The organism is Nocardia sp. NPDC005825 (genome assembly GCF_040630175.1).
Classification (GTDB): Bacteria; Actinomycetota; Actinomycetes; order Mycobacteriales; family Mycobacteriaceae; genus Nocardia.
Map to the genome: position 1 here is coordinate 339,729 of NZ_JBEXXC010000001.1, position 57,671 is coordinate 397,399.

General features: G+C 68.1%; 47 protein-coding genes and 1 pseudogene (2 of these 48 cut by a window edge). 16 read left to right on the forward strand and 32 right to left on the reverse strand.

Annotated features, from left to right (window positions below):
- On the reverse strand, positions 1–294 hold the 5' portion of the coding sequence (locus ABZ382_RS01665; protein WP_357082287.1) for a pyridoxamine 5'-phosphate oxidase family protein. Its footprint begins 222 nt before the window's first position; 294 of the gene's 516 nt are visible here — the first part of the coding sequence; its start codon is at positions 292–294; its stop codon lies off the left edge, out of view.
- Between the two features lie 72 nt (positions 295–366).
- Between ABZ382_RS01665 and ABZ382_RS01670 the strand changes: the two genes are divergently transcribed.
- On the forward strand, positions 367–1,107 hold the full coding sequence (locus ABZ382_RS01670) for a serine protease (protein ID WP_357082290.1): 741 nt from the start codon (positions 367–369) through the stop codon (positions 1,105–1,107).
- 81 nt (positions 1,108–1,188) lie between these two features.
- The gene (locus tag ABZ382_RS01675; protein WP_357082293.1) at positions 1,189–3,360 is read left to right on the forward strand and encodes a hypothetical protein; all 2,172 of its coding nucleotides are present in this window, start codon (positions 1,189–1,191) and stop codon (positions 3,358–3,360) included.
- Between the two features lie 17 nt (positions 3,361–3,377).
- On the opposite strand, the gene ABZ382_RS01680 is transcribed toward ABZ382_RS01675, so the two are convergent.
- Positions 3,378–4,799, reverse strand: a complete 1,422-nt coding sequence (locus ABZ382_RS01680) for an FAD-dependent oxidoreductase (protein WP_357082296.1) — start codon at positions 4,797–4,799, stop codon at positions 3,378–3,380.
- Between the two features lie 161 nt (positions 4,800–4,960).
- Positions 4,961–5,557: a TetR family transcriptional regulator gene (locus tag ABZ382_RS01685; RefSeq protein ID WP_357082299.1), complete on the reverse strand. Its 597-nt coding sequence runs from the start codon at positions 5,555–5,557 to the stop codon at positions 4,961–4,963.
- Between the two features lie 74 nt (positions 5,558–5,631).
- Here ABZ382_RS01685 and ABZ382_RS01690 point away from each other — a divergent pair, with 74 nt between their 5' ends.
- The gene (locus tag ABZ382_RS01690) at positions 5,632–6,774 is read left to right on the forward strand and encodes an acyl-CoA dehydrogenase family protein (RefSeq protein ID WP_357082302.1); all 1,143 of its coding nucleotides are present in this window, start codon (positions 5,632–5,634) and stop codon (positions 6,772–6,774) included.
- Here ABZ382_RS01690 and ABZ382_RS01695 read toward each other — a convergent pair.
- The 11 genes from ABZ382_RS01695 to ABZ382_RS01745 form a co-directional block, all read right to left on the reverse strand.
- Positions 6,746–8,068, reverse strand: a complete 1,323-nt coding sequence (locus tag ABZ382_RS01695) for a tyrosine-type recombinase/integrase (protein WP_357082305.1) — start codon at positions 8,066–8,068, stop codon at positions 6,746–6,748. The genes ABZ382_RS01690 and ABZ382_RS01695 overlap by 29 nt on opposite strands.
- 1 nt (position 8,069) lies before the next feature.
- Complete coding sequence (locus ABZ382_RS01700) at positions 8,070–8,258, reverse strand: helix-turn-helix domain-containing protein (RefSeq protein WP_357082308.1); 189 nt, start codon at positions 8,256–8,258, stop codon at positions 8,070–8,072.
- Positions 8,258–10,033, reverse strand: coding sequence for a replication initiator (locus tag ABZ382_RS01705; protein WP_357082311.1), 1,776 nt, complete (start codon positions 10,031–10,033; stop codon positions 8,258–8,260). The genes ABZ382_RS01700 and ABZ382_RS01705 overlap by 1 nt, the downstream gene beginning before the upstream one ends.
- A 172-nt stretch (positions 10,034–10,205) precedes the next feature.
- Complete coding sequence (locus ABZ382_RS01710; protein ID WP_357082314.1) at positions 10,206–10,406, reverse strand: hypothetical protein; 201 nt, start codon at positions 10,404–10,406, stop codon at positions 10,206–10,208.
- Complete coding sequence (locus tag ABZ382_RS01715) at positions 10,403–10,588, reverse strand: hypothetical protein (protein ID WP_357082317.1); 186 nt, start codon at positions 10,586–10,588, stop codon at positions 10,403–10,405. The genes ABZ382_RS01710 and ABZ382_RS01715 overlap by 4 nt, the downstream gene beginning before the upstream one ends.
- Entirely contained in the window at positions 10,585–11,706 is a 1,122-nt protein-coding gene (locus ABZ382_RS01720) for an FtsK/SpoIIIE domain-containing protein (protein WP_357082320.1), read from the reverse strand. Before ABZ382_RS01720 ends, ABZ382_RS01715 begins: the two co-directional genes overlap by 4 nt.
- Positions 11,707–11,954: 248 nt before the next feature.
- Positions 11,955–12,536 carry a DUF2637 domain-containing protein gene (locus ABZ382_RS01725; protein ID WP_357082323.1) on the reverse strand — a complete coding sequence of 194 codons (582 nt, stop codon included), beginning with the start codon at positions 12,534–12,536 and terminating at the stop codon, positions 11,955–11,957.
- Positions 12,537–12,542: 6 nt separating this feature from the next.
- Positions 12,543–12,872, reverse strand: coding sequence for a hypothetical protein (locus ABZ382_RS01730; protein WP_357082326.1), 330 nt, complete (start codon positions 12,870–12,872; stop codon positions 12,543–12,545).
- Positions 12,869–13,129 carry a WhiB family transcriptional regulator gene (locus tag ABZ382_RS01735; RefSeq protein ID WP_357082329.1) on the reverse strand — a complete coding sequence of 87 codons (261 nt, stop codon included), beginning with the start codon at positions 13,127–13,129 and terminating at the stop codon, positions 12,869–12,871. The genes ABZ382_RS01730 and ABZ382_RS01735 overlap by 4 nt, the downstream gene beginning before the upstream one ends.
- 80 nt (positions 13,130–13,209) lie before the next feature.
- Positions 13,210–13,494, reverse strand: coding sequence for a hypothetical protein (locus ABZ382_RS01740; protein WP_357082332.1), 285 nt, complete (start codon positions 13,492–13,494; stop codon positions 13,210–13,212).
- Positions 13,494–13,961 (reverse strand): hypothetical protein, encoded by a 468-nt coding sequence (locus ABZ382_RS01745; RefSeq protein WP_357082335.1) that lies wholly within the window; start codon positions 13,959–13,961, stop codon positions 13,494–13,496. Before ABZ382_RS01745 ends, ABZ382_RS01740 begins: the two co-directional genes overlap by 1 nt.
- Before the next feature lie 306 nt (positions 13,962–14,267).
- Between ABZ382_RS01745 and ABZ382_RS01750 the strand changes: the two genes are divergently transcribed.
- Genes ABZ382_RS01750 through ABZ382_RS01765 form a run of 4 tightly spaced genes read left to right on the forward strand, consistent with a single transcriptional unit; the run spans position 14,268 to position 17,167 of the window.
- Positions 14,268–15,101, forward strand: a complete 834-nt coding sequence (locus tag ABZ382_RS01750) for a GntR family transcriptional regulator (protein ID WP_357082338.1) — start codon at positions 14,268–14,270, stop codon at positions 15,099–15,101.
- Between the two features lie 6 nt (positions 15,102–15,107).
- Positions 15,108–15,656, forward strand: a complete 549-nt coding sequence (locus ABZ382_RS01755) for a kinase (protein WP_357082342.1) — start codon at positions 15,108–15,110, stop codon at positions 15,654–15,656.
- Positions 15,641–16,363, forward strand: a complete 723-nt coding sequence (locus ABZ382_RS01760; RefSeq protein ID WP_357082345.1) for a hypothetical protein — start codon at positions 15,641–15,643, stop codon at positions 16,361–16,363. The genes ABZ382_RS01755 and ABZ382_RS01760 overlap by 16 nt, the downstream gene beginning before the upstream one ends.
- A gap of 9 nt (positions 16,364–16,372) precedes the next feature.
- A complete protein-coding gene (locus ABZ382_RS01765; protein WP_357082348.1) occupies positions 16,373–17,167 on the forward strand; it encodes an inositol monophosphatase family protein in 795 nt (264 codons plus the stop codon).
- 5 nt (positions 17,168–17,172) lie between these two features.
- Here ABZ382_RS01765 and ABZ382_RS01770 read toward each other — a convergent pair whose 3' ends face one another.
- Positions 17,173–17,349: a hypothetical protein gene (locus tag ABZ382_RS01770; RefSeq protein WP_357082351.1), complete on the reverse strand. Its 177-nt coding sequence runs from the start codon at positions 17,347–17,349 to the stop codon at positions 17,173–17,175.
- Positions 17,350–17,378: 29 nt separating this feature from the next.
- Positions 17,379–18,290 carry a pentapeptide repeat-containing protein gene (locus tag ABZ382_RS01775; RefSeq protein ID WP_357082354.1) on the reverse strand — a complete coding sequence of 304 codons (912 nt, stop codon included), beginning with the start codon at positions 18,288–18,290 and terminating at the stop codon, positions 17,379–17,381.
- A gap of 1,257 nt (positions 18,291–19,547) precedes the next feature.
- Here ABZ382_RS01775 and ABZ382_RS01780 point away from each other — a divergent pair.
- Positions 19,548–19,955, forward strand: coding sequence for a single-stranded DNA-binding protein (locus tag ABZ382_RS01780; protein WP_357082357.1), 408 nt, complete (start codon positions 19,548–19,550; stop codon positions 19,953–19,955).
- Positions 19,956–20,389: 434 nt separating this feature from the next.
- Here ABZ382_RS01780 and ABZ382_RS01785 read toward each other — a convergent pair whose 3' ends face one another.
- The 4 genes from ABZ382_RS01785 to msrB all read right to left on the reverse strand — a co-directional run bounded on the left by ABZ382_RS01785 (position 20,390) and on the right by msrB (position 23,105).
- Positions 20,390–20,977 carry a hypothetical protein gene (locus tag ABZ382_RS01785; RefSeq protein WP_357082361.1) on the reverse strand — a complete coding sequence of 196 codons (588 nt, stop codon included), beginning with the start codon at positions 20,975–20,977 and terminating at the stop codon, positions 20,390–20,392.
- Between the two features lie 531 nt (positions 20,978–21,508).
- On the reverse strand, positions 21,509–21,883 hold the full coding sequence (locus ABZ382_RS01790) for a hypothetical protein (protein ID WP_357082364.1): 375 nt from the start codon (positions 21,881–21,883) through the stop codon (positions 21,509–21,511).
- Positions 21,884–22,122: 239 nt separating this feature from the next.
- Positions 22,123–22,653 carry a peptide-methionine (S)-S-oxide reductase MsrA gene (msrA, locus tag ABZ382_RS01795; protein WP_357082367.1) on the reverse strand — a complete coding sequence of 177 codons (531 nt, stop codon included), beginning with the start codon at positions 22,651–22,653 and terminating at the stop codon, positions 22,123–22,125.
- Positions 22,650–23,105 (reverse strand): peptide-methionine (R)-S-oxide reductase MsrB, encoded by a 456-nt coding sequence (gene msrB / locus ABZ382_RS01800; protein ID WP_357082370.1) that lies wholly within the window; start codon positions 23,103–23,105, stop codon positions 22,650–22,652. The genes msrA and msrB overlap by 4 nt, the downstream gene beginning before the upstream one ends.
- A gap of 103 nt (positions 23,106–23,208) precedes the next feature.
- Here msrB and ABZ382_RS01805 point away from each other — a divergent pair, with 103 nt between their 5' ends.
- The gene (locus ABZ382_RS01805) at positions 23,209–23,901 is read left to right on the forward strand and encodes a hypothetical protein (protein WP_357082373.1); all 693 of its coding nucleotides are present in this window, start codon (positions 23,209–23,211) and stop codon (positions 23,899–23,901) included.
- 12 nt (positions 23,902–23,913) lie between these two features.
- Here ABZ382_RS01805 and ABZ382_RS01810 read toward each other — a convergent pair whose 3' ends face one another.
- From ABZ382_RS01810 to ABZ382_RS01845, 8 genes are all read right to left on the reverse strand, one after another.
- On the reverse strand, positions 23,914–24,150 hold the full coding sequence (locus tag ABZ382_RS01810) for a hypothetical protein (protein WP_357082376.1): 237 nt from the start codon (positions 24,148–24,150) through the stop codon (positions 23,914–23,916).
- A 10-nt stretch (positions 24,151–24,160) separates the two neighbouring features.
- On the reverse strand, positions 24,161–25,246 hold the full coding sequence (locus ABZ382_RS01815; RefSeq protein ID WP_357082379.1) for a ferrochelatase: 1,086 nt from the start codon (positions 25,244–25,246) through the stop codon (positions 24,161–24,163).
- 37 nt (positions 25,247–25,283) lie between these two features.
- Positions 25,284–26,123 (reverse strand): NADH-dependent enoyl-ACP reductase InhA, encoded by an 840-nt coding sequence (gene inhA, locus ABZ382_RS01820; protein WP_357082382.1) that lies wholly within the window; start codon positions 26,121–26,123, stop codon positions 25,284–25,286.
- Between the two features lie 57 nt (positions 26,124–26,180).
- Positions 26,181–26,897: a 3-oxoacyl-ACP reductase FabG1 gene (gene fabG1 / locus ABZ382_RS01825; RefSeq protein ID WP_357082386.1), complete on the reverse strand. Its 717-nt coding sequence runs from the start codon at positions 26,895–26,897 to the stop codon at positions 26,181–26,183.
- 49 nt (positions 26,898–26,946) lie between these two features.
- Positions 26,947–27,972, reverse strand: a complete 1,026-nt coding sequence (locus ABZ382_RS01830; RefSeq protein ID WP_357082389.1) for a VWA domain-containing protein — start codon at positions 27,970–27,972, stop codon at positions 26,947–26,949.
- On the reverse strand, positions 27,969–28,943 hold the full coding sequence (locus tag ABZ382_RS01835; RefSeq protein WP_357082392.1) for a DUF58 domain-containing protein: 975 nt from the start codon (positions 28,941–28,943) through the stop codon (positions 27,969–27,971). Before ABZ382_RS01835 ends, ABZ382_RS01830 begins: the two co-directional genes overlap by 4 nt.
- A 24-nt stretch (positions 28,944–28,967) precedes the next feature.
- A complete protein-coding gene (locus ABZ382_RS01840) occupies positions 28,968–30,179 on the reverse strand; it encodes a MoxR family ATPase (protein ID WP_357082395.1) in 1,212 nt (403 codons plus the stop codon).
- A 116-nt stretch (positions 30,180–30,295) separates the two neighbouring features.
- Positions 30,296–30,967 carry an NAD(P)H-binding protein gene (locus ABZ382_RS01845; RefSeq protein WP_357082398.1) on the reverse strand — a complete coding sequence of 224 codons (672 nt, stop codon included), beginning with the start codon at positions 30,965–30,967 and terminating at the stop codon, positions 30,296–30,298.
- A gap of 220 nt (positions 30,968–31,187) precedes the next feature.
- Between ABZ382_RS01845 and ABZ382_RS01850 the strand changes: the two genes are divergently transcribed.
- Positions 31,188–31,652, forward strand: coding sequence for an NUDIX hydrolase (locus ABZ382_RS01850; RefSeq protein ID WP_357082401.1), 465 nt, complete (start codon positions 31,188–31,190; stop codon positions 31,650–31,652).
- Here the strand turns inward: ABZ382_RS01850 and ABZ382_RS01855 are convergent.
- Positions 31,633–32,568: a LysR family transcriptional regulator gene (locus tag ABZ382_RS01855; protein WP_357082404.1), complete on the reverse strand. Its 936-nt coding sequence runs from the start codon at positions 32,566–32,568 to the stop codon at positions 31,633–31,635. The genes ABZ382_RS01850 and ABZ382_RS01855 overlap by 20 nt on opposite strands.
- A 93-nt stretch (positions 32,569–32,661) precedes the next feature.
- On the opposite strand from ABZ382_RS01855, the gene mqo reads away from it, so the two are divergent.
- On the forward strand, positions 32,662–34,188 hold the full coding sequence (mqo, locus tag ABZ382_RS01860) for a malate dehydrogenase (quinone) (protein WP_357082407.1): 1,527 nt from the start codon (positions 32,662–32,664) through the stop codon (positions 34,186–34,188).
- Here the strand turns inward: mqo and ABZ382_RS01865 are convergent.
- Positions 34,119–34,988, reverse strand: a complete 870-nt coding sequence (locus ABZ382_RS01865) for an alpha/beta fold hydrolase (protein ID WP_357082410.1) — start codon at positions 34,986–34,988, stop codon at positions 34,119–34,121. The genes mqo and ABZ382_RS01865 overlap by 70 nt on opposite strands.
- A 110-nt stretch (positions 34,989–35,098) precedes the next feature.
- Here ABZ382_RS01865 and ABZ382_RS01870 point away from each other — a divergent pair, with 110 nt between their 5' ends.
- From ABZ382_RS01870 to ABZ382_RS01880, 3 genes and pseudogenes are all read left to right on the forward strand, one after another.
- The gene (locus ABZ382_RS01870) at positions 35,099–35,425 is read left to right on the forward strand and encodes a helix-turn-helix domain-containing protein (RefSeq protein WP_357082413.1); all 327 of its coding nucleotides are present in this window, start codon (positions 35,099–35,101) and stop codon (positions 35,423–35,425) included.
- The gene (locus ABZ382_RS01875; protein WP_357082416.1) at positions 35,422–35,826 is read left to right on the forward strand and encodes a hypothetical protein; all 405 of its coding nucleotides are present in this window, start codon (positions 35,422–35,424) and stop codon (positions 35,824–35,826) included. The genes ABZ382_RS01870 and ABZ382_RS01875 overlap by 4 nt, the downstream gene beginning before the upstream one ends.
- A 657-nt stretch (positions 35,827–36,483) precedes the next feature.
- Positions 36,484–54,510 (forward strand): annotated as a pseudogene (locus ABZ382_RS01880) (amino acid adenylation domain-containing protein); the annotation flags it as partial.
- A gap of 9 nt (positions 54,511–54,519) precedes the next feature.
- Here ABZ382_RS01880 and ABZ382_RS01885 read toward each other — a convergent pair.
- Positions 54,520–55,113, reverse strand: a complete 594-nt coding sequence (locus ABZ382_RS01885; protein ID WP_357082419.1) for a hypothetical protein — start codon at positions 55,111–55,113, stop codon at positions 54,520–54,522.
- A 291-nt stretch (positions 55,114–55,404) separates the two neighbouring features.
- On the opposite strand from ABZ382_RS01885, the gene ABZ382_RS01890 reads away from it, so the two are divergent.
- Complete coding sequence (locus ABZ382_RS01890) at positions 55,405–56,184, forward strand: alpha/beta fold hydrolase (RefSeq protein WP_357082422.1); 780 nt, start codon at positions 55,405–55,407, stop codon at positions 56,182–56,184.
- Between the two features lie 64 nt (positions 56,185–56,248).
- Here the strand turns inward: ABZ382_RS01890 and ABZ382_RS01895 are convergent, their stop codons facing one another.
- Entirely contained in the window at positions 56,249–56,857 is a 609-nt protein-coding gene (locus tag ABZ382_RS01895) for a TetR/AcrR family transcriptional regulator (RefSeq protein WP_357082425.1), read from the reverse strand.
- A gap of 207 nt (positions 56,858–57,064) precedes the next feature.
- Between ABZ382_RS01895 and ABZ382_RS01900 the strand changes: the two genes are divergently transcribed.
- A protein-coding gene (locus tag ABZ382_RS01900; protein ID WP_357082428.1) for an AraC family transcriptional regulator ligand-binding domain-containing protein crosses the window boundary here: on the forward strand, positions 57,065–57,671 show its 5' portion. The gene runs 398 nt beyond the window's last position; only the first 607 of its 1,005 coding nucleotides appear in the window; the start codon lies at positions 57,065–57,067; its stop codon lies beyond the right edge, outside the window.

Consider the following 57,671-nt stretch of genomic DNA (forward strand, 5'->3'; position numbering starts at 1 on the left):
ATCACGCACGCTGCCGAAGATCTTCACGTCGCCGTCGCTGACCTGGGTGTCGACGGTCGCCGTATGCAGGCAGAAGCGCGGGTCGCGGGCCAGGTCGGCGAACTTCGTGGTGCCCGGCATGCCCACGAGCCAGAGCTCACCCTCGAAGATGCGCGGTTCCAGCGGGCTGATGCGCGGTGAGCCGTCTTTGCGCAGGGTGGCAAGCATGCAGAGGTTGCCGATGGCGGCGTGACGGCGAGTGAAGATTCCCGAGATACGAGGGGCGGCCGCAGCGAACTCGTTCCAAGACGTCATAACCGCGACCGTACGCGCAGGGTCCGACATGCCCGGCCACCGAAACCCCGCCCTTTCTGTTTGAATGGCCCGATGTCGTACTCCCGCCGGCTCGCCGTCCTCGCCGCGGCGCTCATCGGCTGCGCAGTGCCCGCTCCCGCCCATGCCGTCGTCGGCGGCACCCAGGCGAACGCCGGCGACTATCCCTGGCTCGCCGCGGTCGGCACACCCCTGTTCTTCCCCCGCGCGTCCGGCCAGTTCTGCGGCGGCGCGCTCATCGCACCGGACCAGGTGCTCACGGACGCGCACTGCGTGCAATTCGCACAGCTCTTGCCGCAGGCGCTCACCGTCACCTTCGACCGCAGCGATCTGTCTTCACGTGACGGAACGACCGTGAAAGTCACGGCTGTCCGTTTGCACCCGGACTTTCGCTCCGACACCGTCGACGGCGTCGATGTCTACCATCACGACCTCGCGATTCTGACGCTCGCGCAGCCGCAGTCCCGCTCGACCGTTCCGATCGCCGCGCCCCGGGGCGATAGGGGCACCGTGCTCGGCTGGGGCGGCACCTCCAACGGGGATCTGTTCAACACCGTCCTGCGGCAGGCCACCGTTCCCATGGTGTCCGACGCCGCCTGCGCCGCCGCCTATCCGGGCGCCTTCGACGCCACCGAGATGGTGTGCGCGGGCTCCACCACGGCCGACACCGGCGAATTCGACAGCGGCGGACCACTGCTCATCGACGGAAAACTGGTCGGTATCACCTCGTGGGCCCGTGGCGTCGCGCTCGACGGGTACCCCGGTGTGTACTCCCGGCTGCCCGCGGACTTCTGAGCGCGACCCACACTTCTGAGCGAACCCGTGCGGCCGGGATACCCCTGCCCGGCGCCCGGCCGTCCGACAACGAGGAGTTTCATGCACAGCGTGCCCCGGCACACCCCTGTCGCGGAAGTCGACTGGCAGACACTGGAGCACGCGTACGGCGACGCGAGCGACGTACCCGGCTGGATCGACGGGCTGACCGAGGCGGACACCGTCGAGGCGGCGCTGCACGAGTTGTGGGGATCGGTGCTGCACCAGGGCACGCTCTACGACTCCACCCCACCGGCGATGATGGCGATCGCCGCACTACTCGGGGCACGGCAGACCGCGGACGCGGAGAACACGGCGTGGCTGCTCCTGATGTTCGCCGACACGGTCCGCGAGTACGAACAGCTGGACCTGGGCGACGCCGAGACGGCCGCCATCGTCCGGTCGGCCCGAGACTCGCTGACTGCGATCGCCGCCCTGGTACAGCCGCTGATCTCCGACGACGGCCCCGAAGCGGCCGCCGCGGCGCTGCTCCAAGCCGATTCACGCACAGTCGATTCCGCCGTGCTGGAGATGCTCGCGGCGCGGGCGGGTGTCAGACCCGTGGGACAGGTCGAACAGGCCTGCGTTGCCACGCTCACGACTCTCGGGGCCGATGTCGCGGCGGTGCTCGCCGACGGGGATCCCGGCCTCGCGATGGCGGCCACGCTCGCACGGATCGGGGCCGGGGGTGCCGCGACCGCCGACCTGGACTTGCTGGTTGCGGGGTGGGAACTCGCCGTCGAGGTCGCGCCGAACGTGGCGTTCGGTGTCGACAATCTGCCGGAGTGGTTGAGCGCGGTCGACTCCGGCGCGGCGGCCCATGTGCTCGCGGCGCTGCCGACACCGGACGAGGCGACGATCGCGGGACTCGTCGAGGTCGTCCTCGGATCCCGGGGCAATGCCGCCGCGGCGGTTCGCCGCTTGCTGGCTCTCGCGGCGCTGCCCGACTCCGCGCCGGAGACGATGATCGCCGCGCTGCGCCAATGCCCGCCCACGCCCGAGGTCCGGGACGCACTCGCCGCCCTCGCCGAACGGGTCACGACCGGTGGCATTTCCACCTTCGGGTCGACCGCGTTTCACACCGATGCTCGCGCGGATGCGGCTTTCGCCCTGCTGCGGGCGGGCGATGGACGATGGTCCCGCCCGATGGCCCGAGCCCTGCTCACCAACCCGGCCGCGCGCGGCATCATGGTGGCCACCTCGGCATCCGGACGATCCGCGCTCGGCCACGCGCTCGTGAGTGAACAGGCACCCCCGGCAAGCATGCTGGTCGCTTCGATCCTGCAGGCGCTGCGGCAGAATCCGCCGACCGAGCCATCCCAGGACGGAGCCGGACACCTCGTCGCGTTGCTCGCCACCTGGCCCGCCGAGGCCACCGCCGACGCGCTGCCCGCGGTCCGGGAGCTCCTGGAGATCGCGCCGAAGCAAGCGGCCGGCGCACTCGCGGCGTGGGGCGATACCGCCGGCATCGACCACGTTCGCACCGCGAGCCACGGCGGGGACGCGACCGTGTTGCTGGCTCTCGCACGAATGACGCGGGACCCGGCCGACTTCCATCGTGTCCTCGACGCCGACCTCCGCTATACGGAGTCCGCCGTCCTCGAGCACTGGGCCGACCGCACCGATCCCCGGTTCCTCGACTGGTGTCGCGGCCTCGTCGGCACCGAAGTCGCGGTCAGCGTGTTCGAGCGAGGCAATCAGGTCACCGCGCTGCGCATCCTCGCGAACCTCGACTCGGGCCACGTCGGAACCGGCTGGCCCGCGCTGCGCGGCCTTATCGACGCCGGTACCGAACCGATCGAAGACGCTATCGGGCTGGCGCTCGATTGGCGTGCCAGGCAGCTACTTCCGGCCGAGGCCGTGACCGACCTCGACGCGCTGCTCGCCGATCTGGTCGTCACCGACCGCAAGAACTACAACGGCCCGCTCATCAAAACCAGCGTGGTGGCCGCGATCGCGCTCCTCGACCTCGGGCTGCCACTGCCCGGAACTCCCGCACGCATCACGAAAGTCGTGGCGCGCGCGGTAGCCGACAGCTGGGCTCGCGACCTGGGGCTCCGGCTCACCGAGCGACTCACCGCCGCGCCCGCGGTGGTCCGCCGCTCGGTCGCGACGAAGCTCCGGGCCCTCGCCGACCGCGACGAACGCTTCCACTCCACGGGCGATATCGCCGTCGAGGATGAACGGGCTCTCGCCCGCCTGCGCCCGATCCTGCACACTCTCGAAACCTGCTGACCTGGACCGGCAGAGCCTCAAGCCTTGGCGGCCGATTGGTCGAAGACGAAGACGCCAGCCGGATCATAGTGTTTCGCTATGCCACGCAATCGAGCGGAATTGTCGCCGTAATAGGCGGTCGCCCAGTTGGTTAGGCCGGGGTCGATGTAGTTCACGAATGCGGTGTTGCCGGTCAAGGCACCGAGACCGTCACGCACCTCATTCACGGCGGTCCGTGCCTCCGGCGTGGTGGCACCGACATAAATCTGTGCAGTGGCCAATGCGCCTCGATAGGGAAAGGCCGTGTCCTTCGCGCCGATTCGCGCGGGTGCGCCGGACATGCTGTCCAGTAGAACGTCCATTCCGCTGCGCCCGGTCAGCAATGCGGTCAATCGGCTCGGGTCGGCCAGCGGTTTGGTCAGCACTCGCGAGGACGCGGTGAACGACTCCCGCCCCAGCACTCCCCCGCCATTCCAGTCCGGCCGGCACTGCTCGACCGAGTAATTCGCACAACCGCCGAAGTACTTCATCGCCGAGAGGTAATCCTTGGAGAGCGAATACCGGTTGGACGGTTGTGTCTTCGTGGCGGCGACCAGTTTGTCGAGGAGGGCATTCATAGTGCTTTCCGAGCCGACATAACAACCGTTGATCCGGCACGTCGGCGGGCTCCCAGCGGAAATGCCGAGGGTGGACCAGAATTCGTCGGGGGCGGAGGCCGTGAACGTCTGCCAGGCGGCGAGGACATCCGTCAACGACCCGGCCGGGAAACGGACCTGGAAGACCGCCAGTTGCGGTGCCGCGACGGTCTTGAAGGTGAAGGAGGTGACGATGCCGAAGTTGCCGCCGCCTCCGCCGCGCAGCGCCCAGAACAGGTCGGGTTCGGAGGTCGCCGAGGCGGTGCGCACGGTTCCGTCGGCGGTGACGACCTGCGCCGAAATCAGGTTGTCGCAGGTCAATCCGTACTTGCCGGTCAAGACACCGAGACCGCCGCCCAGCGTCAGGCCTGCGATGCCCACCGTCGGGCACGAGCCCGCGGGCAGGCAGCGACCGGCCTTGGCCAGGGCGGAGTACACATCCATCAGCCGGGCGCCCGCGCCGATGACCGCGGTACCGTCCGGCTTCACCTCCACACCGCTCATCGATCCCAGGTCGACGACCAGGCCGTTGTCGGGTGTCGAGTACCCGCCGTAGCTGTGTCCGCCGCTGCGCGCGGCCACCGGGATCCGCGCGCTCGCCGCGACGTTCACACACGCCTGCACATCGGATGCGTTGGTCACCTGAGCGACCGCCGCCGGACGGCGACTGTCGAACACCGGATTGAAGGCCAGTTTGGCTGTGCCATAACCGGAATCGGACGGGAGGTTCAGCGTCCCTGCCAGCTTCTGCCGCAGACCTTCCCAATCGACCTGCCCAGCAGGTGTTTCCGCACGCGGCATACCTTCCGGTTCGCAGCCGGTCACCGAACTCAATCCGGCCAGACCGATTCCGAGCGCGGTCGCCCGCAACAGGTTTCGACGATTGATCGCCATGACGGCGCACCTCCCCCGAGGTCACGCCCGACTGCCCGGGCGCGAGAACGAACCACTCAACGGTTCGTTATCGCGCCTGGCGACCGATGCGTTTACGCCAGCATGCCGTCGGCGAGTCGCGCCCAGTCCGAGAGAACCTGCTTGCGCCGCAGACGATCTCGACCGACCATCTCGTCCAGGGTCGCGCCGCGCACCAGGTTGATGGTGAGCCAGAAGGCGGCTTCCAGACGCTCGCGTGGCACATCCACGAAACGGCCGCAGGCGTCGAGTAGTTCGGCGGTCAGGTCGTGCTGCACGCGCAGCATGTTGCGGCGCAGGTCCTTGTCATTGGCGATGCCGACGTACAGCTCCACCGCCGCCTTGCCCAGTTTCCCGGCGAACGGCGCGGTCACCAACTCGACCAGCACCTCACCCGGCGACGACGCACCCGGCAGTGTCCGCTCCCGCCGTCGCAGCGCCTCGCCCTGCCGCTGCGTCAGGTGCTCGATGGTCTGGGCGAACAGTTCCTGCCGGGTGTGGAAGTGGTGCAGCTGCGCACCGCGCGTCACCCCGGCCCGTGCGGTGATATCCGCGATCGAGGCGCTCGCGTACCCGACCTCGGCCAGGCTGTCGATGGCGGCGTCGAGCAGCAGGGCTCGGGTGCGGAGACTCTTCTCCTGATGCTTGTTCGGGGGTAGACCGGATACCACCTGGTCAGTCTAGCCGCCTTGCCAAATTGCGTGCTGCCTTGCACGCAATTGGGTGTCGGTCGTACTGTGACCTCATGCCCGTCGATCGTTTGCTGCCCACGTCCGAAGCCCGCGACCTCATCGAGCTCACCCGCGATATCGCGGACAAGGTGCTCGAACCGATCGCGGCCGAGTACGAGAAGCAGGAGCGCTATCCGGACGAGGCGTTCCGGGCGCTCGGCGCGGCGGGGCTGCTGAGCCTGCCGTATCCGGAGGAATTCGGTGGCGGCGCCCAGCCCTACGAGGTGTACCTCCAGGTGCTCGAAGAACTGGGCGCGCGGTGGGCGGCGGTCGCCGTGGCGGTGAGCGTGCACAGCCTGTCGTGCCACCCGCTGTTCGCCTACGGCACCGACGAGCAGAAGCAGCGCTGGCTGCCGGACATGCTGTCGGGCAACCTCATCGGCGCGTACAGCCTGTCCGAATCGCACGCCGGCTCCGACGCCGCGGCGCTGCGCTGCCGGGCGACCGAGACCGAGGGCGGCTACCGGATCACCGGCACCAAGGCGTGGATCACCAACGGCGGCAAGGCCGACTACTACACCCTGTTCGCCCGCACCGGCGAGGGCTCGCGCGGCATCTCCTGCTTCCTGGTGCCCGCCGGCACCGAGGGCCTGACCTTCGGCAAGCCCGAGGAGAAGATGGGCCTGCGCGCGGTCCCCACCACCAGCGCCGCCTACGACGACGCGTTCGTGCCCACCGAGCGCCTCCTCGGCGCACCGGGCCAGGGTCTCCCGATCGCGTTCAGCGCCTTGGACTCCGGCCGCCTGGGCATCGCCGCCGTTGCCACCGGCATCGCGCAGCGCGCCCTCGACGACGCCGTCGCCTACGCCAAGCAGCGCGAAGCCTTCGGCCGCGCCATCATCGACCACCAGGGCCTGGGCTTCGTCCTCGCCGACATGGCCGCCGCCGTCGACTCCGCCCGCGCCACCTACCTCGACGCCGCCCGCCGCCGCGATGCCGGACTCCCCTATTCCCGCCAGGCCAGCGTCGCCAAACTCGTCGCCACCGACGCCGCCATGAAGGTCACCACCGACGCCGTCCAGGTCCTCGGCGGCTACGGCTACACCCAGGACTTCCCCGTCGAGCGCTACATGCGCGAAGCCAAGATCACCCAGATCTTCGAGGGCACCAACCAGATCCAGCGCCTGGTCATCGCGCGGACCCTGGCAAACGGCTGATTCTCCGACGGCGCGGCGCACCGGCACCGGCCCGATTCGCCCGCGCAGGCCGCCTGTAGGCCGTGGGCGAATCGATCAGCCCAAACGCGGAATCGATGGCCGAACGCGCGCGGTCGAGGCTGGACGGCACCAGGTGCGTATACGTCCGCAGGGTGAAGCCGGGATCGTTGTGGCCGAGGAAGTCCGCGAGTTCCTTGATGGAACAACCCATGGACAGCAGGACCGACGCGAAGTAATGCCGAAGCGCGTGCATGCCATCCGCCCGCCGCCCGAAGGTCAGCCCCGCAGCAGCGAACGCTGGCCGCCAGATCAGCTTGTTGAACAGGTCGCCACTGTAGATTCGCGCATCCTCGCCAACAACGAGCAGACGCACCGTCGCAGGTTCGCCATCCGGGCGCCCCCAGGGCAAGGTGACCAGGGCGGTCCCGAACGCCTTCGTGTGTGCATCGATATCGGCCAAGACGGTGTCCGCCAACGGAACCTCACGTGTCTTGCCACCCTTGGGCAGCGCGAACATCGAGGTGCCCTTCACGGTCTTGAGCTGTCGCTGAACCCGCACCATCTTTCGGCCGCGGTCGACGTCGTCCGGGGAGAATCCGAGGATTTCGCCCTGTCGAAGTCCCAGGCCTGCTCCGAGCTTGGTGACAATCCCGAACCGGCCTGGCAGCCCCGACCCGACGCTGCGCAACCGCTCTTCTCGCCAGACAACGATTTGCGGGCTCTTGCCGATCGGCCGGCGCACCGTCTTGGCTTTGCAGGGGTTCTGGCGAATGATCCTGTCATCAACGGCCGATTCGCAGACTGCCGAGACGACCGTGAACAACACGGCCTTGTAGTTCTCGGAGAAGCCCAGCTCGTCCAGGCCGCCGACCCAATCACGAATTGTCGCGGGCCGTTCGATCCGATCGAAGGTCAGGTCACCGAGCGTCGGGTAGATCCGACGTTCCAAACGCTGCCGCAACACCAGCCGTGTTGCCGGATCTGGCGACTGTGCCTTGTACCAGTTCTCCGCCTGCTGACGGAATGTCTTCCGCGACGCTTTCGGATCGATGAATCGACCGTCGCGTTTGTCGGATTCGACCTCGATCAGGAAGTCGTCGGCGCGCTTCTTCTGCTTATCCGGGAACGACTTCGACCGCTCGGCCCCATCCGGAGCGATGTAGCGCACCCGGTAGCGCAAGCCCTTGCCGTGCAGCTCAGTCGGCTCCAGGACGGGCTTGCCACGCCCATTGAGAGCGACCTGGCCGGACTGATTCCGTTTCGGCCGAAACCAACGATCCTCGACATGCCCCATGTCACGCCGCCTCGCAGCAGGTTTCGACCCAGAGCTTCAACTTCACAGGGTGATAGCGCAAACGCCGTCCGACGACCGAAACCGGAGGCCCTTCGCCGAGCCACTTCCACTGATAGAGCGTCTTCACCGAGACTCCCAGGAAATACGCTGTCTCCGACACCGTCCACAACCGATTCTCGGGCAGATCCATCAGTCATCCCTCCCGGCTGCCTCGACCGCTACCGCGACACCCGAACCGTGCTGTTGCCCATCGGCATCCGCCAGAACACCCTTCGCGATCAAGTACTCGGTCTGCCAGACCGAGCGCTGCGCGACCGATGACATGATCAAGGTCTCGCGCGGTGGGACCTCCGGGTCCTCGGACCGAACCAGCCGAACTGTCCACTGTTGTGCCTGTTCGGCTTTGGCGATGCCGACCGCGGCGAGGACTTGCCGAACGAATTCGATGCGGTCGGCCTTGTGATCGGGCAGGGTCTTGTTGGACCAGCGGCGTGAGACGAGCACGCGGCGCCCACGCAGGCCGAGGGTGTCGCGGCGGTGGGCGCGCCCCTTGCAGCGACCCGGTTGGGTCTTGGCCTTGGCACCGCGGGGGACGATGCCGTAGCGCAGCCAGACCGCGCACTGTGGGGAGCACGGGGTGCGCTGAAGTTCGGCATGCAAGCGTTCGTAGTGGCGGCGGGTCCGTTCGTTGGGTGCGTCGAGTACTTCGCTGATGGATTTGGTGAGGTACTTGGTCAGGTAGCCGATCAGCCTGCCCGCGTCCTCGGTCCCGCCGAGCACTCCCTTGGCCTTGCCCGCGCGCACGGGACCGGGTTCGCCGTCGGGATCGGTGTCGCCGATGTCCACGGTCTTGGTCTGGATACCGAAGCGCAACACGTGCGCGGGATCGATGTCGTCCACCTCGTCCATGAGAGCCAGCGCGTCGTCGAAGGTGGGCAACACCGATCCGGTGTCGGGATCGACGAAAGTGCCGGCGCTTTCGTCCCACACCGGCATCCGGTCGTCGGTGTATTGCTCGTGATCGAAGTGCGGCCACCACACCTGGTGGTACGTCGCAGCGATCACCTGCGCGATAAGCGCGTGGGGGTCGGTGCCGCGGATTGCGATGTGCGCGTGTGGGGCACCGCGGCGCTGGGGTTCGACCGCGGCGAAGTACTGCACGTCCCGCCCGGCCGCGCGGCGAAGGTTCTGCACGAGGCGGTCGAAAAGCTGCGGGAAGAACATCGCATCGCGGGCAGCGCGGCGATAGTCGTAGGTGTCAGGATCGACCGGGGAGCCGTCGCCGCAGACGTGTCCGTTCTTGTCGGTTGCGCCGTCGCGGTGGCAGACGCCGTAGGAGTCCATTGTCACTGTAAGGAACATGGAGGGTTGGTGCTTGCCCGCGTACTTGCGGCCGATGGTGGCACGGGACACCTTCTTTCGAGGCAGGTTCGGGACGTCCTGGCGCCGCTTGGTCGAGCGGGCACGGCGCGGCTTGCGCGGTAGCGCGTCGATGCCGGGGATCCGCCCGGACATGCCGGAGTCGCGCAGTTCGCGGTCGAGGTCGGCGATTACTTCTCGGAACCCGTCCGCGGCTTCCTCGTCACCGATGTCGCGGGCGGCCCGGTATTCGGCGAGCATGTCGGCGCGCGCGGTGAGCAGCGCGGTCTGCTGCTCGGTGGGTTCGTTGCGTTGACGGACGGGCTCTTCGTCGATGTGCCAGCCCTCGCGCAGCTGGGCGATGCGCAGGGCGCGGGCCTTGGCCGCGCAGCTGGGGCACTCGGACGCGCGCGTCGATTTGCACGCCGCGCCCACGTATTTCGACTCCCCGGTCTCGGGGTTGAACGCGCGCATCGGGATCGGTCGGCGGCACACCCCGAACTTTTCCGCGGCGGCCTGGGCGATGTCGGCCAGGTTGGGCAGCGCGCGGCGTTCGGCGGCACTCAGCCCAGTCGCGGTGGTGGTGTGGGTGTCGGTGGTGGTCATCGGGACGTGTCCCTGCTCGTGGGGACGATGCCCAGCAACTGCCCGTAGCAGTCCCAGGCGAGGACTTCGATCGCCGGTATTCCGCAGCGAAGGCAGTGTCCGCCGGGGAGCCAGATGCTCCAGTTGTGGCCGTAGACTTCACAACTCACGACCGACAGTTCACCGTGGGTGATCATCTCGGGATCTCCTGATCGAGTACGAACAGCTCGGCGTAGACGCGGACGTCGAAGCCGTGGCGGTTGGCGCGGGGACGTTCGTTGACCTCGATGCGGAAGGCTCCGGATTCGCGGAGGTCAGCGAGAACTCGGGTGATGTTGCCGAGGGTGCCGGACAGGCGCAGTCGCACGGATCCGGTTGCCGTATCGGTTGTCATGGCTGGTTCTCCTGTTCGAGGGGAAGTGTCAGTTCGGCGTAGATGCGGGCGCTGCCGTCGCGGTTGCGGTACACGTCGCGGCCGATGGTGACCCCGAAGGCGTGCGAGGCGACCAGGTGTGCGAGAACGCGGGTAATGTCGGCGAGCTCGCCGGACAAGCGGATCTGCACGGTGCCCTTCATGCCGCCACCGGCCCCTCGTCGCCGAGGTCGTCGGGATCGAAGTCGCTGTAATCCTCAGCCAGACCATCGATTTCGGGTGCGATGGCGAACAGGTCCACGACCGCGTCGGCGTCGTCGTCACTGACATAGAAGGCGCGCACGCGCACGAAGTCGCGGGTGCCGTCCTCACCGACGTAGGCGACGCCCGGGGTGGTGTCGGGGATTTCGTGGCAGCGGGCGCCGCGGTCCTTCGCACCTTGGCCGTGGACCATGGCGTTCTGGGTCGGCTCGTCGAGCTTGAGGCCGATCCGGACCGGGAACAGCTGCCGGTTGGGCATGTTCTCCTTGGACGGATCCTGCAAGGCCACGATGACGCTGAAGCCGATCGCGCGGCCCTGGGTCAGGATCAGGCCGATGTAGCGCAGGCCTTCCTGCATCTGCTCTTTGGTCGCGAACGCCGACAGCGCCGCGTATTCGTCGATCACGATGACCTTCAGCGGGTCGTCGGTGCTCGGGACGAACTTGCGGATCCGGGCTTCGCGCAAGCGGGCGGCTCGCTCGGGCATGTCGTGTTCGGCGATCTTCTTGAGCATGCCGATGATGCCGTCTGCACCGTATTGGAAGTCGGACCACAGGCGGTGTTCACCGCGTCCGAATTCCATGCCGCCCTTGGGATCTCCCATCAGGACATCCACCAAGCCGTCACGGATGGCGGGGCCGAGTCCGGCAATGATCGACCACAGCACCGATCCCTTGCCCGAGCCGGTCGCACCGGCGATGAGGACGTGGGCGTAGAGAATCTTGAGACGCCACACTTCGCCGTCTTCGCGGATGCCGACCGGGACCGCCTCCAAGTCCACGTCGCTGTGGGCCCACACCAGCAACGCTGCCGGGTCGGCGAGGGTGTCGTGCACCCTCACATGGAGACGGATCCACGCAGGAGCAGGCGAGGTCACCGTCACCTGCTCCACCCCCAGGTAGGTAGCCAACTGAGCGCGGGTGTGGTCGTTGTTCCAGTCCTCGAACGTCTGGCCGCACAGCGCCCACAGATCGATGTCCAGACCGTGGCGGGTGTAGTTCCAGCCCTGAAAGCTGGGGAACCCGCGGTCGGGGTGGCCGAGTTTGAGGGTGGTGAACATGCGGTCGGTCCTGCCTGGGTCGGCGAACACTTCCACCGCGGGCCGCAGGATCGTCGGAGCTTCGGCCACGAGTTCCGCCGCTGTGGGAGGGCCTGCGGGGTCCGGGCGGTGCCACGGGCCCGGGACGATGTACGCCCCGAAGGCGAGCGCGCCCGCCACTGGGATTCCGAATTGAAGTAACGAGGAAACCATCATGACAACCCCCTGAGGGACCTGGGTTGGATCGGAAGCCGAAGGGATGCAGCCGGTTACGACGATCGGACCGGCAGATCGGGCGGAAGGATGGGCGCGGGGATCGGCATCATGCGCGGCGGCGGAGCGACCGCGACCGACACCGCCACCATCGGCGGATCCGCGGGCACCGGTGTCAGCCCCGCCGGTTCCCGAGTCAGAACGGGCGACGCGGGCACAGCACTCGGGATCCGGGTCGTGGACGCGATGAGCAGGACCAGGCCGTGGACATCGGCGAAGACCGCGATCGGGGCAACTGCGACGACCATGACGCATCCCCAGGTCGGGAGTGGTTGACCGCGCAGAACCGAGTGCAGGCCGTTCCCGGCGATGCTGACCAGCGTGCCGACGATCAGGACTCGCGAGAACCATTGCCGCACAGCATTATCGGTTGCAGCCAGCGCCAGCGCCGCGGCTATCGCGGTGGTGATGTCGATGACGACCGGGAACAGCCAGGCGTCCCCGGCGGGGATGGCGGCCATCACAGCGAGTTCGCGCAGGCCCACGAACGAGAGTCGGAAGGCCGCCAGCCCCACGGCGAGGATGGCGGCCACGGCTAACCCGAGGATGATCAGGTTGGCCGAGACCTTCGACAGCATCTGCGATCACCACCGCTCGAACTCGCAGAACGGCGGGCACAAGGTCCGCGGGTCCGCCGTCGGCATCGCCGAATCGGTAGTCCGGGGCGGTTCGTCGCAGAACATCACGCACGGCACCCCAGTCGGATTCGACACGAGCACCGCCGTCGGCGCGGGATCGGCCGGATCGGAGTGATCGCCGAACGCCAGCAGCAAAGCGGTCGCCGGGATGATCGCGGCCGGAGCGAGCAGCGCGCAGGCGATTCCGAATGCACCGCGGACGAATACCCGTGGCTCGTCCGGGGGGCGCTCCATGCTGTTCTGCGCCAACGCTATTGCGCTCCACAGCGCCATCACGCCACCTCCTGACGCAGCTCGAAGCTCGGCAGCCCGGTGGCCGCCACGAGAGCCAGGCGGGCGCGGGCGGCGTTCTTATCGTGCGTGGAAGCGCCGAGATCCGGTACCCAGACCGAGGCGAACACACCATCGGTGACACCCACCCGCAACGCCCATGCCGCGCACCGAGCCAGCAGCGGGCACTGCCCGCAGATCCCCTCTGCGTCGGCAGCGGCGGTGGTCGTGTCGGGGAAGAACACCTCCGTGTCGATCCCCACGCACGCACGGTCCGCGGCGTGATGCGGGTCCGAGAGGTTCCGGCCCAGCATCTTCGGCTTCACGAGCCCGCCCCGCCGCATCATGACGCCGCCTCATCGGGCTCGTTCGGCGAACTCAACTGCGCGAGCCCGTGTTCCACGAGCACCGCCCCGAGCGCCTCCATCAACGCCTGCGCATCCTCCACCGACATGTACAGCGAGAAGTCCGGCTTCAGGTTCGCCGGGTCCTGCGGGCCGATCTCCACCCTGACGATCGCGGGAGCGAACCACCTACGGCCGCTCGGGTAGAAGTTCCACGTCCCCGGCAGATACGTAACCCCCTGGATGCCGTCGGTTCGGCCGTGCAAATGGAAGCTGATGCACATCACGCCACCGCCTTGCCCTCACGCGCCGAACGCGAGGCCGGGGCGTCCACGGGCGGGACCTTCGCACCCGAGTTGTCACCCGCGATACCGGTCGCGCGGATGTTCCAGCCGATCGACTTGAACTCACCCGCGCCCTGCATCTTCGGCTTGATCTGCAAACCCTCCAACACGACCGGGGTGAACCCGGGGCTGATCGGCGAGACCGAGGGCACCGGCTGCACATCCGCGATGAACAACACGTCGAAGGTCTGGTTCCTCGAACCGCTACCGGTCGGATCGGTCACCGTCCCCTTCCACAGGCGCTTGCCGGTGCCGTTGCCCTGGTCATCCAGGTCCACCTTCTGCCGCTTCGGCGCGTTGCGCTCCCGGCTGAACTCCGTCACCGGCTCGATCACCCCCACCAGCACCAGCCCCATCGGGAACGCCTCACCGAACTCCGGGCTGAACCACACATCCTTGAGAGCCATCTCAAACACTCCTGATCTATGAACTAAAGCAATCAAGCGTTCAGATGTATGCTCTGATCGCTTGCGTTTACCCTCAAGCGACCAGCTGTGACGGCAATCTTCGAGACTGCCCTCGCATCTGAACGTAGATCCAAGATATCAACTGAACGCTTCTGATCGCCAGGGGTTCAGAGCGATGGAACCTGATAAACCGTCAGCAAATCGATTGAGCTACAACCAGTGAGCGATGCCCCACAGGCGAACACCGGGGTTTGCGCTGATAGATTCAGGCTGAGGCAGTGAGCGATCAGGAAGGCGATCAGACAGATGTCAGATGATGCCGCGAAGACTCCCGCATACCAGCGGATTGCTAAGCAGCTGGAAAACGACATCAAGGCGGGGCGGCTCCGTCCGGGTCAACGCATCCCAGCCACGCGTGAGCTGGCTACCCAGTTCGGCGTATCTATCGGCGCAATCAACGACGCCATGGATCTGCTGTCCACACACGGGCTGATCGTCACTCGCCCTCGGTCGGGGCGATTCGTCGCCGAATCCAACGCTCCGGTCACCAAGAGCACCCAACGTGCACGCCCGCGAGCAATCATCGTTGGCGGGTACGCAGGGTCCGGCAAGACCGAGTTTGGCCGCATCCTCGCGCGCGAAACGGGTTGGGCCATGGTCGACAAGGACACGATCACTCGCTCGGTAGTGGATGCGGCCCTCGTACATCTGGGCTCGTCCATGCAGGACCGTGATAGCGACACCTACCTGAACGTGATTCGGCCGGCGGAGTACGAGTGCCTTGAAGCCACGATGCTGGAAAACATCGAGTGCGGTGTAAGCGTGATCAGCACGGCTCCATACCTTCGCGAGTTCAAGCAGCGCTCGTGGTTCGAGCGCACCCAAGCCCGACTCGATGCCATCGGCGCTGACCTGTCAGTGATCTGGATTCAGTGTGATTCGGACTCGATGTTCACCTACGTCAAGCGCCGTGGAGCCATCCGGGACACATGGAAGCTCGGCCATTGGAACGACTACCTCGCCCGGGATGTCAACGAAACGTTCCGTCCCCCGTGGCCACATACCATCATCTCGAATAGTCAAGACAGCGAACCACTCCAAGCCCAAGCGAAGAGCTTCCTTCGCTCTCTGTCGGAGTGATGTTCCATGCGCGCGCTGATCCTCTACGGCCCACCTGCCTCAGGCAAGGACACCATTACCGATGCGCTCATCAGGCTCAGTGGGAACTATGAGCTTTTCCGACGCCTGAAGGTCGGCGGCGGCCGAACCCGAACCTACCGGATGACGACGTCGGAACGGATTGCCGAACTCGATGCGAATGACGAAATCCTCTGGCGCAATAGCCGATACGATGCGACGTACGTTGTCGATCGGCCGGAGCTGTCCGAGATGCTAAACGCCAATAAGACTCCGGTGCTTCACCTCGGTCAGGCCGAAGCAATCAATGCTATCCGTTCATCGATGTCCGAAGTATGTTGGACGACTGTGGAACTCTGGTGCCCGCGGCCAATCGCCGAAGCTCGGATCAGAGCCCGTCAGACCAATGACACCTCCGCCCGTTTGGTTGCTTGGGATGCAACCGAACGAATCGACCCAGCTTGCGTAGATCTCCGAATCGATACAGCAGAGCTGTCACCCACAGCAAGCGCTGCGACCATTCACCACACCGTGGAGTCCAAATGCAGTTCGATGTAGTTGTCCCCGTTCTCGCGTTTCAGAGCTCCGACGGTCGCCTCGACATGACCGGCACCGAGCAATACGCCGCACGAGCCGCAGCATCTTGGGTTGACCACTTCATAGTGTCAGGCAGCACGGCCCGCGGAGACTTGCTGACACCCGGTGAACGTGCGAGCCTCCTGGACCTGTGGCTGAATGCTGTTGATCCGACCCGCGTACTTGCGTGCTGCTGGGATCCGACGGACATCATTGCTGCGGTCAACCGCAATGTAACGCCGATGGTCGTGCTACGCACACTCGACCCACAGAAGACACTCAAGTTGCTCGCCGAATTGCCGTCCGGGTCAACGATTTACAGCCATCCGATGTTCGATGCGACAGTATTCGATGCGGTGCTTGCCGGGCAGGCCCGCGCAGATGGCACGCTTCCCGCTGGTGGAAAACTAGCCAAGATCAGTCTTGACAATATTCGCCAGATCCGCTCCGCCGCAGGAGATTCCTTCCGTCTGTGGGACGGCTCGAGTCGACACATCGACGCCTCAGTGTCCGCGGGTGCTGCTGGAATCGTCGCGACGCCCTTAACTACCTTCATGGACGAGCTGCCTGCCAAGGAACCCGCCGCAGTCCAAACGATCGTTGACCAGGTGCAGGCCAGGCTGGACGCTCTGCCGGACCGCGCAACCCGCACTGCCTACCTAATGAAGCAAGCGATCACGGTCGCCTAGGCTCGCGACATGATCGACGAGGTCACACATACGCTCGTTCGTGCTGCCGAGATCGCGATCACCCCCCGATTTCGCCGCCTAACCGCCCGTGATGTAGCAGAGAAGGCGCCGGGGGATCTGGTGACGATCGCAGACCATGAAGCCGAGCAGCTGATTTCACACGGACTGCGCGAGATTCTCGATATCCCAGTGGTTGGAGAGGAAGCCGCCGCCGAAGATCCTTCTCTTCTCGCGGAGTTGGGCAAACAAGCGTGTTGGCTGGTGGATCCGATCGATGGCACATCGAACTTCGTCGCGGGACGCAGCGAGTACGCGGTGATGGCCGCACTACTCCGCAACGGCCAACCTGAGGCCGGGTGGATCATCTTGCCGGAGTCAGGTCGGCGGTACGTCGCTGAACGCGGTTCTGGCGCATTCCGAGACGGCGTTCGGCTTCACCGACCGCCTCCGCTCCCCGAGGCAGGGCGGCTCCGGGGCGCTGCCCCAACGAGGCGCTTGACCGAGCAGGAAAAAACGCAACTGTCGGAAGTAGGCAAGCGATTCGCAAGCTTCGGGCCAGGCGCGTTGAGCGCTGGCGTCAACTACACCCGACTACTTGACGGCCATCTCGACTTCGTCCTGTATCAGCGGTCACTCCCCTGGGACCACGCGGCCGGCACCCTCCTACTGTCCGAAGCTGGCGGTATTACTCGTCGGCCGGATGGGAAGTCTTACCGGCCAACTCAGAACCCAATCAATCAACTGCTGAATGCTGCGGACCATGCCACATGGGAAGCCGTACGAGCCGTGTTTTGGCACAACTAGCTGTGCTATCTCGTGAGGCTGGTTCCACCGTCCGCGCGCGGGGGTAGTTCGTGGGTGTCGTGAACCAGCCAGCGCAGGAACGCCACCACGTGCGCGGCGGCCTGTTCGGAGTCCTCCGGAATCGCCGCTCCCGTCAGCCCGATCATCATCGAGCCCGAACAGCTCGCTTTCGAGATCGACATCGAGGCACCAACTTCGTGAAACACCACACCTAGCAATCGCCTAAGTACCTAGCTCCTGGGCAATAGTCCGCGTACCGCCGAGGGTTGTATGGCCTGGATTCCGGCACAGCGTAACCCTCAGGCCAGTTCGTCTTCTCGTTGAACCTCGCTCTACTGAAGGTCGCGTCCCGCAGTTGGAAGTCACCGGTCGTTTCCAAGTCCGGCAGTGGAGAGTCGGAAAGGACCAACTTCCCACCCTTGCCGAGGTTCGCCGCGCGAATATCCACGCCATTGAAGTTCGCGCCTTTCAGGTCAGCGCCTCCGAACTGCACATCTTGCAGATCGACCGAATCGAAGTTGACTCCGTTTAGCTTCGCTCGCCACAGCCGAGCACTTTGCATAGTGCCGCGCGCAATGCTTGACATCCGCAGGTCAGCTTCGCCTAGATCAGCGTTCGACAAGTTTGCGGAGACCAGCGACGCTGATCGCAGGTCCGCTTTGTCGAGGTACGCCAGCGACAGATTTGCGTTCCGCAGTATCACATTCTGCAGGTTCGCTGAATGAAGGTCCGCCCTCGCAAGACAGGTGTTCGACAGGTCGATGGACTCCGATCGACCGGCAGGTCGACTACCGATCACTGTCAGCGCTGACTGAATATCGATATCGAGTTGCTTGTTAGCAGTTCCGCACTCCGGCCCGTTCGGGGCGTGGCTGCGGACAAAAGCACCGAACATCCGCATGATCGGAACTCGATCCTGTTCCGAATCATCGGCCAACTTCCGGAGCAGTTCGATTCCACCTAGCCGGATATCTACGCTGTTGCTGTTGCCGAGTTGCTCGACTGCCTTCGCGAACCGGTCCGTGACCGCAGTCTGTCTCGCGAGCCCATATTGCTCGCTCGTTGCCGTGAGGGATTGGTTCGTGAACCACAAGGCCGCCAATGCAGCAATCGTGGTCACCATCGACGCGAGCTTTGCCCAGCCACCCCAACCAAAGAGCGCTCTCGCTGCACGTCGTGCTCGGAACTGGCGGGTGTTCGGGCGGCGTAGTGAGTGCATGCGATTCAGTCGGCGACGCGCACCGGCCGCCCCCGTTCTAGATGTCACCGCATGATGATCCACCAAAATCGCTGCAGTTCCGAATCTTTCAGCAAACTGAGTTCATTCTCCGAGGTACCCGCACCGCGGAACCTCGCACCACTAGCCCGCTCAGCAGTTGGCCACCGGCCGAATACGATCCTTGGCGGCACGGAGCACGCACCGCCGCATCCGCTTCGCTGGTTACCCACCGGACTACCCCATTGCATCCACTGCCGAATTTGGCTCTGGAGGTTCAAGAGCGGCGCGCTGGCGCGCGCCGCCCCGCGCTACGCCGCACCCGGGACTGCTCCGCACGCTCCGCCGCCCCGGAGCGTCGGCGCGTTGCGGCTCCCACCAGCGCACCACTCATGACACTCCACAGAGCAATCCAGCATCTGCCCGCGCGACAGGCGCCCAGCGACCACACCCTGCAGCACCAGGCCCGCTCAACGCCGTCCGGACCAGGTCGTCGATCCGCCGCCGCCAGTGCCACCGCAGCCACGGCCACGCCGAATGATCTGCGCGCCCGGCCATTCCAGCCCACTCACCACCGCGCCGACACCCAGTCACAGCCCAGCGCACGGTCCGGAGTCCCTGCCGATGCGGGTCCGGCGACCAGGCGGTGACCGCCGACGCCGCCCCGACAACCTCCGCCCAGGCTGTTGGCCCTCTCCCGAACAAGGCCACCCCAGCACCCGCCACCCACGCCGCCCTCGCCGGCACCGCCCCACCGGCCCCACCGACGACCGAACCCCCGGACGTCGCCGCCGCCAATGAAGTTCGCGCCGATCTTTCCGGTACCGGTCGTGCGCGGTTCGCGATCATCACCGAGCCGTCCGGCGCTGGCGACAGCCGCGGCACCAGCCACGCCGATGCCCTCCTGATGGCGAAGTCCGAGCACCGTTCTCCCGATGTCAGGCAGGCCGAGTGCCACCATGGCAGACCCCGCACGGCCACGCCAAGACCAAGCGTTGTCACCGCGGCTACACCTCCCAATCGAGCTACCGCACAGGGCTTTTGGGAGGCGCATCCACGGCGAGTCTTGACGCAACCGCACGCCGCCCACCACCGCGACCCCCGTCCCACCAGACACCGAGAGCCCGGCGCCCGCCCGGACTCCACCACCAGGAGGTCACCGTCATGGCCAGCACCGTGTCCATCACCATCACCGGCCATCTCGCCGACGATCCCGAACCGCGCACGACCGGTACCGGGAAGTTCGTCACCAACTTCACCGTCATCGCCAACGACCGCGTGTTCGACCGCCAGCAGAACCAGTGGGTCGACGCCGGCAAGACCGTCATGCGCGTCGCCTGCTGGGGCGACCTCGCCCAGGAGACCGCCGACAGCCTGGTCAAAGGCTGCCGCGTCACCGTCACCGGCCACCGCCTGGTCCCCGACGCCTACATCGGCAAGGACTCCAAACCGCACGCTGCCCTGCAACTGACCGCCGACACGGTAGCGATCGACCTGAAATACCAGTTCGCGAAGATCACCCGCCGCATCCGCGGCAACGGCGGCCCCGCCGACACCGAACCGCCGTTCTGATCCGGCCGGCACCGACCGGGCCCGCCACCACCGGGTCCGGTCCCTGACCACCCGCCACACGAACAGCTGCCGAATTCCCCTATTACGTATAGATACCGAGCAGCCGAGCATCCGCTCACCGCGGTCCGCTCCGGTGAGCGATGAATCTGCCGAAGGCATACCGGCGACTCCATGGTCTGGGGCAACCCAGGGAACGCCTGCTTCCCCGTTACGCGAGTTTCGTCCTTGCCAACCGTGCCGAAGGGCAGGCACTTTCACCTCGAGCCCCTACTTCCTCATGGCCAAATTGTCTCGCTCCAGGAGAGCGCATCAAGGGCGCTTCGCGTCGGCTACGCCGATGGGCTACGCCCACCCTTGACCCGCTCTCCCTCCGCCGAGGGAGGCCCGTATGAGGAAGTAGGGAGAAGAACAGTCAGCTGCTTTCCGACAGCAGGTCAGGACAGACTCTCGCGATTCACAATGACAGCGGTATCCCAAACCAGCCTTATTCCCTGATCATCGAACCCCGAAATCACCATGCGCGGAGCCACCGCCGCGCCCCAGTCGACGTTGGCTCTGGCGACCGCCTCACGTTGTGCGTCCCGCACTACAGCGTTGACCTCATCGGTCAGCTCCCTGTACTGCATCAGGATCAGAACGACACGACCATCCGCCAAGGTAAATCCGTCAAACGGAACCGAATTGGACAGATCAACGATCCCTTGGTCAGGCCGTGCCACGACGATATGAATGCCCACAGCAGATCCCGGCGGTGGAGTCGGGAGCCACTGCACCTGAGCATGCTTCGGGTCATCATCATTGTCCATCGACACGACATCGCAATGACGAACCCAGATCGAGAGGCCCTTCGTCATCCCGCTCGCACCGACTTCGGCCGGCTGCTCCCAACGGTCGATGATTCGGTTTGCTGTGCCCCCGAACTCAACAGCACGAGCCTCTGAGACCCATTGGAACCGCCAATCGCCGGACTCGTGCAAGCTCCACTTCTGGTAGCCCGCGATATTCCGGATGGCTACGTACACGTCACTCTTGTTCGACTTGGCCTCGGACCAAACTCTCCACACGCCGGAGCGGCAACCCGGTCCCCCAACCCCAAACCGGACCGTTCCGCCAGGCCCCGGCAGTTCCACCGTTTCTTGCTCGCCGTCAGCGCTTCCAATCGTGAGCGACACAACCCGGCGGTCTGGAGTTGACATGGTGGAAGACTAGAGCGCAAAGCGGTAGCAATCCACCGGATTTCAGATAGACCGCACAAGCCGCATGCACCAGACGTGCGCCGACCCGGTTCGGTCTGCAGGCCGTCGGTAGGCCGTCATGGTGGCCAAGCAGCTGAGAACTCGACAGAACCATCGAGACGCCCTGTCCCCGGTCAACACATGCTTCGCGAATACTTCTGCAGGTCAGCGAAGTTGGTCGCGAGATCACCCAGATCTTCGAGGGCACCAACCAGATCCAGCGGCTGGTCATCGCGCGGTCGCTGGCCAGCGACTGAGCATCCGACCGGCAGGGTTCAGCCGTCCCGCGTCGGGACGCGGGACGGCGGTGAAAGACGGTCAGCAGCTGCCGAATTGGCACCACAAAGGCGACTGCTGGTAGCCGCCGCGGTTCTGGCCGCCCCAGTTGTCGTCGTAGTCGCGGTGCCAGCGCCAGCCGTTGTCGCGGTCCCGGTACTCCCAGTGGCCGCGATTGTTGTCGCAGTCGCCGTTCTGCCAGCGGCCCCGGTTCTGTTGCCAACCCCAGTTGCCGTTGTGGTCGCAGTCGCTGTACCAGTTGTTGTCGTGGTCCGACTGGGTCAGCGGCGGATCCGACAAAGTCAGCGGATCGGACAGGGCGGGGGCGGCGAAGCCCAGGGGAAGGGCGAGGAGCGAGCCCAGCACGACCGCCCGGGCCAGCCGGTGGCGTGCGGAAGTCCTCTCGGAGATGGTCATGGCCATACCTCGGGTCGGGCACGGCCATAAAGGCGTCAGGAAGGTGCACCCTCGACCCGCGTGGAAAACCACGCACACTGCGCTCTACTGGCGGATTCGTGACCGTGGCACAGGATCCGGGGCCGCCGGTCGCGGCCCACGGAAGATCGATGCTCGGTCCGGCCTCAGTCTAATCCCGTGATCAGGCGAAAAGAAGGGCCTCACCGGGGCGAATGCCGCGGTGAGGCCCTCCGTCACCGCTATGCCGTGGTCTCGCGGCGGGGCAGCTTCCAGCCCGGACGCGGGAAGTGGCAGGTGTAGCCGTTCGGGTAGCGGACCAGGTAGTCCTGGTGCTCCGGCTCGGCGTCCCAGAACGCGCTCGCCGGGGTCACCTCGGTGACCACCTTCCCCGGCCACAGGCCCGAGGCGTCCACGTCGGCGATGGTGTCCTCGGCGACCCGCTTCTGCTCGTCATCCAGGTAGAAGATGGCGGAGCGGTAGCTCGAGCCGATGTCGTTGCCCTGCCGATCCTTGGTGCTCGGATCGTGGATCTGGAAGAAGAACTCCAGCAGCGCACGGTAATCGGTCTGCGCCGGGTCGTAGACGATCTCCACGGCCTCCGCGTGCCCGGGGTGATTGCGGTAGGTCGGATTGTCGTTGCGGCCGCCGGTGTAGCCCACCCGGGTGTCGATCACACCGGGCTGGCGCCGAATCAAGTCCTGCATGCCCCAGAAACAACCACCGGCCAGAATCGCCTTGCCGCTCCGCCTCTCCGCGCTTGTGTCGGTCACGCTTCCTCCTTCGTGAACAGCGTCTTGTACTGTCCATAGCCTTCGGATTCCAGATCATCGCGATGCACGAACCGCAGCGACGCCGAGTTGATGCAGTAGCGCAGCCCGCCCGCGTCGCGCGGGCCATCGGGGAACACATGGCCCAGATGGCTGTCACCGTGCACCGACCGCACCTCGGTGCGCACCATGAAATGGCTGACGTCGCGCTTCTCGGCCACATTCGTCGCGTCGATCGGCTTGGTGAAACTCGGCCAGCCCGATCCGCTCTCGAATTTGTCCGTCGACGCGAACAACGGCTCGCCGGACACCACGTCCACATAGATACCGGGCTCGTGGTTGTCCCAGTACTCGCCGGTGAACGCCCGCTCGGTGCCGTTCTCCTGGGTGACGTGATACTGCTCGGGCGACAGCGCCGCCACCGCCGCCGGATTCCGGTTGTACTCCCGTGCCACATGACCTCCTTGGTAGGCCTCAGCTACAACCCACCCTGCCCGACGGAAAGTCCATCCGCGAGCCCGCGTCATACTTCTGTCACCTTTGGGCATACTCACGAACGTGAGCGCACCCGGGAACGAGACCGACGACGATCAGGTACCCGCGTGGGCCCGGCGCACGGCCGGGGAATCACGGTGGGCGGCCACCGCGGCCGTCGTCGGAATCTTGCTGGTGCAGTACCTGCTGCCGCCCGAATACTCGGCCGGGCCCAACTGGGTCGTGCCGATCGTCGGGTTCGCGCTGCTGATCATCCTGGTGATCGCCAACCCGGTACGGCTCGACCGCGAGGACGAACGGCTACGGCGATTCAGTCTGCTGCTGATGGCGCTGCTCGGCTTCGGCATGGTGTGGTCGGTGTCCCACCTGGTGAAGTCGCTGATCAACGGCACGGCCGCCAACAATGCCGCCGGGCTGCTGGGCTCCGGCGCCGCGGTCTGGCTGTCCAATGTGCTCGTGTTCGCGCTCTGGTACTGGGATTTCGACCGGGGCGGCCCTGCGGCGCGTGCCCACGCCCGCAGGCCGTATCCGGATTTCCTGTGGGTCCAGATGCAGAATCCGAATCTCGCCGCCCCCGACTGGGAACCGCAATTTCCGGATTATCTGTATCTGTCGTTCACCAACGCGACCGCCTTCAGCCCCACCGACGTGATGCCCATGACCCGCTGGGCCAAGCTGCTCATGATGGTGCAATCCGGCATCTCCCTCGTCACCGTGAGCCTGGTCGTCGCCCGCGCGGTGAACGTCCTGAACTGACGGGCGAACCCGTCAGCGGTTGAAGAACATGTCGGCGACCAGCATGACCACCGCGATGGCGACGAACGCCGCGGCGAACATGATGGATTGGCCGATGGTGCCGACGATGCCGGCGGCCAGGAACAAGGCCAGCACGGGGGCCCAGACGAACATGTCCGGGGCACCGAAGGTGCGCTGTGGCTTGCGGGCGGCGGTGCCGCCCGAGGCGGGCTGACGGCGTTGCGGGGTTCCGCGTCCGGGTGTAGTCACCTGGGCGAGACTACAATTCGGCGGCCGCCGGTGCCACCGCGGGCCTGCGCGGCGGCAGGGCGCAGCAGCCGACCACGCACGGCGCGCCGTCGACGGTGCAGCCCAGGCCGGTGATGTCGCTCAGACGCGCCGGGGCGGCGGCGGAGAGGTACTCCTGCACCAGATCGGCGACCATGCGCGCGAAACGCGGGTCCGGGCCGGGGGTGGCGGCGCGGGCGAAGGTCATACCCAGTTCGGCGGCACGCTCTTTCGCCTCGTTGTCCAGGTCCCAGATGACCTCGAGGTGGTCGGAGACGAAACCGACCGGGCACACCACCACGGAGTCCACGCCCTGTTCGGCGAGCGCGTCGAGATGGTCGACGATGTCGGGGTCCAGCCACGGCACCTGCGGCGGGCCCGAGCGCGACTGCCACACCAGGTCATAGGCATCGAAACCGGTTGCCTCCGCGCACAATCGGGCCGCCTCGGCGACCTGACGGCTGTAGAGACGCTGTTCGGCGGGCGGCCCGGAGGCGATATCGGCGGAGACCGGCACGGAATGCGCGGTGAAGACCAAGCGGGCCGAATCACGCTTGTCCTGCGGCAATTCCGCGACCGCCGCACGAATCGCGTCCGCGAACGCCGCCACGAACAACGGGTGATCGAAATAGTGGCGCAGCTTCACCAATTCGGGGGCATCGGCGACCGCGGCGCGGGCGCGCGTGATGTCCTCCTGGTATTGCAGGCAGCCCGAATACCCGCCCCACGCGGAGGTCGGGAACACCAGCGCCGAACGAATCCCGTCCGCGCGCATGCCCTCGACGGTCGCCTCGACCATGGGATGCCAGTTGCGATTGCCGAAATACACCGGCAGATCGATACCGCGCGAGCCGAATTCGGCCTCGATCGCCTTGATGATGTCGAGGTTCAGCGCATTGATCGGGGACACCCCGCCGAAGTGCAGATAATGCTGCGCGACCTCGGCGAGGCGTTCCGGCGGCACACCCCGGCCCCGAGTGACGTTCTCCAGGAACGGCATCACGTCCTCGGGGCGCTCGGGACCGCCGAAGGACAGCAGTAGCAGGGCGTCCACTTCACGAGCCGCGGGCTCACCCACTACCGCTCTCCTCCTCGGAAAATCGAAACGCTGACGATCAGTTGGCGCCGAAACCGGATTCCGGGAACCAGGTGTTGTGGCTGGCGCCGCCGTCGACGTAGATGATCGAACCGGTGGTGCCGGGCAGCCAATCCGAGAGCAGCGCGCACACGGACTTGGCGACCACGGTCGGGTCGTCGACGTCCCAGCCGATCGGGGACGCGCCGTCCCAGTACTCGTTGAGCATGTTCAGCTGCTTGGCGTCATCGGTCGCGGTGCCCGCGATGGCCTTGGCCGCGAGGGTCTTGATCGGACCGGCCGCGATCAGGTTGGATCGGATCTTCTTGGCGGCGCCGACTTCCCGCGCCACGTAGCGGTTCACCGACTCCAGGGCCGCCTTGGCGACACCCATCCAGTTGTAGAACGGCATCGCGGTGCGCGGATCGAAGTCCATGCCCACGATGGAGCCGCCCTCGTTCATGGCGGGGAGCACGGCGCGCGCCAGCGAGGCGTAGGACCAGGCCGAGATCTCGAAGGCCTTGGCCGCGTCCGGGCCGGGAGCGTCGAGGAAGTTCACCGCGTCCGGGCCCATCAGGGTCTTGGGCGCGAAGGCGATCGAGTGCAGCACACCGTCGATGCCCTCCGGAGCCAGCTCACGCAGCTTCGCCGGCAGCTCCGCCAGGTTCTCCTCGCTGGTGACGTCCAGACCGATGGCCGGGGGCACCTCCTGCGGCAGACGCTTGGCGATGCGGTCGATGAGGCGCAGCCGCTCCGGGATGCCGGTGATGATCACCTTCGCGCCCTGCTCCTGCGCGACCGCGGCCGCGTGGAAGGCGATGGACGAGTCGGTGATGATGCCGGTGATGAGTACGGTCTTGCCTGCGAGCAATCCAGCCATGGGGTGGTGGGTTCTCCTCGTTCGAAATGTCAGGGGCGAGAGCGGGTTCGGGTGGGCCTAGTGGCCCATGCCCATACCGCCGTCGACGGGGATGATCGCGCCGGAGACGTAACCGGAGTCCTCGGAGGCCAGGAAGCTGACCACCGCGGCGACGTCCTCGGGCTGGCCGAGACGCTGCAGCGGAATGAACTTCTTGGCGGTGTCGCGCAGGTCGTCGGGCAGCTCGGCGGTCATGTCGGTCTCGATGAAACCGGGCGCGACCACATTGGCGGTGATGTTGCGCGAACCGAGCTCGCGGGTCACCGAGCGGGCCAGGCCGACCACACCGGCCTTGGAGGAGGCGTAGTTGATCTGGCCGGGGCCACCGCCCAGACCGACCACCGAGCCGAGGAAGATCATGCGGCCCCAGCGGGCGCGCAGCATGGCGCGGTTGGCACGCTTGGCACAACGGAAGGCGCCGGTCAGGTTGGCGTCGATGACCCGGGTGAACTGCTCCTCGGTCATCCGCATCAGCAGGGTGTCATCGGTGATGCCCGCGTTCGCGACCAGCACCTCGACCGGACCCTGGTGCTCCTCCACCTCGGAGAACGCCCGATCGACCGATTCGCTATCGGTCACATCGCATTTCACGCCGAAGAAACCCTCGGGAACGCCGGACCCGCGGTGGGTGACGGCGACCTTGTGTCCGTCGGCGAGCAGGCGCTGGGCGACCGCGAGCCCGATGCCGCGATTACCGCCGGTCACCAGGACCGACCGGGATGTGATGTTCGACATAGACGCAAACCTATCTGTTCGTGTTCGGGACTCGGCGCGCGGTACCGATTTACGGCAGACGCTGACGATAGAGCAATGCGGCCACCAACCCGGCGGCAGTCACCACCAAACCCAGCAGCAACCACGGGCGGCTGGCGTCGGCGACGGTCGTCTCGAAGCCGATCTGCTCTTCCAAGTGCGCGTAGACGTTCTTGAGTTCTTCCAGCGTGGAGGCGGTGAAGAACTCGCCGCCGGACAGTTTCGCGATCTCACGCAGCGAATCGTCGTCGACTGGGACGCGGACCCGCTGGGAGCCCTTGCCGTCCTGGTCGGGGATCTCGACGGTGCCCCACGTGGTGCCGAACGAAATCGTCGACACCGGAATGCCTTTCTCCTTCGCCAGACGCGCGGCGGTGAAGCCGTGGCGGGGATTCTCGACATCCTTGTCGTCCGGGACGGTCTGCTTACCGTCGGACATGAGCACCACCTGGGCCGGCGGCGGCTTCTCCGCACCCGGCAGCACCGAGGCCAGGGTGTCGATGGACTGCAACGCGGTCAGGATGCCCTCACCGGTCGCGGTGCGCTCGGCCAGCTTCATGGTGTCGATGGCGGCCTTGACCGCCTCCCGATTCGTGGTCGGCGACACCTGCACCGACGCGGTACCCGCGAAGGTGACCAGACCCAGGTTGATGCCCGGCGTCAGATTGTCCGCGAATTCCTTGGCGGCCTTCTTGGCCACCTGGATCCGGCTGGGCGGCACATCGGTGGCCTCCATCGACAGCGACACGTCGATCACCAGGATCACCGTGGCGCGGTTGCGGGGCACCTTCTTCGCCGCGGTCGGACCGGCCGCGGCGAAGGTGAGGAACATGAGGCCCACCAGGGTCACCGCGACGGGAATGTGCCGCCACGGTTTCGGCTGTTTGGGCGCCACCTTCTCCAGCATCTCCATATTGGAGAAGCGCAGCATCTGCTTGCGACGCCGCTGCTGCATCAGGATGTAGATCAGCGCCGCCAGCGCGATCACGGCCAGGAAGGCCAGCCAATACTGGTAGGCGAAATGCGAAAGGCTGAAGGTCAGCTCGCCGATAGTCACTGCCGCGGCACCCGTCCGGCATTCGGGGCGCCAAAGGTGTGGCGCCGGGTGGACACGAATCGAACCACGTCCGCGATCCAGTCGCCGTCGGTGCGCAGGGTCATCACCGGCGCACCACAACTGCGCAACGCCTGCTCGACCTGATCCCGATGGCCTTGCGCGGCGCGCGCGAAATCGGCGCGGAGCGTGGGGGTCACACTGAATTCCCGGGTCCGTCCGGTCTCCGGGTCGTGCAGGACCACATCGCCCAGATCCGGAAGCTCCAGATCACGCGGGTCCAGGATCTCGACACCGAGCAGGTCGTGGCGGCCGGAGATGGCGCGCAGCGACCGCTGCCAGTCGATATCGCCCAGGAAATCGGAAATGACCACGGCCAGACCGCGTTTGCGCTGCGGTCTGCGCAATGCCTCGATCGCGCCGCGCAGGTCACCGCGGACACCGTCCGGGGCGTGCGGGGTGGTCGCGATCCTGCGCAGCAACGACTGCTCGTGCACCCGGCCGCTGCGGGCCGGAATGCGGATCAGCTCATTGCCATTGGCCACCACCGCACCGATCCGGTTGCCGCCGCCGCTGGTCAGATGCGTGACCGCGGCCGCCGCGGCGACCACCAGATCCCGCTTCTCACACAGCGCGGTACCGAAATCGAGGCTGGCCGACAGGTCGACCACCAGCCAGGTCTCCAGCTCGCGGTCGGCGATCATCTGCCGGACGTGCGGGTGGGTGGTGCGGGCGGTGACCGACCAATCCATCTGCCGCACATCGTCGCCCGGCTGATACATGCGGGCATCGCCGGGCTCGGAGCCGGGACCCGGGATCAGGCCCAAGTGGTCACCGTGCAGCACGCCGTCCAGGCGGCGGCGCACGGTGAGTTCGAGCGTCCGCAGCGCCGCCGACAACCGCGGGTCGGTGAGCTGACCCTGCCGGAACGAGGGCGGGGCGTGCGGGGAGTCGCCGGGAGTTGAGATCGTCACGGGCGCAGTCGATTCCGTGGCCACCTACTTCGGCTGCGGCTGACCGGGGACGCCGGGCATCTGACCGTTCGGAGGCTGCGGGATGCCCTGCTGCGGCGGCTGCGGAATGCCCTGCGCGGGCACCCCCGGCTGCTGCGGGATGCCGGGCTGCGGCACCGCGGCCGGCATCGGGGCGGGCGCGCCGGCCGGGGCGTTGGCCTGGGCGGCGACCTGCGGCAGGCCGACGGTCTGCAGCACGCGCTTGATCACGTCGTCCGGGCTGACCTCGTCGGCCAGCGCGTCGTAGGACAGCACCAGGCGGTGACGCAGCACGTCCGGGATCACCTCGACCACGTCCTGCGGGACCACGTAGTCGCGGCCGCGGATCAGGGCCACCGCGCGGGCGGCGGCGATGATGCCCAGCGAGGCGCGCGGGGAAGCACCGTAGGAGATCCAGCCCGCGACGTCCTGCATGCCGAAGTCGGCGGGCTTGCGGGTTGCCGCGATCACCCGGACCACGTAGTCGACCAGCGCGTGGTGCACGAAGGTGTTGGCGGCGACGTTCTGCAGCCGCACCAGCTCGGCCGGGTCGAGGACCCGCTTGGGCTCCGGCGGGGTGACACCCATCCGGTAGATGATCTCGCGCTCCTCCTCGACCGAGGGGTAGTCGACGACGACCTTGAACAGGAAGCGGTCGCGCTGCGCCTCGGGCAGCGGGTACACACCCTCGGACTCGATCGGGTTCTGAGTCGCCATGACCAGGAACGGATTCGGCATCGGGTAGGTCTTGCCGCCGATGGACACGTGCCGCTCGGCCATCACCTCGAGCAGTGCGGACTGCACCTTGGCGGGCGCGCGGTTGATCTCGTCGGCGAGCACGAAGTTGGCGACCACCGGGCCCAGCTCGGTGTCGAACTCCTCGCGGCCCTGCCGGTAGATGCGGGTACCGACGAGGTCGGTGGGCACCAGGTCAGGAGTGAACTGCACGCGCGAGAAGCTGCCGCCCACCACCGTCGCGAAGGTCTCCACGGCCAGGGTCTTGGCGATACCCGGCACACCTTCGAGCAGCACGTGCCCCTTGGCGAGAACACCGACCAACAGCCGCTCGACCAGCCGATCCTGACCGACGATCACACGTTTGACTTCGTAGATCGCCTTTTCCAGGGTCTGGACATCGCGCTCGAGGGTGCTCGGAGCCGAAGGTGCGTCCTTCACCGTGCTTACCCCGCTCACACCGTCAGTCGAAGTCACCAACATCCCCGCTTTCGCCTTGGTCCTGTGCGTTCCGCCCCAACTATTCCAGGTATCTCGCGCGATTGCCGCACCCGCCCGCGATCGGGGCGCGAATTTCGGCCGCGAAATCCGGGATTCGGCTATTTCCTGGCCGTGGTCGAACGCTCCAACACCAGTTCCACGGCCTCGGCGACCGCCGTGTGACCGGCCGTCAGTTCCAGGATCACCCGGTTCAGCGCCGGGCGGTGCAGGGCCACGTCGATGAAGGCGGCCACGTCGTCGCGGCGGACATCGCCGTATTCGATCGCGAGTCCGGCTGCGACCAGGCCGGTTCCGGGCTCGTCGCGCAAGGTGCCGGGGCGGACGATCAGCCAGTCCAGATCGGTGCCGACCAGATAGGCGTCGGCGGTCTTCTTCACCCGCATGTAGTGCTCGAAGCCGGGGCTGGTCTCGCGGTCGCGGCCCGCGTCGGGGAACACCGAGACCAGAACGAAACGGGCGACTCCGGCGAAGCGGGCGGCGTCGGCGGCCTTCTCCAGGCCGCGGCCGTCGATGAGGCTGGTCTGGTCCATGCCCGTGCCGTGCGCGCCCGCGGAGAAGACGATGGCGTCGTGGCCGTGGAACTTGGCGGCCAGCTCGTCGACCGAATCGGCGATCAGGTCGCCGTGCAGCGGGCTCGCGCCGGTCGCGGCGATGATCTCGGCCTGCGCGGGACCGCGGTGCATGCCGGTGACCTCGTCACCGCGGGCGGTGAGCAGGGTCGCCAGGCGGCGGCCGATACCGCCGGCCGCGCCGATCTGGAACACCTTCACGATGACTCCTCTCGTAGGCGGTACCGGTCCAGCTTCCCACCCGCGCCGCGGCGATGGCACGCAGGCATTTCGGGCCGGTGTCGAGAAAGTTTCCGGACCCTGGATCGCTGGGACGGAAGTGCGCCTATTCTTGCGAATGTCTCTGCCGCCGACCGTTTCTCCGCCGGTAGCGTTATCCGTATCGGTCGACGGTGTCCGGTGATACGGGATGTGGTGTGCAGTGTGGGATTTCGAAGTTTCGCCCGGGCAGTCCATCGGCGAAACGGTGTTGCAGGAACTGCGGGAGCGGGCCGCCTCGGAGGGAGTCGCGCTACGGGTAGGGGTGGTCGTCGAGCACAATGACTCGGTGCTGATGCTCGAGCACGAGGAGCACGTCGAAGGGCGCAGTCCGCTGCACCTACCAGGCACCGTCGTGCGCCCGGGCGAGTCGCTGGCCAGCGCGGTGGTGCGGGCGGTGCGCGAGGAGACCGGTCTGGCGGTCACCGATATCGTCCGCCACCTCGGCAGCTTCGACTACCTGTCCAGCGCCGGGAAACCGGTGCGCCGGGAGCATTTCGCCGCGGTGGTGGCCAGCGCCGGACCGGTGCGGGTGACCAACTACGCCGAATACCGGTGGGTGCCGCTGACCGGGGACCTGCCGGTCACCTCCTCGATCCGGCGCATCCTCACGACCTACCAGGAGTAGCCGGGTCCCCGCCGCGCCCGAGATACGACAGGGCCTGCGCGGCAACATGATCACGCAGGCGCGCCACCGCGGGTGTCGGGCGGTGACCGCCCGACACCAGGCCGATGCTGCGATCCCGCGCATCGGCCAGGGTCACGCGTGACAGGCCCGGGTGGGCGACCTCCGGGGCGGGCAGCACCGCGATGCCGAGATTCTGGGCGACCAGGGCGCGCAGCGTCTCGAACTCGGTGATCTCGAAGCCGACGCGCGGGGTGAATCCGGCCTCGGCGCACCAGGAGTCGAGCAGGCGACGCAGGTGGTAGGTCGGCGGGTTCGCGATGAACGGCTCGTCGGCCAGTTCGGCGAGCCCGACCTCGGTGCGGGTCGCCAGCGGGTGGGCGTCGGCCACGTACAGATGCAGGCGCTGGTGGCCGAGGATGATCGCGGGCAGGTCGTCGGGGGCCGGGATGGTGACGGCCAGATCCAGGCGGCCGTCGCGAACCATCTCGGTCAGCGCGCTGCCGTGAGCCTGCACCAGGTGCAGGCGGATGCGCGGTGCGCCCGCGTGGAAATCGGCAAGCAGTGACGGGATGCTGACCGGGCCGAGGGTGAACGGGAAACCGAAGCGGACCAGGCCGCAGTCGGGGTCGGCGTCACTGCGGACCACGTCGACGGCATCGGTGAGGGCTTGGACCAGGCCGCGGGTGCGTTCGTGCAGTTCTTGGCCGGCGGCGGTGAGGGCGATGCGGCGACCGACCGGTTGGAAGAGTTTCACCCCGACCGCCTGCTCGACCGCCTTCAGCCGGCGACTCACCGACGACTGCGGCACACCCAGCCGCTGCGCCGCCCGCGTGACATGCCCCTCCCCCGCGGCCGCGTCGAACGCCGCGAGCAACGGAATCAGGGCCTCCACCTGCGACGACGTCAATTCATCCATATTCGGATCATACTGGCTTGGAATGAACATTGGACGGATGGATCTGCGCGGCGCGACGATGACGATGTACCCGCCGACCAGGAGGTCACGCAGATGGACAGTCACGCCGCACCCACCGAAACCCTCACGGACACAGATATTCTCGATGTCGTACTGATCGGCGGCGGCATCATGTCGGCCACCCTCGGCGCGATGATCGCGGCGCTGCAACCGGATTGGTCCATGGTTCTACTGGAGCGGCTCGACCGGGTCGCGGCCGAGAGCTCCGATGCGTGGAACAACGCCGGAACCGGGCACTCGGGCCTGTGCGAACTCAACTACATGCCGGATCCGGGCGATGCGGGCAAGGCGGCCGAGATCGCGTCGATGTTCGCGCTGTCACGGCAGTTCTGGGCGGGACTGGCCGAGCGGGGCGCGCTCACCGACACCGAATTCGTCACGGCGACACCGCATATGGATGTGGTGTTCGGAGAGCGGGATGTCGCCTATCTGCGCCGACGATTCGAGACCCTGCGCGCGCTGCCCGCGTTCGCGGCCATGGAGCACAGCGAGGATCCCGCCGTCATCGCGGACTGGGCTCCCCTGCTCATGGCGGGCCGGGACCCGGGACAACCGGTGGCGGCCACCCGGTTCGAGGCGGGCACCGACGTCGATTTCGGGGCGCTGACCGGGTCGCTCGTGCGGGCCATGTCCGGCTCGGGCACACAGGTGCGCACCGGTCATGAGGTGCGGGGACTGCGCCGCGGCGCCGATGGGATCTGGACCGTCACGGGACGGGATCGGAACGGCAAGCGGCGCTTCACCATCCGCGCCCGCTTCGTGTTCGTGGGAGCGGGCGGATACGCCCTCGAGCTGCTCCAGCGGGCCCGCATCCCCGAAGTGCGCGGCTACGGCGTGTTCCCGGTCGGCGCGCAGTTCCTGCGCACCGACAACCCCGAGGTCGTGGCCCGGCACGAGGCGAAGGTCTACAGCCAGGCCCTGCTCGGGGCTCCCCCGATGTCGGTGCCGCACTTGGACAAGCGCAATGTCGGCGGCGAGTCGTCACTGCTGTTCGGCCCCTACGCGACGTTCAGCACGCGGCTGCTCAAGCACGGCAAACTGATCGACCTGTTCACCACGCTGCGGCTGACGAACATCGTGGTGCTGGTGGCGGCGGGACTACAGAATCTGCCGCTGGTCCGCTACCTGATCGGCGAGCTGCTCGCGACCCGGCGGCGCAAGTTCGCTCAGCTGCAACGCTTCTACCCCGAGGCCGACCCGGCCGACTGGTATCTCGTCCAGGCCGGACAACGCGCACAACTCGTGAAACCCGACCTCGACCGGGTGGGTGTGCTGACCATGGGCACCGAACTGGTCACCGGCGCCGACGGCACGATCGCGGGCTTGCTGGGCGCGTCCCCCGGTGCGTCGACCGCTCCCGCGATCATGATCGAACTCCTCGAACGGTGCTTCCCGCAGCACCGTTCGGACTGGGAGCCGGGACTGCGGCAGCTGGCGCCGGGCTACGCCGAGGGCTCGAACTCCCCGATCGCCGGTTCACCTCACGCGGGTCAGCAGACGCCGCGGAACAATTCGGCGGCCGCGTCGGCGGCGGGCTCGATCAGCCGGGGATCGTCGTAGAAGTCGATCTGGCCGACCGAGTCCAGCCACAGCTCCGATTTCGGGGATGCCACCCCGGCGTAGAACTTGTGGGCCCACGGCGGGACCAGGGCGTTCTCCGAGTGCACCAGCAGGAACGGGACCGACAGCCGGGCCGCCGCCTCCTGGGCGTCGAAACCCGCGGTGTGCTCGAAGGACTCGACGGCGAAACCGTTCGTGTAGTTGGGGACCACACCACGCGGGGTGCCGTAGTACTCGAACGCCTCGGTCAGGGGCATGGCCACATCGCCGTTGTCGGCGGCCACCGCGGGGATGGTCTCGACCTCGCCGGTGGCGAGGCGGCGCTCGCGAGCCAGGCGGCCGCGCTCGACCACCGCCGGATCGGCCGGGTTGGCGGACGCGTCGGCGTACACGCCCGCGACACCGGCGAAGGCACGCAGGCGCGGATCGTCGGCGACCGCGCGGGCCATGTAGCCGCCGCCGGCGCAGACGCCCAGCGCGACCACGGTCTTACCGGTGAAACGCGCGTCCGCTTCCAGCGCCGAGACGGCGGCGCTGATGTCGGCGGCCTTGCCCAGCGGGTCCTCCAATTGCCGCGGCTCCCCGGCGCTCTCGCCGAAGGTCCGGTGGTCGAAGGCCAGGGCGGCGAATCCACGGCGCGCCAGCGCCTCGGCGTAGACGCCCGCCGCCTGCTCCTTGACGGAGGTCAGCGGGCCGGTCGTGACCACCACACCGGTGGGCTCGCCCTCCGGCAGATACAGCGTGCCGACCAGTCGGTCTCCCGCGCGGGTGAAAGTGAACGGAACTGTGCTGACAGTCATCTGGTGCTCTCGTCCTCGAAGTCGTCGCATTACGGTGAAACAAGACGGTAGGCGCGGACCCCCGCCACCGATAGAAGGCACTTCGAAGTGCCCTTCCGAACGGAGGCGCGATGGACCTGGTGATCCCCGACGTACTCGAGGAATCCTGCACCACCCGCCAGGCCCTCGAACGCCTGGCCGCCAAATGGCGAATCCTGCTCATCTACGCCTTGCTCGACGGCGCCCAGCGCCCGGCCGCGCTGCGCCGCCGCCTGCCCGGCATCACCCAGAAGGTGCTCACCGAAACCTTGCGCGGCATGGAATCCGACGGGCTCGTCGGCCGCCACGTCTTCAAGGAGACCGCCCCGCAGCACATCGAGTACTCGCTCACCGAACTCGGCAAGTCGCTGCAGACCCCGCTCGCCGCCATCTGCGCCTGGGCCGCCGACCACCCGTGACCGAAAGGTGGGCGGACCACACGACGCGGTCCAACCACATCGATCGCGGACACCAGTGCGGTGCGCGAGATGCGTTCCTGTGCACGTCTTCTCGCGTCCAGCTCGGCGAGTTCCGCGTTGCCCCGGGCCGCGCTGTCGAGGACGCGGCGCAGTTCGGCGGTGCGGCGGTAGATCCCGGCGATGACCTCCGCCAGTGCGGCGACGCGGGTCGCGAGGGGATCCTCCCCCACGCCGAACCACGGGCGATCGTCGAGCGCGATCTGCGCGTCGTCGCCGACCACCATGATGTCGAGGACCAGCTCGAGCAACGCGGTCTTGTTCCCGACGCTCGCGTACACGGTCTCCACCGAACATCCCGCTTCGCGGGGCCGATTGACAGGTTGCGCCATGTTCGCCAGTGACCCTCTCGTTGAGGGTTCAGAGCTCGAGAGAGGTCAGCTCTCGATCTGGTCTCGGCTCACCGATCTGTAATTTTCACGACTAAAATACACAAATATCGCAGGTCAAACCCCATGAAGCAACGCTCGCCCATACGGATCCCGTGCTGTGAGGCACAACCTTTTCCAACATTTTGATCAATAAACCGACCGGTTGCGGCATGGGGGCGCAGAATCATCCTGGACAGTCGCTTTTCAAGTAGGGAAGTTCGACATGGTCTCAGTCGACACTGCGATCAAGGGCATACTGGACAGTTTTCCGGGAGGTTGGAGGGTGATTCGGGGGTCGGGGTGGACTCGATGTAGCGAACGAATGCCGGGCATCACGCGCCGACGTCGGCGCATACGAACCGGTTGGTACTCGCTGTAATGATCTCGGTGGCGGACCCGACGTACACAGCAATGCGGGTGTCGGAGTCACACCCTGCCGCCATATTCCATGGTCCCCGGGCCGAGCGCGTGTGAGCGCATCCACAACCGGCCCTCGGGCGTTTTGAGTTCCTGACATCACGTTGTTTGCTGGAGGTCGAAATGCGCCAATTGCACAGTGGCATCGGAAGCAATCCTGACCAGCCAGAATCGTTGCCAAGCGGCACATTTCATTCATCACACGAGGTCTTTCCGCTCACATCCGCGCAGCGGGGAATCTGGTTCGCCCAGCATCTCGCCGTCAACACACCCATATCCGTCGCCCAATACGTCGAGATCGTCGGCGAATTGGACGCCGAACTCCTGGCCGAAGCCTGCCGAACGGCCGGTCGGGAGTTCGGGTCGGGGCATACTCGTCTGGTCGAGATCGACGGCGAGCCATTCCAGTACGTCGACCCCGACAACGGCGCCTCGGTGTGGGTCGAGGACTTGCGACAGGAAGCCGATCCGGTCGCGACGGCGCATCGCAGGATGACCGAGGACTATTCCGCTCCGCTGGATCTCGTGCGCGACTCCCTCGTGACCGCCATTGTCTTCCAGGTCGGCGACGACCATTACCTGTGGTATCAGCGGGCGCACCACATCGCGCTCGACGGATTCGCCGCGGTGACCATGCTGCACCGCATGACCGAGCTGTACAACGCGTGGATCGCATCCGAGGAGCCCCCCGCCTGCGTGGCCCAGGACCTGCGGCTGGTCGCCGAACAAGATCTCGCGTACCGGGATTCGACGCGGATGGAGAACGATCGCGCCCACTGGATGGAGCATCTGGCGGGCGCGCCGGCGGTCGCCAGTCTGGCGGCCCATGTCAACAGGCCCACCATTCATCCGACGCTCGTCAGTACCGAACTCGCCGACGACACCGCGCACCTGCTCGATACCGTCGCGCTCGACCACGACAAGAGCGTCACCCCGATCATCGTCGCCGCATTCGCGGCCTATCTGGCGAGAATGACCGGCAACGACGAAGTTCTCCTGAGCCTGCCCGTGTCGGGCCGGCATTCCGCGGTATTGCGACGTTCGGGCAGCATGGTGGCCAATGTGGTCCCGTTGCGCATCCGGGTCGCGGATCGCACCGTCGGCGAACTGATCGCGGCGGTGAAAAGCGAATTGACCAGCGCCCTCCGGCGGCAGCGGTATCGCCAGGAGGACATATTCCACGATATGGGGATCGCACGCGACGAGGCCGCCTCGTTCGGCCCCGCCGTGAATCTCATGATGGTGGAGAACGAAGTCGTCCTGGGCGAGACGACGGGCCGTTTGCACGTGCTCACCTCCGGCCCCACCTCCGACCTTTTCGTCAACATCTACCCGGGCGCGGGCAAAGAGAGCACTCTTATCGACTTCCAGGGCAATCCGAATTCCTACAGCCACGACGAACTCGCCGGTCACCATCGGCGATTCCAGATGTTCCTGCACGAATTCCTGGCGGGCGGATCCGACGGCCGGATCGGCGGCCTGCCGCTGCTCGACATCCAGGAACGCGACGAGCTGCTGCCCGTCCGCGGGCCCAGCGCCGTCGACACCCGCCTGCTGCCCGACATGCTGGCCGAGAGCGCCCGCCGGAACCCGGACGGCTGCGCGATCGTCTCCGACGGCCGGAGCATGACCTACGCCGAACTGGACTCCGAGTCCTCGCGGCTGGCCCGGCAGCTGATCGCGCTGGGCTGTGGCCCGGACACGGCGGTGGCGCTCATGCTGCGCCGGTCGACCGATTCGGTGGTGGCGACCTGGGCGGTGGCCAAGAGCGGCGCGGCCTTCGTGCAGATGGCCCCCGACTACCCGGCCAAGCGGATCGAACACATGGTCACCGACAGCGGTGCGACCGTGGCGATCACGGTGAACGCACTGCGCGACACCCTCCCGGCGGACCTGCGTCAAGTAGTGCTCGACGACCCCTCGACCCTGGCTCTGTCCGACGCCGCGGACGGGCCGATCTCCGACCTCGACCGCAGCCATCCGCTGCGGCCGTCCAATGTCGCCTACATGACCTACACCTCGGGTTCCACCGGAACACCGAAGGGCGTGCAGGTCACGCACACCGGTCTGGCGAATCTGGTCGCCGACCGCGCGGCCACGTTCGGCATCGACACGACTTCCCGTGTGTCCTATGCCCTCTCCCCCAGTTTCGACGCCTCCCTCGAACAGTTCCTGACCTGCTTCGCGACCGGGTCCACGCTGGTGGTCGTGCCGCCCGAGGTGGTCGGCGGCGACTCGCTCACCCAGCTGCTGGCCGACGAGCACGTGACCCACCTGACGCTGACGCCCACCATGCTGGCGACGGTGGATCCGGAGCTGCCGACCGATGTGCGCGTGGTCGTGGTGGGCGGCGACGTCTGCCCGCCGCATCTGGTCGAGCGCTGGACGCTGTCGGCGGCCATGTTCAACGAGTACGGGCCCACCGAATCCACCGTCACCGCCGCGGGAGCGATGCTGAAGCCCGGCCAGGCGCACACGATCGGCGGCCCGATCCGCGGCGTCGAGGCCATGGTCCTGGACCGTGCGTTGCAGCCCGTGCCACGGGGCACGGTCGGCGAGTTGTATCTGGCCGGACCGGGATTGGCCCGCGGCTACAGCCACCGATTCGTCGAGACCGCCGCCCGGTTCGTCGCCGACCCGTACGGCGGCACCGGTGCGCGCATGTACCGCACCGGCGATATCGCGCGCTGGACCGGACAGAACGGCGACACCGCCCTCGAACTGATGGGCCGCAGCGACTTCCAGGTCAAGATCCGTGGCTACCGGATCGAGCCGGGCGAGGTCGACGCCGCGCTCACCATCCACGAGGCCGTGGATCAGTGCGTCACCGTGCCGGCCCAGAACAATGTCGGCACCACCGTGCTGGCGTCGTATGTCGTGCCGGTCGACGGCCGCGGTGTCGACCCGGCCGAGATCCTGCGCTTCGCCCGCGAAACGCTGCCGCCGCACCTGGTTCCGGCGATCGTGCTGCCCCTGGACAGCCTGCCGATGAACGCCTTCGGCAAGGTGGATCGCCAAGCGTTGCCGAAGCCCGAGTTCGGGACCGCGGCCTCCGGGCGGGCCCCGGCGACCGAGCGGGAGAAGACGATCGCGGCGCTGTTCGCCGAGGTGCTCGGCGTGCCCCGGGTCGGGGCCGACGACAGCTTCTTCGTCCTGGGCGGCGACAGCATCCTGTCGATCCGCCTCGTGGCGCGCGCCAAGGCCGAGGGGCTGAGCTTCTCCACCCAGGATGTGTTCGTGCACAAGACGGTCGCGGGTCTGGCCGCCGCGGCCACCGAGGCCGGCGACGCACCCGGGCTGGCCGAGCTGCCGGGTGGCGGCGTCGGGCGGATGCCGTTGTCGCCGATCATGCACGCCATGCTCGATCGCGGCCATTACGACCGCTTCGCGCAGGCCGCGCTCGTCGAACTCCCGGACGGGGTCGATCGAGCAGGTCTGGTGCGCGCACTGGGCGCCCTGATGGACCGCCACGACATGCTGCGCGCGGTCCTGCGGGGCGTCGGAACGGACGGATACGTCGAGGTCCTCGAGCGGGACGCGGTCGACCCGGACGCTTCGCTGCACGAGGTGCGCCTCGGACGGCGCGACGCCGAGGAGATCGACCGTCATCTCCAGGACGCCGCGGATCGATTGGATCCCGGCAACGGCGCCCTCGTTCAGGCCGTGTGGCTGCGGGACGACCGCGTTTCGGGTCCCGACCTGCTGTGGCTGGTGATCCACCATCTCGCCGTGGACGCGGTGTCGTGGCGCACCGTGCTCACCGATCTCGCGCAGGCCTGGACACAGGGCGGCGAACCGCAGTGGGGTCCGGCCACCACCTCGGTGCGGCGCTGGCTGCACGGTTTGGCCGAGCAGGCGCAGGGCAGGCGCGCGACCGAACTCGAGCACTGGAAAGACGTTCTCGCGCACGAGGATCGACTACTCGGCTCGCGTCGCCTGGACCCGGCCGTCGACACCGGCGCCACCGCGGGCCGGATCCACGAACGGATTCCGGCGGCGGTGACCGAGGCGGTCCTCACCACCATCCCGGACCGATTCCATTGCGGCGCCAACGATCCGCTGGTCGCGGCCCTGGTGCTGGCTCTCGCGGAGTGGCGGCGCCGGCGCGGCGTGACCTCGACCGGCGAGTCGATCCTGTTGGAGGGCCACGGCCGCGAGGAGCAGGCCGTCCCGGGCGCGGATCTGGGCGCCACCGTCGGCTGGTTCACCACCCGCTTCCCGATCCGCATCGAATGGGACGACCTCGATCTCGACGACGCCCTGGCGGGCGGCCCGAGCGCGGGACGGGCCATCAAGCTGGTCAAGGAGCAGCTGCGCGCGGTGCCGGGCAACGGCATCGGCTTCCCCATGCTGCGGCATCTCGATCCCATGGGCCGCGCCGAACTCGCGCACCTGCCCAAACCGCAGATCAGCTTCAACTACCTCGGGCGCGTGGGTTCGGGTGAGCGGTCCGGGCCGTGGGCCCCGACCACCGAGTTCACCGCGCTCACCGGCACCAGCGATCCTGCCATGGCGCTGGCCGCCCTGCTGGACGTCAATGCCATCGCCGAGGCGGGCGCCGACGGGCTCGAACTCGCTGTGACATGGGAATTCGCGTCCCAGGCGCTGGAAGCCGAGGACGTCGAGGAGCTCGCCGACCTGTGGACCCGCGCGCTGGAGGCGCTGGCCGATCACGTCCGGTCCATGACCACGCGCAGCTACACGCCCTCCGATTTCCCGCTCGCCACCGTCGCCCAGGACCAGATCGACCGGTGGCTGCGCGAATACCCCTCGATGACCGAGGTGTGGCCGCTGACCGCCCTGCAGTCGGGGCTGCTGTTCCACACCATCTACGACCGCGGCGGCGAGGACGGCTACATCGTGCAGGCCGCGCTGACGTTCGACGGCCACGTGGACGGCGAGCGGATGCGGCGGGCCGCCCAGGTCCTGCTGGATCGGCACGACAGCCTGCGGACCGCGTTCGTCGAGACCGACGCCGGGCCGCGTCAGATCGTGTTGCGCGACACCACCGTCGAGTGGGCCGAGTCGGATGTCAGCCTGATCGACGAGCGGGACGACGCGCTGCGGGACATCGCGCGCAACGCCGCCGCCCCCTTCGATCCGGCGCGTCCGCCGCTGGTGCGTTTCCACCTCGTGCGCACCGGTGTCGAGCAGTTCCGGTTGCTGGTGACCAATCACCATCTGGTGCTGGACGGCTGGTCGATGCCGCTGCTCATCCACGAGTTGCTGACGCTGTACAGCTCCGACGGCGACACCGCGGGTCTCGCGCCCGCGCGGTCGTTCCGCGAATACCTGCGCTGGCTCCAGGAGCAGGACGCCGACGCCACGGCCGCCGCGTGGCGGCACATGCTCGCCGGGATCGACCGGCCGACGCGGATCACGAACGGTCCCGAGCGGACGGTCACCGCGGACGCGGGCGAGGTGGGTCTGAACCTCGATGCCGCCACCTCCGCCGCGATTCTCGACCTCGGCCGCACGCACGGCGTCACCCCCAATACCGCCCTGCACGTGGCCTGGGCGCTGCTGGTGTCCGTGCTGGCCGGGCGGCCGGATGTGGTGTTCGGCAATACGGTGTCGAACCGTCCGCCGCGGATCCCCGATGTCGAGCGCATGGTCGGGCTGATGGTGAACACGCTGCCCGTGCGGATCCGGCTCGAGCCCGGCGAAACCGTCGGCGACCTGCTGGTGCGGGTGCAGTCCGAGCAGGCCGCGATGCTGGACCACCAGCACATCGGCTTGGCGGAGTTGCAGCGGGTATCCGGGATCACCGACATGTTCGACACCGCGACGGTGCTCGAGTCCTACCCCTTCGATCGGGAGCTGCTGGCCCACGACCTCTCGGCGGCCGGTTTGCGGCTGGTCGAGATCGACGCGCACGACGCGACGCCGTTCCCGTTGAGCCTGCAGGTGACCCCGCCGCGCCCGGGCGGCGACGGCGGAGCCGATGCCGGAACCTATTCGGTGACACTGAAATTCGCCACCGACCGCTTCGACGACAATGACGCCCACCAGCTGCTCGGTCGCTTCGAGTTGCTGCTCATGCAGCTCGTCGACGATCCGGCCGCCACGGTCGCCTCGATCTCGTCCTGCTGGGATTCCGAACGCGCCAAACTGCTCTCGGTCACCGGCGGCGAGCCCGCCCCCGAGCGGGCGCTCCGCGACATCCTGTCCGCGACCGCTCGCCGATACCCCGACGCCGCGGCCATCCGGTACGGCGACACCACGTGGACCTATCGGGAGCTGGACGAGCGCGCCGACACGTTCGCCCGCCGACTGATCGCCCACGGCGCGCGTCCCGAGTCGACGGTGGCGCTGGTCCTGCCCCGCTCGGCCGAGCTCTTCGTCGCGATCTGGGCGGTCGCCAAGACCGGCGCCGCCTTCCTGCCTTTGGATCCCGGCAACCCGGCCGCGCGGATCGGCGAGCTGCTGTCCGACTCGCACACCCGGCTGGGTGTCACGACAAGCGCTGTCGCACAGCAGATTCCGGCAGACATGGAGTGGCTGACGCTGGACCTGTCGACCACCGACGCCGAGGAGCTACTCCCCCACCCGCCCGAGGCGGACCTGACGGTCGACCACGCCGCGTACGTGATCTACACGTCCGGCTCGACCGGCACGCCGAAGGCGGTCCACCTCGAGCACCGGGGTCTGGCCGATCTGGTCGCGGCGCAGGCCGACGCCTTCCGGCCCACCCCGGATTCGCGGGTGCTGCAGGTCGCCTCGCCCGGATTCGACGCCTGCGTGTCGGAGATGCTGCTGGCGCACAGCAGCGGCGCGTGCCTCGTGGTCGCGCCGCCGGAGGTGTACGCGGGCATCGACCTGGAGGAACTGCTTCGGTCGCAGCGGGTTTCGCACGCGATCATCACGCCCTCGGTGCTCAACACCATGGATCCGTCCCACCTGCCGGCGCTGACCACGCTGGCCGTGGTCGGTGAGGCGGTCGGGCCCGACACCGTGAACCGGTGGGCCCCCGGCCGACGGCTCATGAACCACTACGGTCCGACCGAATGCACCGTCTGGGCAACGGGATCCGACGATCTCGCGGCCGGCGACCCCGTCACCATCGGCGGCCCGATCATCGGCGCGTCCGCGCTGGTGCTGGACCCGTGGCTGCGACCGGTGCCGGTCGGCGTCGCGGGCGAGCTGTACGTCGGCGGCCCGGGCCTGGCCCGCGGTTACCTCGACCGCCCGGGGGTGTCGGCGGCCCGGTTCGTCGCCGATCCGCGGTCCACCCGCGGCGAACGGCTCTACCGCACCGGCGATTCCGTGCGCTGGGTGCGCGGGCAGGGTCGTCTGGCGCTGGAGTACCTGGGTCGCATCGATCAGCAGGTCAAGATTCACGGCCTGCGCATCGAGCCCGGCGAGATCGACGCCCACATCGCGCGTCACCCCGCCGTGTCCAGCGTCGCCACCGTGACCGTCGACGGGCCCACCGGCGAACCGCTGCTGGTGTCCTATGTGGTGGCCGCGCCCGGCGAAGCGGTCGACGTGACCGCCATCGAAGGCGATCTGGCCGGCAGCATGCCGCGCTACATGAATCCCGCCGCGATCGTGCGACTCGAGGAGATGCCGCGCACACCCACGGGCAAGGTCGACCGAAGAGCCTTGCAGCAGCGCGCCTTCGAGGTGGGCGCGACCGGCGGCAGAGCGCCGTCGACCCCCGCCGAGCAGGTGATGGCACGGCTCTTCGCCGAGGTGCTGCACCTGGAGTCGGTGTCCGCCGACAGCAACTTCTTCGCCCTCGGCGGCGACAGCATCGTGTCCATGCGGCTGGTGGCGCTGGCGCGGAACGCCGGGCTGACGCTCACTCCGCGAGATGTCTTCGAGGGCAAGACGGTTGCCGCCCTGGCCGCGATGGCCGACGGCGAGTCGACCCCGACCACCGTCGAGGAGCCCCCGCGGCCGGCGACCGCGCATCACGCGTATCGCGCCGCGGGTACCCAACTAGTCAAGCTCACCCGCCAGGACATCGATCAGCTCGAGCGGCAGTACCCCCGGCTCTCCGATGTCTGGCCGTTGTCGCCCATGCAGTCCGGCATGCACTTCCACACGATGTTCGACCCGGACGCGGACGACGGCTACACCGTCCAGACCATGATCGGCTTCGCCGGCGCCGTCGACGCCGACCGGCTGCGGCGAGCCGCGCAGGCTCTGGTGGACCGGCACGACATCCTGCGGGCCGCGTTCGCGGATACCGCGGCCGGGCCGTGCCAGGTCGTGGTCGACCGCGCCGAGATCCCGTTCCGGATGGTCGATCTGGCCGCCGGCGGCGAGGACGGCCCGGCCGACGCGGCGTCGATCGCCGCGGCGGACGCGGCCGAGAGCTTCGACCTGGCGGCCCCGCCGCTGCTGCGCCTGACCCTGATCCGGCTCGGCGCGGAGTCCTACCGGCTGCTCGTCACCAATCACCATGTGATCCTGGACGGCTGGTCGATGCCGCTGCTCATGGCCGAACTGCTCGACTACTACGGCTCGCCCGACCACATCGACGCCGCCGGACCGGCCCCCACCTACCGCGACTACCTGGCCTGGCTGGGGCGGCAGGACAGTGCCGAGTCCAAAGCGGCCTGGGCGCGGGAGTTCTCGGATGTCGACGCACCGACCCGGGTGTCCCGCGACGCCGACGCGGGCCCGACATCCTCCGGCGAGGTCGGGGCCGAGCTGACCGAGGACCGCTTCGGCGCACTGCGCCGGGTGGCCGCGGACGCGGCCGTCACCCTCAATACCGCCGTCAACGCGGCGTGGGCTCTGAACCTGCGCGTGCTCACCGGTGAGACCGACGTGATCTTCGGCGCCTCGGTCGCGGGCCGGCCCCCGGAATTGCCGATGGTCGACCAGACGCTCGGCATGTTCCTGAACACGATCCCGGTGCGCGTCCCGCTCGATCCCGCCATGACGGTGCGCGAATTGCTGAGCGAGATGCAGTCGCGGCAGGCCCGCATGCTCGAGCACCACCACATCGGCCTGCCCGAGATCCATCGCAGCGCGGGCCTGTCGGAGCTGTTCGACACCGCGATCACCTACCAGTCGTTCCCCGTCGACCGCTCGGCCCTGCAACGTCTCGTCGATTCGGCGGGCCTGCGGGTGACCGATCTCGACGGCGTGGACGCCGCCCCGTACCCGTTGAGCATGGTCGTGGAACCGATGCAGTCCGAGCGCGGCGAGGCGAACGGCCTGAAGATCATCTTGCGATTCCACGAACGGGTCTTCGACCACGACTCCGCGCGGCGCATTCTCGACCGCTTCATCGACCTGCTGGGCCGGATCGGCGCGCACGCCGGCACCCGGCTCGGCGAACTGCCCCTGGACCGGGAACCGCTGCCCGCGTGGCCGGAATCGGCTGCCGAGGCGGCGATCCCGGAGACCCTGGATCGCATTCTCGCGGCCTCGGTGATCGCCGACCCGGATACGGTCGCGGTGCGCTGCGGCGCGGATTCCCTGACCTACCGCCAGCTCGACGACCGATCCACCCGGCTGGCGCGAATCCTGTTGCGGCGCGGCGCCCGACGCGGACAGGTGGTCGCCTCGGTGCTGCCTCGCTCGCTGGCGGCCACCGTCACCCTGTGGGCGGTGGCGAAGACGGGCGCGGCGATCCTGCCGATCGATCCGACGCTGCCCGCCGAGCGGATCGAATTCCTGCTGTCGGACTCGGGCACCGTGCTCGGCCTGACCGACGGGTCCGTCCGCAAGCGCCCGCCGGACGGCGTCGACTGGCTGCTGCTGGACGGAGCCCAGGCGCTGCACGCCCTGGACTCAGTGTCGGGCGCGCCGATCACCGATGCCGAACGCGGAGCGCCGATCCGGCGCGAGCAGGTCGCGTACGTCAGCTACACCTCCGGCTCGACCGGAACACCCAAGGGCGTGCTGGTGAGCCATCGCGGCCTGGCCGATATCGTCGCGGCGCAGCGGCGGCGGTTCGGGGTGGACCCGATGTCGGTGGTGCTGCAGGTCGCCTCGCCCAGCTTCGACGCGTCGGTGTTCGAGCTGCTCATGGCGCACGGGTCGGGCGGCCGGCTGGTCGTCTCCCCCGGCGAGATCTACGCCGGGCCCGACTTGGCGGAACTGATCGCGCGCGAACGGGTTTCGCACGCCGTGGTGACGCCTTCGGCGCTGGCGACGGTCCCGGCCGCCGGCCTGGACGGGCTGCGGCTGCTGGCGACCGCCGGTGAACCCCTCGGCCCCGAACTGGTCGAGCGGTGGGCTCCCGGGCGCACCATGGTCAATCTGTACGGGCCCAGCGAGACCACCATCTGGGCGACGGCCACCGACGCGCTGACGCCGGGTGCCGCCATCACGATCGGCCGACCGGTCGGTCCTGTCGCGGCCGCGGTGCTCGACACCTGGTTGCGGCCGGTGCCGCACGGTGTCGCGGGCGAGCTCTACCTGTTCGGCGCGGGCCTGGCCGACGGCTACGTCGCCAGGACGGCCTTGACCGCGGCCCGCTTCGTGGCCTGCCCGTTCGGCGAGCCCGGTCACCCCATGTACCGCACCGGCGACGTGGTGCGCCGCACCGCCGACGGCGAGTTCGAGTTCCTGGGCCGCAACGACTTCCAGGTGAAGGTGCACGGCACCCGCATCGAACTCGGCGAGATCGACGCCGCGCTGGGCGCGCGACCCGAGGTCGCGTACGCGGTCACCGTGCCCCGCCACGATCCCGGACGGCCGGTCCGGCTGGTGTCCTATGTCGTGCCCGCGGCCGGGGTCCAGCTGTCGGGCGCGGAACTGCGTGCGGCGCTGGCCGAGTCGCTGCCCCGGATCATGGTGCCGTCCGCGGTGATCGTGCTCGACGAGGTGCCGCTGACCGCCAACGGCAAACTCGATCGCGAACGACTACCCGAGCCCGTCGCCGTCACCCGCGTATTCCGAGCCCCGACACCGGGCGCGGAGGAACTGGTCGCGCGGATCTACGAGCGGGTCCTCGATGTGGCCGGTGTCGGCGCCGACGACGACTTCTTCGAACTGGGCGGCGACTCGCTCAGCGCCTCGCTGGTCGCGGGACGGCTGGGCGCCGCCCTGCAGGTGCAGGTGCCGGTGCGCTCGATCTTCGAAGCGCCGACGGTCGCCGAATTGGCCGCCCGCACCTGGACATTCAGTGACTCCGACCGGCTGCCGCTGCTGCCCGGCACCCATCCCGACCCGGTGCCGCTGTCGCTGGCCCAGCAGCGGATGTGGTTCCTCAACCGCTTCGAGCCCGAATCCCCGGCCTACAACATCCCGGTCATGCTGCGGTTGTCGGGATCGCTGGACACCGAAGCCCTCGCGGCCGCGCTCACCGACGTGGTCACCCGCCACGAGGTGCTGCGGACGGTCTATCCCGAATTCTCCGGCGAGCCCCGGCAGGTGGTGCTCGACGAGCCCGCGACCGCGGTCGAGCAAAAGCGCGTACCCGAGGAGGCCGTCGCCGAGGTGGTCGGTGAGTTCGTGCGCCGCGGATTCGACGTCACCACGACCGTTCCGATGCGGGTGGGCCTGTTCGAACTCGCCGAACACGACGATGGCACAGGCGATTTCCTGCTGGTGCTGGTGGTCCATCACATCGCCGGTGACGGCCAGTCGATGGGACCGCTGGCCCACGACGTGATGACGGCCTACGCCGCGCGCACCGCCGGGCACGCGCCCGAATGGAAGCCGCTCACCGTGCAGTACGCCGATTTCGCGTGGTGGCAGCGCGAGATGCTCGGCGCCGCCGACGATCCGGCCTCGCTGATGTCCGCCCAGCTGGAGTACTGGCGGACCACCCTCGACGGCGCGCCGGACCGGTTGGATCTCCCCGCCGACCGCCCGCGCCCCGCCGTCGCATCCCTGGCGGGCGGCCGGGTGCCGGTGCAGATCGACGCGGACCTGCACCGGCAGCTGGTCACCCTCGCGCGGTCGCGGGGAGCGTCGCTGTTCATGGTGATGCACGCCGCCCTGGCAACGGTGCTGGGACGGCTCGGCGGCGCCGACGACGTCGTGATCGGCACCCCCGTCGCCGGGCGTGGCGAACCCGGCCTGGAGCAACTGGTCGGCATGTTCGTGAACACGCTGGCCCTGCGCACCCGGGTCGACACCACCGAGCGGTTCGCCGAACTCCTGATGCGCGCCCGCGACACCGACCTGCTGGCCTTCGAGCACGCCGACGTGCCGTTCGAACGGGTGGTGGAGGAGCTGAACCCGGAGCGATCCGCGGCCCGGCATCCGCTGTTCCAGGTGGCCCTGGCATTCGAGAATCTGGCGACGGTCGAGGTGGCGCTACCCGGCGTCCGCATCGCCCGCGCCGAGGTCGATACCGGGGCGACCCAGTTCGACCTGCAACTCGTGCTCTCCGAGGCGGCCCCCGAGGCCGGTGTCGCACAGGGCATCTCGGGCATGCTGACCTTCGCTCGGGACCTGTTCGACGAGTCGACCGCGGCGGCGATCGTGCGCCGGCTGGTGCGGGTCCTCGAAGCCGTCGCCGCCGACCCAGCTGTGGTGGTCGGCGATATCGACTGGCTCGACGCCGACGAGCGCGCCGCGCTCACCTCCCGGGTCGGGCCGCGCACCGGCACCCGGCCGGAGCCCTCCGGACTGCTGCCGGAGGTGTTCGACACCGCCGTCCGGAACAACCCGCACGGCATCGCCGTCGTCGCCGGGGACACCGCGTTGACCTACGCGCAACTCGATGAACGCTCGAACCGGTTGGCGCGGTTGCTGATCGGCCGTGGCGCCGGACCGGAAACGCCCGTGCTGGTGGCGGCCGCGCGCTCGCTGGAGACCGTGGTCGCGTGGTGGGCCGTGGTGAAGTCGGGCGCGGCCTTCGTCCCGGTGGACGCCGGATACCCGGAGAACCGGATCGCGCAGATGGTGTCGGATTCGGCTGCGACACTGGGTGTCACGGTGTCCGCCGTCTCCGGCCGGCTGCCCGGATCGGTGGACTGGATCGTGCTCGACGACGCCGCTGTTGCCGAGCGCCTCGACGGGTTGGCGAGCGGGCCGGTCGGCGATCCCGACCGGCTCCACCCGATGCGCGCCGAGAACGTGGCCTACGTCGTCTTCACCTCCGGATCGACCGGAAAGCCCAAGGGCGTGGCCGTCACCCACAGCGGTGTCGCCGACTTCGTCGCCTCGTTCCGCGCCGACTTCGACCTCGGGCCGACCTCCCGGGTGCTGCGCTTCGCGTCGCCGTCCTTCGACGCCGCCCTGCTGGAGACCCTGATGGCGGTCAGCGGCGCCGGTGCGCTGATCATCGTGCCGACGGGCATCTACGGTGGCGCCGAGATGACGGAGTTCCTGCGCGAGGAGCGCGTCACCCACGCCTTCATGACCCCCGCCGCGCTGGCGTCGGTGGATCCGGCCGGGCTCGACGACCTACGGGTGGTCATGTCCGGTGGTGACGAGGTGTCGGCGGAACTGATCAACCGGTGGGCCGGAACCGATCTCGCGGGCGTCCGGATGTTCCGGGAACTGTACGGCCCGACCGAGACCACGATCGTCACCACGGCGACCGGGCCGCTGCGGCCCGGCGACCGGCCGACGATCGGTGTTCCGTTGCAGGCCGTGCGGGCGCTGGTCCTCGATGCCCGGCTGCGGCCGGTGCCCGTCGGGGTGGCCGGTGAGCTGTATCTGGCGGGCCCGTCGCTGGCTCGCGCCTATCTGGACAAGCCCGCCGCCAGCGGGTCCCGCTTCGTGGCACACCCGTTCGGCGAACCCGGCAGCCGCATGTACCGCACCGGCGACGTGGTGCGGTGGAACGCCGAGGGCGATCTGGAATTCCTGGGACGCAACGACTTCCAGGTCAAGATCCGCGGCTACCGGGTCGAGATGGGCGAGATCGACGCGGTCCTCGACGCGCGACCGGATATCGCCTACGCGATCACCACGCCGTGGCACACCGACACCGGGCCCACCCAGCTGGTCACGTACGCGGTCCCCGAAGCCGGGGCGAGCGTCTCCAGTGACCAGCTGCGCGCGGCCTTGGCCGAAGCGCTGCCGTCCTACCTGGTCCCCGCCGCGGTGATGATCCTCGACACCGTCCCGCTCTCACCCAACGGCAAGCTCGACCGTTCGGCGCTGCCCGCTCCCGTGGTGCAGGCCAAGCGATTCCGGGCCCCGTCCTCCCCCGCGGAGGAGATCGTGGCGGGCATCTTCGCCGACGTCCTCGACATCGACACCCCCATCGGCGCCGACGACGACTTCTTCGAACTGGGCGGCAACAGCCTGGTCGCCACCCGCGTCGCCGCCCGCATCGGCGCCGCGCTCGACGGAACCGTCCCGGTGTCGACCATCTTCGAGGCGCCGACCGTGGCACGGCTGGCCGCCCGCGCGGAATCCCGGGCCAATACCGGCCGGATCGGGTTGACCGCACAGCAGCGGCCGCAACGGATTCCGCTGTCCTACGCCCAGCAGCGCATGTGGTTCCTGAACCGGCTCGAGCCCGACTCGGCCGCCTACAGCATCCCGATCGTGCTGCGGCTCACCGGAGAACTGAACCTCGACGCGCTGCGCGCGGCCCTCACCGAGGTGGTGGACCGGCACGAGGTGCTGCGGACCGTCTACCCGTACGCCGAGGGCGAACCCTCGCAGGTCGTGCTGCCCACGGCACAGGCCATCACACCGATCACACCGACCCCGGTCACGGAATCGGAACTGGCCGAAGCGATGTCGGCGCTCGTCGCGACGGCCTTCGACGTCACCGTCGACGCGCCCCTGCGGGTCCGGCTGTTCGAACTCGGGCAGCACGAATGGGTCCTGGCCGTGGTCGCGCACCACATCTCCTGCGACGGCTCCTCCCTGGGCCCGCTCGCCCGGGACACCATGACCGCCTACGCCGCCCACCTGACCGGGGAGACCCCGGATCTGCCCGCACTGCCGGTGCAGTACGCGGACTACGCGATCTGGGAGCGTGCGGTGCTGGGCACCGAGGACGATCCTGACTCGCTCATCCGAGCCCAGATCGACTACTGGACCCTCGAACTGGCGGAACTCCCGCCGCTACTGGAACTCCCGACCGACCGGCCGCGGCCGCCCGTGCAGACCTACGCGGGCGCGACCGTACCGATCAGCATCCGCGCCGACCTGCACGCCGGATTGCAGCAGGTCGCGCGGGAGCACAATACGACGCTGTTCATGGTGGTCCACGCCGCGCTGGCGGCCACCCTGGCCCGGCTCGCCGATATGGACGACATCGCCATCGGCACGCCCTACGCGGGACGCGGCGAGCCCGAACTCGACGATCTGGTCGGCATGTTCGTCAACACCCTGGTGTTGCGGACCCGGCTGGCGCCGGAGATGACCCTCACCCAGCTGCTCGAGCATGTGCGCGGCACCGACCTCGCCGCCTTCGGGCACGCCGACGTGCCGTTCGAGCGGCTGGTGCAGGAGCTGAATCCGATGCGGTCGCACGCCCATCACCCGCTGTTCCAGGTGATGCTGGCGTTCCAGAACGTCGACAAGGCCGAATTCGAACTGCCGGGCCTCTCGGTCTCGGGCGTCACGCCCGATGCCGACACCGCCCTGTTCGATCTGCTGGTGTCCGTGCAGGACTCCTACGACGACAGCGGCGAACCGGCCGGAATCACCGGCGCGGTGACCTACGCGAGCGACCTGTTCGACGCGTCGACCGCGAGCACCATCGCCGATCGGCTGCTACGGCTGCTCGACGCCCTGGCGACCGACGCGACCCAGCAGGTCTACGACGTCGATCTGCTCGGGATCGAGGAGCGGGACACCGTTCTGCGGCACTGGAATTCGACCGGACACGACCTGCCCACCGACGAGACGCTCGCCTCGCTGTTCACCGACTCGGTGCGCGCCCACGCGGACCGGACCGCGATCGTGACCGCGGACGAGTCCCTCACCTACGCGGAATTCGCCACCCGGGTCAACCGGCTGGCGCGCTGGCTGATCGACCGCGGCGTGGGCCCGGAATCCCTGGTGGCGCTGCGGATGCGACGGTCCCTGGACCAGGTGACCGCCATGTACGCCGTACACACCGCCGGTGCGGGCTACGTGCCGATCGATCCGGACCTGCCCGACGATCGCATCGAGTACATGCTGTCGATCGCCGCGCCCGCGCTGGAACTGTCGACCCTCGACGGCCTGGACCTGTCCGGATTCGACGACGGTCCGGTGACCGACGCCGACCGGATCGTGCCGCTGCGACCGCACAACCTCGCCTACGTCCTGTTCACCTCCGGGTCGACCGGTCGGCCGAAAGGCGTGGCGGTGACCCATGGTTCGGTGGTGAACCAGGTGCGGTGGCTCGGCGGCACCTACGCGTGGTCGCCCGAGGACGTGGTGCTGCACAAGTCGCCCGCCACCTTCGACATGTCGGTGTGGGAACTGTTCGCGACCCTCGCCATGGGGGCGCGCATGGTGATCGCGCGCGCCGACGGGCACTCCGACCCGCTGTACCTCGCCGAAACCATTGCCGCCCAGCGGGTCACCATCACCGCGCTGGTGCCGTCGATGCTGGCGGTGTTCGCCGACGCGGTGCCCGCCGGATCCCTGGAATCGGTGCGGACGCTGCTGGTCGGCGGTGAGGCGTTCGGTCCCGACGTCGTCGCCGAGGCCCGGCGCACCATGCCCGGGGTCGAATTGCACAACCTGTACGGGCCGACCGAGTTCACCGTGTGCGCGACCTCGCATCCGGTCCAGGACACCGACAGCGGGAACATGCCGATCGGCGCACCCGCCTGGAACACCCGCGCCTACGTGCTCGACAGCCGGTTGCACCCGGTGCCGGCCGGTGTCGCGGGCGAGTTGTACCTCGCGGGCGTCCAGCTCTCGCGCGGCTACCAGTCGCGGCCCGGCCTCACCGCGGAACGGTTCGTACCCGACCCGTTCGGCGACGGCGGACGCCTCTACCGCACCGGCGACCTGGTGCGCTGGAACGACGACGGCGAACTGGAATACCTGGGCCGCACCGACTTCCAGGTGAAACTGCGCGGCCTGCGGATCGAACTCGGCGAGATCGAGGCGGTCCTCGCCGAGCATCCGAGCGTCGCCCGCGCGATCGCGCTGGTGCACACCACGGGTGCGGCCGAACACCTGGTCGGGTACGTGGTGCCCGCCGCGGGCGCGACCATCGACACCGCCGCGATCCTGGCGCACGCGGCGGGCGCGCTGACCGACTACATGGTGCCCACCACCGTGATGGCCCTGGACAGCTTGCCGCTCACGGTGTCCGGCAAGCTGGACCGCAAGCTCCTCCCGGAGCCGGTGCTCCCGGTCGGCGAGTTCCGCGAACCCTCGTCGTGGCTCGAGGAAGAAGTCGCCCGGGCCTTCGGCGCGGTGCTCGGCGTGGACCGGGTCGGCGCGGACGACGACTTCTACGCCCTCGGCGGCAACTCGCTGAAGTCGGTGCAGGTGGTCACCCACCTCCGCAAGGAGATCGACTACGAGGTGCCGATCCGGTGGATGCTGTCCGATCCCTGCCCGGCCGACCTGGCCAAGCGGATCGAATCCGGCATGCGCTCCGGCAGCACGGTCGACGGCACCGCGCTCGGCTTCGACGTCCTGCTGCCCATCCGGACCGGCGGCGACCAGCCTCCGCTGTTCTGCATCCACCCCGCCCTGGGCCTGTCGTGGTGCTACCACACCTTCGACCGGTACCTCTCCGGCGACCGGCCGATCTACGGCATCCAGACCCCGCAGATCACCGGCGAGGACCCGGGACCGACCACGATCGTCGAGATGGCGCGCCGCTACTTCGCGGAGATCCGCGCCGTGCAACCCCACGGCCCGTACCACCTGCTCGGCTGGTCCCTGGGCGGCGCGATCGCCCACCAGATCGCCGTCGAAATGCGGGCCGCCGGTGAGGAAGTCGCGCTGCTGGCGCTGCTGGACGCCGAGGCGAGCGGGATCGACCAATCCACGCTGCGCACCGTCACCGCGGGCGAGCTGATCAGCAACCTGGGTCCGGTCATGGGCGTCGACTACGTCAGCCCCGACGCGACCGCCCAGGAGGCCGCCGACCTGATCGAACAGCACCTCGGCACCGCGATGGGCATCGACGCCGCGCAGATCGAGCGCCTGACCGACGCCTACAACCTGGCGATCCGGGCCGCCAGCACCTGGCAGCCCGCGGTCCTCGACGCCGACATGCTCTACTTCACCGCCACCCGCGACCGGCGGGCCGACGCCGCCGGACACGCCGGATGGGCCGACGTTGTCAGCGGCCGGATCTCGGCCTTCGACATCGATGCGGCCCACCTCGCGATGACCGACCCGGGCGCGGTCGCCCAGATCGCCCAGATCCTCAACGCCCACCTGGAGTGCTGAGGATGCTCGTTACTCCAGAGCGGTGGACACGCCGGTCTCATCGACCGGCGCGTCCACCGGCAGCGGCGTCGTGAGGCCCACGATCGCCCCGACCGACGCCCCCAGCGCCGCGCCCAGCACGGCCGCGGGTCCGGCTACGACGGCCACGCCGACAGCCGCCCCGACGAGCGGTCCGACCACCAAACCGGTAGGCAGGAACGGGATTCCGGCGACGAATCCGAGACCGGCGCCGACAATTCCGGTGACGATCGCCAGCGGCGCGGACACGCCCGCCCCGATCCCCGCCCCGATGGCGGCGCCGACGCCCGCGTCGACCACGGTGACACCGCAGCGCTGCGCATCGACCGGAATGGACGCGCACAGCGAACCCACGAACTCCGGATCCACGCCCGGCAGCGGCTCCGCCGCATCGATCGCGGGCAGATCGATCGCAGGTAGTTGGCCGTTCATTAGCCAATCCGGTGGCGCCGGTAGCGCGGCGGGCGGCGGCGCGTCATCCTCCGGCGCCGCCGAGGCGACTCCGGTGCCGAGCAGCACGGCGAACGGCAAAGCACCCGCAATCAACAGTGGTCGCGACCGGATCCACCAATTGGCTTCCAGCATTCCGCACCTCCTGAGCGAAAAACTGCTCTACATCGAGCAATTGCCTGATGCCCTAGAGATCTTAAGCGGAGCGCATGGAGAAATAAGGACGAAACTCCAATATCAATTCACAACTGGCAAATCCACCGTCACAGCCCATATTCCACGCCCTCCCCCACCTCCCGCGCGCCGTCGGCCGAGCTCCCACCGGCCCGTGCCCACAATTAGCCACCCGCCCGATCCCACACCGCGGGCGGCGAATTCGACTGTCCACCAGCCGATGTGATGGCGAATATCTGTCACCATCGATATATGTCGCAATACAGAGAAGCCGTGGAATCGGCGGACGGCACCCGCATCGTCGTCCACTCGCGAGGTGACGGCCCGGCCCTGGTTATCGTCCCCGGCGCGCTGGTCACCCTCGACCTCTATTTCCAGCTGGCAGAATTACTGGCCCCCGACTACCGGGTCCTCGTGGTCGAACGGCGAGAATACGGCGAGAGCGGAAACGGCCCGCGCCCCGCCGAATTCACCGCCCAGGCCGCCGACCTGGCAGCGGTGCTCGCGACCCTGGAGGAACCCGCCTTCGTCTTCGGGCATTCCGCGGGCGGCCTGGTCGCGCTGCACGCGCTCCATCGAGATCAGTCGATGGTCCGCCGCCTCGCGCTCTACGAGCCCCCGGTGTCCCTCGCCGGTCCCCCGCTGACATCGACCCTCGCGACGATCCGCGACCACATGGCCGCAGCGCGCCCGGCGGACGCGATCATCGAATTCTTCACCGCCATTGTCGAACCCACCCCGCCCCGCGCGGCCTTACAGCCCCTCGCCGACGCCCTGGCCTTCCGAGCCTCGGGCCTGGTGGCCGACCTCGAATGCCTGACCGCCATGAACGCCGACATCACCCCCTGGTCGGCCATCGACGTCCCCGCCCTCCTGCTCGCGGGCGGGCTCACCGACCCCTACGGCACCGCGAGCGTCGAACTACTACAGGCGACGCTGCCCGATGCGCGCACCATCACTCTGCCGGGGCAGTTCCACCACCCCCACGACGCCGCGGCGCTGGCCGCGACACTGCGGGAGTTCTTCGCCTGAGCCGACGCGTTGGCACCGCTTACATTCGATCCGAGCCCGATATCAACCCGACCGCGTGGATCCGTCAGTTGGTGTGGGGCGTGTTCGAGACCTGGCCCGATGCGCCGAGGACCGCGAAGACCGCGGCGCGAATACGGTCGGCGACAGCCTCGTCGGAGACCGCGTCGAACTTGCCGTCCAGATGCAGGAACGCCAGGCCGTGGACCAACGCCCACACCGCGATGGCCATGGCCTCCGGGTCCGACACCGGAAACGCCTGTCGCACAATGTTCTCGACGTACTCGTGGATCGCCTCGGTGGCCGCGGCCCGCTCCGGACTCGTCGGATCACACGGATCGGCGAACATCACCCGGAACAACCCCGGCCGATCCAGGGCGAACCGCACGTACGCGATGGCGATCAGGGCCAGATCGTCCGGCGTGACCGGCGCGGGATGCACCGCGGCCAAACGGCTTGCCAGATCGCGGTATCCGACCGCGGCGACCGCGGACAGCAGGGCTTCGCGGTCCGCGAAATGGCGGTAGGGCGCGGCCGTCGACACACCGGCACGTCGGGCCACGGCACGCAAGGACAGGTCGGCGGCGCCGTTCTCCTCCAGCAGCTCGACCGCCGCGCGCAACAGCGCCGAGGGCAGGTCGCCGTGATGATACGGCTGAGTGGTCGACGACGTCACGCGAACGAATCTATCAAGCGGCGACGCCACACCGGCCCAGCCACCGGCCGATCTTCCGCCCTAACGCGGCCCCGCCCGCCGCCGATAGCGGGGTGTGGTCGCCGACCGTCGCGCCCGGTTCGCGGCCCCACCCGGTGCTGGTTCCGGATCGCCGCCGCGTCTACGATCCACCCATCGACCGGGGGACGACGATGCGTAGGAGGGGCATTGCGCACTGATCTGACTCTGCTGCACCAGTTTGTGCTCGCACAGCTGACCTCCATGGGATTGGACCGCACCCGCCTGATCCAGGAATCCGGTGTGCCGGAGTGGACACTGACCGGCGGCGGTGTCCACGTCCCCAGCGAAACCTTCTGGCGCCTGTGGGAGACCGGGGCGAGGATGCTCGACGATCCCGACGTGGCGTTGCGGGTCGCGAGCCGATACCAGCTCCGGGCAACGGGGCTCTACGACTATTTGTTCACCAGCGCACCGACCTTGGGCGCCGGACTGGCGACCTGCGGCCCCTATGTCAGCGCCGTCACCACCAATCACAATTTCGCCCTCGTCGACGACGACCGCGGGCCGACGCTGCGCCTGGACATGGTCGACGGCGCCGACGCGACCCGTGACCACACCCAGCTGTGGGGTCTGGCCGCCGTGCTGACCCGGGCGCGCCGCGTGGTCGACGCCCCCTTGGACCCCGTCCGAGTAACCGTGCGCCGCAACGCACCTCGGCGGCTCGACGCCTATCGGGACGTATTCGGCGACGCCACACTCGAATTCGGCGCGGATATCGACGCGATGACCTTCCGCCCATCCGACCTGGCCCTGC

Bases quoted from the DNA above. Each gene is read 5' to 3' on its own strand.
- ABZ382_RS01670 (WP_357082290.1), top strand. From the start codon at position 367: ATGTCGTACTCCCGCCGGCTCGCCGTCCTCGCCGCGGCGCTCATCGGC.
- ABZ382_RS01675 (WP_357082293.1), top strand. From the start codon at position 1,189: ATGCACAGCGTGCCCCGGCACACCCCTGTCGCGGAAGTCGACTGGCAG.
- ABZ382_RS01690 (WP_357082302.1), top strand. From the start codon at position 5,632: ATGCCCGTCGATCGTTTGCTGCCCACGTCCGAAGCCCGCGACCTCATC.
- ABZ382_RS01695 (WP_357082305.1), bottom strand. From the start codon at position 8,068: ATGGGGCATGTCGAGGATCGTTGGTTTCGGCCGAAACGGAATCAGTCC.
- ABZ382_RS01700 (WP_357082308.1), bottom strand. From the start codon at position 8,258: ATGGATCTGCCCGAGAATCGGTTGTGGACGGTGTCGGAGACAGCGTAT.
- ABZ382_RS01705 (WP_357082311.1), bottom strand. From the start codon at position 10,033: ATGACCACCACCGACACCCACACCACCACCGCGACTGGGCTGAGTGCC.
- ABZ382_RS01710 (WP_357082314.1), bottom strand. From the start codon at position 10,406: ATGACAACCGATACGGCAACCGGATCCGTGCGACTGCGCCTGTCCGGC.
- ABZ382_RS01715 (WP_357082317.1), bottom strand. From the start codon at position 10,588: ATGAAGGGCACCGTGCAGATCCGCTTGTCCGGCGAGCTCGCCGACATT.
- ABZ382_RS01720 (WP_357082320.1), bottom strand. From the start codon at position 11,706: ATGTTCACCACCCTCAAACTCGGCCACCCCGACCGCGGGTTCCCCAGC.
- ABZ382_RS01725 (WP_357082323.1), bottom strand. From the start codon at position 12,536: ATGCTGTCGAAGGTCTCGGCCAACCTGATCATCCTCGGGTTAGCCGTG.
- ABZ382_RS01740 (WP_357082332.1), bottom strand. From the start codon at position 13,494: ATGTGCATCAGCTTCCATTTGCACGGCCGAACCGACGGCATCCAGGGG.
- ABZ382_RS01745 (WP_357082335.1), bottom strand. From the start codon at position 13,961: ATGGCTCTCAAGGATGTGTGGTTCAGCCCGGAGTTCGGTGAGGCGTTC.
- ABZ382_RS01750 (WP_357082338.1), top strand. From the start codon at position 14,268: ATGTCAGATGATGCCGCGAAGACTCCCGCATACCAGCGGATTGCTAAG.
- ABZ382_RS01755 (WP_357082342.1), top strand. From the start codon at position 15,108: ATGCGCGCGCTGATCCTCTACGGCCCACCTGCCTCAGGCAAGGACACC.
- ABZ382_RS01760 (WP_357082345.1), top strand. From the start codon at position 15,641: ATGCAGTTCGATGTAGTTGTCCCCGTTCTCGCGTTTCAGAGCTCCGAC.
- ABZ382_RS01765 (WP_357082348.1), top strand. From the start codon at position 16,373: ATGATCGACGAGGTCACACATACGCTCGTTCGTGCTGCCGAGATCGCG.
- ABZ382_RS01770 (WP_357082351.1), bottom strand. From the start codon at position 17,349: ATGTCGATCTCGAAAGCGAGCTGTTCGGGCTCGATGATGATCGGGCTG.
- ABZ382_RS01775 (WP_357082354.1), bottom strand. From the start codon at position 18,290: ATGGTGACCACGATTGCTGCATTGGCGGCCTTGTGGTTCACGAACCAA.
- ABZ382_RS01780 (WP_357082357.1), top strand. From the start codon at position 19,548: ATGGCCAGCACCGTGTCCATCACCATCACCGGCCATCTCGCCGACGAT.
- ABZ382_RS01790 (WP_357082364.1), bottom strand. From the start codon at position 21,883: ATGACCATCTCCGAGAGGACTTCCGCACGCCACCGGCTGGCCCGGGCG.
- inhA (WP_357082382.1), bottom strand. From the start codon at position 26,123: ATGGCTGGATTGCTCGCAGGCAAGACCGTACTCATCACCGGCATCATC.
- fabG1 (WP_357082386.1), bottom strand. From the start codon at position 26,897: ATGTCGAACATCACATCCCGGTCGGTCCTGGTGACCGGCGGTAATCGC.
- ABZ382_RS01840 (WP_357082395.1), bottom strand. From the start codon at position 30,179: ATGTTGGTGACTTCGACTGACGGTGTGAGCGGGGTAAGCACGGTGAAG.
- ABZ382_RS01855 (WP_357082404.1), bottom strand. From the start codon at position 32,568: ATGGATGAATTGACGTCGTCGCAGGTGGAGGCCCTGATTCCGTTGCTC.
- mqo (WP_357082407.1), top strand. From the start codon at position 32,662: ATGGACAGTCACGCCGCACCCACCGAAACCCTCACGGACACAGATATT.
- ABZ382_RS01865 (WP_357082410.1), bottom strand. From the start codon at position 34,988: ATGACTGTCAGCACAGTTCCGTTCACTTTCACCCGCGCGGGAGACCGA.
- ABZ382_RS01870 (WP_357082413.1), top strand. From the start codon at position 35,099: ATGGACCTGGTGATCCCCGACGTACTCGAGGAATCCTGCACCACCCGC.
- ABZ382_RS01885 (WP_357082419.1), bottom strand. From the start codon at position 55,113: ATGCTGGAAGCCAATTGGTGGATCCGGTCGCGACCACTGTTGATTGCG.
- ABZ382_RS01890 (WP_357082422.1), top strand. From the start codon at position 55,405: ATGTCGCAATACAGAGAAGCCGTGGAATCGGCGGACGGCACCCGCATC.